The organism is Mesorhizobium sp. WSM4814, from assembly GCF_055811595.1.
Genome location: NZ_JBVVQT010000001.1, coordinates 633,633 through 685,551, shown reverse-complemented (window position 1 = coordinate 685,551; position 51,919 = coordinate 633,633). Strand labels below are relative to the sequence as shown.

The following is a 51,919-nucleotide window of genomic DNA, read 5'->3' as shown; positions in this document are numbered from 1 at the left end:
CAGAAGCTCGCGCAGCGCCGAGGCTTCCAGCATCTGGTCGGCGAGCAGCTTCTTCAGCTTCGCGTTCTCGTCTTCCAGGGCCTTTAGGCGCTTGGCGTCGGACACGTCCATCCCGCCATACTTCGCCTTCCAGTTGTACAGCGTCGCCTCCGAGATCCCGCCGCGCAAAACCGCGATGATCTGCTCTTCCGTAAACCGCTTTCTCTTCATCAGTCCGTCCTTCAAACGAGGCCGGACTCTAATCCCAACTGGAGGAAATTACCCGCGGCAGGTCACATCGAATAAGGCTTGCCCATCCATGCTGGCCTCCATCCCCAGCCAATGTGTTGAATCAAATCCCCGCTGATTTGGGAATCCCCCTTCGATTCAGCCTCTCTTCATCCCGCCTTAGGCCGTAGTGGACTCCGAGGTGTCGCTTGAGGGATTTGAATTTCTTGCCGTCTTCAGACAGATAATGTGGTCTGGAAATACCGACCGCTTGGTTGACCGCGGGAATGAGTTAAGGCTCGGATGGCTGCGAAGACCGTCGGATAGCTTCAATGCAGAATTAACGCTGGCGATCAAATTGGGAAGGTCGCTCGAAGGCACCGCGTTCTTTTGTACGTAGGCCGCCACAATATCCGCAGGTGAGTTCCAACAAACCGGCGCTTGTAGTTGCTTCACTCTCGTTTGCCATTGTTAGATCGCCCCCTCTTGGTTTCCATTCAAGGCGGCCTTGGCCGGATGGCTCCCACACAACCAAACTTTTTGAGAGTGCTAGTGCTTGTACAAGGTGGCCGTCACCGGTGCTCGGATGCGGGCTGCGCGTGCGTTGGTGCGGTGGAGCGCGGAGGACTTAGTCGGCGCTGCTAGCTCTCGCGCTTGCGGCGGGTGCGCGGGTCAGGCAGCTGCGCGGTCGTTCTTTGATCTCCGCTAGGCATAGAGCCACTCCCAGATTTCAAATAACCGACAAGCATTTAGAAAAGGTGCAGTGCGGTCCTGACACTGTCTGTGATAGAGCGCCTTTGCCTCGTTCGTAGGCGAGGCTATGTGGGTCGCAATTGATGGCTGTACGCGATCCCGGAAAGTTGCGCGATCGTGGGCCAGCAAGGCAACCCTATCGGTAACGCAATGGGCAAACCGCAGCCGTCTTCAGAGGTGGATAAATTCAAACTTGAGCAGCCTGGCCCGTTTCCGGCGTGTCGGGCCGTGCGAACTGTTCGTCGGGCGCAGCTGCGAGAAATCGTCCCCTTATCGGACACGACCATTTATGAGATGGAACAGCGTGGCGAGTTCCCACGACGCTTCAATCTGACCCCCCGCTGTGTTGTTTGGGATCTGGCGGAGGTCGAAGCCTGGGTTCAGGCAAGGCGAAACGCATCGTCTGCCGGCGCAATCGAAATTGCCCCAGGTCCAGACGTGCGGTCGCGGAAGACGAGACCTGTCAAATCGGATCGAGGATGATCGCCGCCCCGGCAGCCGGCTGGAGTACGGGCTTGTGCTTCTTGCCTGCCGCCCATGCCTCAACCATGTCCGCCCATTCCTGCAGCATATGACGACGCTGCGGCTCATACTCAGCCTTGTTGTAAACACCACGCGAGGTACGGCTGTCTTCGTGTGCAAGGCATTTTTCGATCCAGTCGCGATTGAATCCGATCTCGTTTAGGAGTGTCGAGCCGGTTCGCCGTAGGTCGTGCACTGTAAAGGGCGCAAGTGGCAATTCTTGTTTTTTTGCGCGGTCGACAATGGCCATGGTGACCCGATTGAAGGTGGCGCGCGACATGGGTTCGTCGGCGTCATAGCGAGATGGCAGCACGTATCGCGAGTTCGCTGCGCAAGTCTTGAGTGCAATCAGGATATCGAGGCATTGGCGGGACAGGTAGACGTTATGCGGCTTTTTCCGTTTCATTCGCTCTTTGGGAATGCTCCAAACAGCGTTCTCAAAATCGACCTCGTCCCACGTCGCGTCCAGCAGCTCACCCTTCCGAACCATCGTGAGCAGGATCAGTTTTAGGCCGAGCCGTATCGTCGGCAACGTTGGCACATTTTCCAACTCGTTCAGCATGATTCGGATTTCTGCGGGGGACAATGCTCGGTCCTTTGCCTCGAAGGTGGCAATCGAGGCCGGTCCTACCTCGTCCGCTGGATTGGGAATCTTCTCGCCGTGCAGAATGGCATGACCATAGATCTGCTTAACAATATCCCGGACATGAATGGCTGTTGCCGGCGCGCCGCGGTCGCGCACCTTTGCGCAGAGCGCCCGCAAGTCGTCAGCTGTTATTTCTGTGAGGAGCCTTTTGTCCCAAATTGGCAAGATGTCTCGATCGAAGATGGCTTTGCGCATTGATCGCGTGCTATCCGCCATCTTGGCCTCGTTAAACCAGCCCCCGCCGGCATCGCCGAAGGTAGCCATTGCAGACAGGCGCCGCTTTTCACGCTGCTTTTCATGCGCCGGCGATTGTCCGGCTGCCACCATTTTTCGAGCGGCAATGCAGCGGTCGCGCGCTTCTGCTAGCGAGATGCCACCCTCACCATAGCGGCCCAGCGTAACTGTCTCTCGCCGACCATTCATTCGGTAGTCGTATCGGAACGAGATCTGCCCTGCGGGGGACACCGTGGCGTACATACCGTCACGATCAGCGACCTTGTATATTTTGTCTTTTGGTTTCAGCTTCTTAAGTGCAATGTCAGTGAGCATGGAGAGGACAATCTAAGCGCGTTTCCACATATCCAGCGCCAGATTTTACCGTCATCGATTTTACCGTCAAGGCCCGACCATATCATCGAAAATTCAACGGCTTACCTGAAGATTAGCTAACGTACTAGGAAGCGAGGTCGTGACGGTACTAGCTTCAAGGGAGGATGATGAGAGAAGGGATGCCGTCAGGCTTACCGCCAAATGATTCCGCTTGTGGGCGATAGTCAGCGATAGGCAAAGAGAGGAAAACGATTAAAATTCAAACAATTGACCGTATGCCGCCGATAGCCACCAAATGCTGGAGAACCACCGAGCTTTATTCCCACTCGATTGTTCCCGGCGGCTTGCTCGTCACGTCGTAGACGACGCGGTTGATGCCGCGCACCTCGTTGATGATGCGGGTGGCGGCGGCGCCGAGGAACGCCATGTCGTAGTGGTAGAAATCCGCCGTCATGCCGTCGACCGAGGTGACGGCGCGCAGCGCGCAGACGAATTCATAGGTGCGGCCGTCGCCCATGACGCCGACGGTCTGCACCGGCAGCAGCACGGCGAAGGCCTGCCAGATGGCGTCATAGAGGCCGGCCTTGCGGATCTCGTCGAGATAGATGGCATCGGCCTCGCGCAGGATCTCCAGCTTTTCGCGGGTGATGCCGCCCGGGCAGCGGATGGCAAGACCGGGTCCGGGAAACGGGTGCCGGCCGACGAAGCTGTCGGGCAGGCCGAGCTCCTTGCCGAGCACCCTGACCTCGTCCTTGAACAGTTCGCGCAGCGGCTCGACCAGTTGCATGTTCATGCGCTCGGGCAGGCCGCCGACATTGTGGTGCGACTTGATCGTCACCGACGGGCCGCCGGTGAAGGAGACGCTTTCGATGACGTCGGGATAGAGCGTGCCCTGCGCCAGGAAATCGGCGCCGCCGAGTTTCTCGGCCTCTTCCTCGAACACCTCGATGAACAGCCGGCCAATGGTCTTGCGCTTCTTTTCCGGATCCGACTCGCCCTCGAGCGCGCCGATAAAGCGGTCCGAGGCGTCGACCAGGATGAGCGGCAGATTGTAGTGCTGGCGAAACATCTCGACCACGCCTGATGCCTCGTCCTTGCGCATCAGCCCGTGGTCGACAAGGATGCAGGTGAGCTGGTCGCCGACCGCCTCGTGGATCAGGAGTGCTGCGACCGAGGAATCGACGCCGCCCGAAAGAGCGCAGATGACCTTGCCCTTGCCGACCTGCTTGCGGATCGTCTCGACCGCGTGCTCGCGGTAGGCGCGCATCGTCCAGTCGCCTTCGATGCCGGCGATCTTGTGGACGAAGTTTTGCAGCAGCCGGGCGCCGTCCGGCGTGTGCACCACTTCGGGGTGGAACATGATGCCGTACATCTTGCGCTCGACATTGCCGAAGATGGCGAAGGGCGAGCCTTCCGATTTGCCGAACACCTCGAATCCCTTGGGCAGCGAGATGACGCGGTCGCCATGGCTCATCCACACCTGATGGCGCTGACCGGGCGCCCACAGGCCCTCGAACAGCGGGCTGTCCTTCTGGATCTCGACGAAGGCACGGCCGAATTCGCGATGGTCGGAGCTTTCGGCCACGCCGCCCATCTGCACGCACATGGCCATCTGGCCATAGCAGATGCCGAGCACCGGCACGCCGGCGTCGAAGACAATCTGCGGCGCGCGCGGGCTGCCGATGTCGCCGGTCGAGGCCGGGCCGCCGGAGAGGATCACCGCCTTCGGATTGATGCGCCTGAACGCCGCTTCGGCCGACTGGAACGGCACGATCTCGGAAAAGACGCCGGCCTCGCGGATGCGCCTGGCGATGAGCTGCGTGAACTGGCTGCCGAAATCGACAATCAGGACGGTGTCTGGCAGGACGGTGTCTGGCAGGAGGGTGTCGGGACGATTGGCTATCTTCATGGCGAGCGTTTAGAGAAAGAAACGAGTCGGCGCAATGGGTTGCGAAGGCGTCTCTGTCACTCCGTTTCCGCGTCATGCGATGGTCCAAACTGCAGCGCATCGGAGCTGATCGCCTGTTCCAGCCGCGTCACCGCATCCGCCAGCTTCTCGTCGATGACATGGAGATACTCCTTCCAGTCCCCGACATGCCTGAGATCGGCAGCCCCGTCAGAAATGCCGCGCAGGCCGACGAGCGGCACGCCGAACAATTGGCAGGCACGCAGGCAGGCGAAGGTCTCCATATCGACCATGTCCTCGCCAATCGCATCATAGGCGCTGCCGGAGATGATCGCCGCGCCGGTCGACAGCGTCGCCTCCCTTATGCCTGGAATCCTGAACGGCAGCGGCACCGTCACCGGCAGGTCGAGAAACGGCGTCGCGCCCTTCTCGAAGCCCAATGGCGAGGCGTCGATGTCGCGGTAGGCGACCGAAACGGCTTGGTAGATTTCCGTCTGTTCCAGTGTCCGGCTGCCGGCCGAACCGAGCGAGACGACGAGATCCGGCAGCGCCTTTTCAGATTTGAGCCATGACAGTTCCGCGCCCAGCCTGACACCCGCTTCGACCGGCCCCACCCCTGTCATGACCGGCGTGAACAGCCGCTGCAGATGCGGCCCGTATTCGGCCTGCGCCGCCATCACGAAAAGGACGTCCCTGCCGGCAATTCTGACCGCCTTGCGCATCGGATCAGCCTTCAATGCCATCGCGCCCGACCACCGTCATCATCGTTCCAGTCATGGTGGCGATCAGCTTGGCCTCGCCGTCGACGGCGAAGGCATAGGCCTGGCCGTCGGCAACGATGATGGTGCGGCCGGGCTTGGTCACCGAGCCGCGGAACAGAAAACGCTCGCCCCGGCCCGGCGCCAGCAGATTGACCTTGAATTCGATGGTCAGCACACTGGAGCTTTCCGGCATCAGCGAGAACGCGGCATAGCCGCAGGCCGAGTCCAGCGCCGTCGAAATGACGCCGGCATGGAGGAAGCCATGCTGCTGAGTCAGCGCCGCCGAATAGGGCATCTCGATCTCGATGATGCCCGGCGTCACCAACGTCAGCTCGGCGCCGATCGTCATCATGGCGTTCTGGCGCGCGAAGGACGTCCTGACACGATCCTCATAATTGGGGGCGGGTACGATCTCTGCTGCCATAGCTTGTCACGCTCCTGTCAGAAAAGCTTATTGCAGAGGTATGAGCGGCAGGCAATCGCTATTGCTGCACTGCAGCAATCGGCCCGCCGGCAAGGTTCAGCCACCCTTGCGCAGTGCGCAGACATAAAACCCATCGGTACCGCTCAACGCCGGCGACAGCGAAATGCCGCCTGCTGCGCCGATACGTGCGGCCGCCTGGTGGCCCGGAAAGCGGCTGTCCCAGAGCTGGCGATGATCGACCGGGACAAAGCCGCTGTTACGATTCCTGAAGGCAGCGACCTGCTCGCCATTCTCCTCGTCGAACACCGAGCAGGTGATGTAGACCAGCAGCCCGCCCGGTTTGACGAAGGTCTTGGCGACATCGAGGATCGCCGATTGCTCGCCCTTGCGCGCATCGAGCTGCTTCTGCGTCAGCCGCCATTTGGCATCGGGCCGGCGCCGCCAGGTGCCGCTGCCGGTGCAGGGCGCGTCGACCACGACGATGTCCATGTGGGCCGCGAGTGTACTAAGTTCCGTCGGCTTGGTGACGATTTGCACGTTGCGGTTTTCCGAGCGGCGGATGCGGTCGAAGATCGGCGCCAGCCGCGCTTTTTCGGAATCATGGGCAAACACCTGGCCGCGATTGTCCATCGCCGCCGACAGGGCCAGCGTCTTGCCGCCGGCTCCGGCACAAAAGTCGAGAACCTGCATCCCGGCCTCGGCGCCAGCCAGCGTGGCGGCAATCTGCGAGCCTTCGTCCTGAACCTCGAACCAGCCTTTCTGGAAGGCCGGTTCGGCCTGCACGTTCGGGTGCCTGCCGTCGCCCGCGATCGGCGGGATGCGGATGCCGTGCGGCGCAATTCGTGCAGCCCTGGCGCCGGTCTCGGCCAGTTCGGCGAGCACCTTGTTGCGATCGGCCTTCAGCGTGTTGACCCTAAGGTCGAGCGGCGGGCGGGTCGCCAGCGCCGCACCTTCATCGACCCAGCTGACGCCGAAGGCCTGCTCGAAAAACGGTTCGCACCAATCCGGAATATCGGCGCGCACCGCCGGCGGCGCATCGTTTACCTGGCGGTCAGCGATGGCCTTCAGTTCATCGTCGTTCAACGGCGGCGGCGCAAACTTGTCACCGTCGAGCGCTTCGTTCAACGACTGCGCCGTCTGGTTCCATTCGAGCAGCAGCGCGCCAAAACCGATGGCGCGCGGCGTATCTTCGCCCAACAGCCAGCCGGCCGAGCGCTTTCGCCGCAGCGCGTCATAGACGATGTTGCCGATCGCGGCGCGATCGCCGCCGCCGGCGAAGCGGTGCGACAGGCCCCAATCCTTCAGCGCATCGGCGACCGGCCGGTGTCGCCGGCCGATATCCTCCAGCACTTCGATGGCTGCTGCCAGCCGTCCGCCCAGTCGCATCTTGTTATTCCGTTACTCAGCAAATCAATTCCGGGTCCTGCTCTAAAGCGCGCGACCGGCGCACACAAGCGGGGAGAGTCTTGCGGGCAGAGGGCGCTCGCTTCAGGTTTGCGCTGCCCCCTCACCCTGACCCTCTCCCCGTGAGAACGCCAGATCAAACGCAGCTCTCTTGATATCAGCGGCCCTCGCATTGCTATGCTTTCAAACTTTTGAAGTTGCGATAGTCTTCCGCTGCGTGATTCGCCAAGAACTGCAAGCGGATCGGCGGGAAATTACAAGGAGAGGGCAATGAAGACTTACCTGGCGGAAGTTCTAGGCACATTTCTACTGGTGTTCATCGGCACGGCTTCGGTGGTGACGGGCGGCTTCGGCGGCGCGCTGCCGCTCGGCCAGGAAGGCATCGGTCTGGCATTCGGCATCGGCCTGATCGCGGCGGCTTATGCGATCGGCCCGATCTCGGGTGCGCATCTCAACCCGGCGGTGACGCTCGGCGTGTTCCTCGCCGGCCGAATGGAGGCCAAGGACGTCATCCCCTACTGGATCGCGCAGGTCATCGGCGCCATCATTGCGTCGCTGGCGCTGTGGATCATCGTCTCCGGGCAGGTCGGCGGCCATACCGGCGGCTTCGGCGCCAACGGCTGGGATGCGACGAAGTGGGGTGTCAGCTCGGCGCTCCTGTGGGAACTGATCGGAACCTTCACCTTTGTCACGGTCATCCTCGGCGTCACCAGCGGCAGCCACGCGACGGCCTTTGCCGGCCTGGTCATCGGCCTGACGCTGGCAGGACTGCACTTCGCCATCATTCCGGTGACCGGCACGTCGCTCAATCCGGCCCGCTCGATCGGCCCGGCGCTGTTTTCGGGAAGTGCGGCGATCGGCCAGCTCTGGCTGTTCATCGTCGCACCGCTAATCGGCGGCGCCATCGCCGGCGTGGTCGCCAAGACCCGTATCTTCGAGAAGGACTGATTTTCCAAGGCTTCAATACAAAAAGGCGCGGGTCAAGGCCCGCGCTTTTTTGTTAGAGAATCACTTGCCGCCTCAGGATCGGGCAAGATCGAAGCGGTCGGCGTTCATCACCTTGGTCCAGGCAGCGACGAAATCCCTAACGAACTTCTGCCCGGCGTCCGCCGACCCGTAGACCTCGGCAAGCGCACGCAACTGCGCGTGCGAGCCGAAGATCAGATCTGCGCGGGTGCCGGTCCACTTGACCGCCTTGGTCTTGCGGTCGCGCGCTTCGTAGACTTCATCGGACCCGGCGGCCGGATCCCAGACCGTGTCCATGCTGAGCAGGTTGACGAAGAAATCGTTGGTCAACGTGCCCGGCCTGTCGGTGAACACCCCGTGCTTCGACTTGCCGGTGTTGGCGCCGAGCACCCGCAACCCGCCGACGAGCACCGTCATCTCCGGCGCCGTCAAGGTCAGCAGCTGCGCCCGATCGACCAGCATCGCTTCGACCGACATCGGCTGCTTGCCCCGGACATAATTGCGGAAGCCATCGACTTTTGGCTCGAGCGCGGCGAAGGACTGGACATCCGTCTGTTCCTGCGAGGCGTCCATGCGGCCTGGCGTGAAAGGCACCTCCACGTCATGGCCGCCGTCCTTCGCTGCCTTCTCGACCGCGGCGACGCCGCCGAGAACGATCAGGTCGGCAAGCGAGACCTTCTTGTCGCCTGTCTGCCCGGCGTTGAACTCGCTCTGGACGCCTTCGAGCTGCGCAAGCACCTTCGACAGTTCGGTCGGCTGATTGACGTCCCAGTCCTTCTGCGGCGCCAAGCGGATGCGTGCGCCGTTGGCGCCGCCGCGCTTGTCGGAGCCGCGGAAAGTCGAGGCCGAGGCCCAGGCGGTCGAGACCAGTTCGGAAACAGACAGGCCAGAGGCCAGGATCTTCGCCTTCAGCGAGGCGATGTCCTGCTCGCTGATCAGTTCGTGATCGATAGCCGGGACAGGGTCCTGCCAGATCAGCTCTTCCTTCGGCACGAGCGGGCCGAGATAGCGGACAACCGGACCCATGTCGCGATGGGTCAGCTTGAACCAGGCGCGAGCGAAGGCATCGGCGAAGTGATCCGGATTCTCATGGAAACGCCGCGAGATCTTCTCATAGGCCGGGTCGACCCGCAGGGCGAGGTCGGTGGTCAGCATCGCCGGCGCGCGGCGCTTCGACGGATTGTGCGCGTCCGGCACGGAGCCTGCACCGGCGCCGCCCTTCGGCGTCCACTGATGGGCGCCGGCCGGGCTCCTGGTCAGTTCCCATTCGTAGTTGAACAGATTATCGAAGAAGTTGTTGCTCCACTTGGTCGGCGTCGTGGTCCAGGTCACCTCGAGGCCCGAGGTGATGGCGTCGCCTGCAATGCCGGTGGCATGCTTGCTCGACCAGCCGAGGCCCTGCGCCTCGATGCCGGCGCCTTCCGGCTCCGCCCCCACCAGCGATGCATCGCCGGCGCCGTGGGTCTTGCCGAAGGTGTGACCGCCGGCGATGAGCGCCACGGTTTCCTCGTCGTTCATGGCCATGCGTGCGAAGGTTTCACGGATGTCGCGTGCCGAGGCCAACGGATCGGGCTTGCCATTCGGCCCTTCCGGGTTGACGTAGATCAGCCCCATCTGCACGGCGCCGAGATGGCCCCGAAGTTCGCGGTCGCCGGAATAGCGCTCGTCGCCGAGCCACTTGGTTTCCGACCCCCAATCCACGTCCTGCTCGGGCTCCCAGACATCGGCGCGCCCGCCAGCGAAGCCGAACGTCTTGAAGCCCATCGATTCCAGCGCGACGTTGCCGGTGAGGATCAACAGGTCGGCCCAGGAGATCTTCCTGCCGTATTTCTGCTTGATCGGCCACAGCAGCCGGCGTGCCTTGTCGAGATTGGCGTTGTCCGGCCAGCTGTTGAGCGGCGCGAAACGCTGCTGGCCGGCGCCGGCGCCGCCACGGCCATCGCCGATGCGATAGGTGCCGGCGCTGTGCCAGGCCATGCGGATGAAGAGCGGGCCGTAATGGCCGAAATCGGCCGGCCACCAATCCTGCGAATCGGTCATCACCTGGTGCAGGTCCTTGATCACCGCATCGAGATCGAGGCTCTTGAACTCCTTGGCGTAGTCGAAGTCCTCGCCCATCGGGTCCGAGACGCTCGACTGCTGGTGGAGAACGGCAAGGTCAAGCTGGTTTGGCCACCAGTCACGGTTGGTCCTGCCGGCCGACCCATGCGCGACCGGGCATTTGCCGGCGCTGGTGTCATCGGTCTTTGCGTCCATCGTTCTCTCCGACTTGTTGATTTCCGGGATTTGTTGATTTCCGGGATTGTTGATTTTCCGGACGGGCCCTGAGCCACGCCATTCTGGAATGGTTCCAGACTAGGCCGCCTTGCCGATAAAAACAAATTGCCTTTCCTGTTTGTTGCGATAGGATTTTCTTATGATAGGTCTCACCGTCCGGCAGATGCAATATTTCGAGGCACTGGCACAGACGCTGCATTTCGGCCGCGCCGCGAAACTGGGCGGCGTCAGCCAGCCGGCGCTGTCGTCGCAGATTGCAGAAATGGAGTTGCGGCTGAATTGCCGGCTGTTCGAGCGCGGCGGCAAATCGGTGCGGATGACCGACGAGGCACTGGCCATGCTGCCACGTATCGAGCGCATTCTTGCCGACATCCGCGAGATCGAGACCACGGCCCGGCGCGGCCGCCCCGCCATGGAAGGGCGCTTCCGGCTCGGCATCATCCCGACGGTGGCGCCCTATCTGCTGCCGCATGTGCTGCCGGAACTAAAACGGCATTTCCCGGCCTTGCAGCTCGAATTGCGTGAAGCGGTGACCGCCTCGCTGGTCGAGGACACCGCGCTGGGAAAGCTCGACGCCTTCATCGCGGCCCTTCCCCTCGATCAGCCCGGGCTGATCACCGAGCCGCTTTTCTCCGACCGGTTCTTCCTTGCCGTGCCGGCCGGCGATCCCGCATTCGCCTCGCCGCCGGTGCCGCCGGAAAGCCCGGCATTGGAAAGGCTGATGCTGCTGGAGGAAGGCCACTGCCTGCGTGAACAGGCGCTTGCCGTCTGCGGCAGCGTGCGGCCGGTGGCAATGGCGAGCTATGGCGCGACCAGCCTGACGACGCTGCTGCAGATGGTGGCGCACGGGCTCGGCGTCACGCTTATCCCGGAAATGGCGGCAGGGCCGGCCAGCGCCATGCGCGATTTGAAGATCGTGCCGTTCCAGGAGCCGATGCCGCAGCGCACGATCTGCCTCGCCTGGCGGCGCAACAAGGTCCGGCATGACGAATGCGTCGAACTGGCCAAGATCATCCGCGGCCTGGACGAGGCGGTGCTGGCGGCGTGAGGGTGGGGATGTCGGCCAGAGGGTCCGACCGCCTTGGCATGCCGCGCAGCAGTCCTACATTCGTTATGTAGGCCAGAACAAGGATAAGCGCCGACTAAAAAATCGTCGAATGCGGAAACATATTGGCGCTTGTGCCAGACCGAAGCCCGATGCCCGATGTCACCGGCAGCGAAACTGGTTGCGCAAGGGGCGAGTTCGCATATTCTGGTTGTGGCAGAAGCGTTTACAACATGGGAGGAGTAAATGTCCGACAAGAAAATCTCGCGTCGCGGGTTCCTGGAAAAGTCCACAGCCATCACCGCCGGTGCGGCTGCAGCGACGACGCTCTCGGCCCCGGCCGTACTGGCGCAGTCGCCGGTCACCATCAAGATGCAGACCTCCTGGCCTGCTTCGGACATCTGGATGGATTTCGCGCGGCAATACATAGAGCGCGTCGAAAAGATGTCCGGCGGCCGGCTGAAGTTCGAGCTCCTGCCCGCGGGTGCGGTCGTGGGCGCGTTCCAGGTGCTGGATGGCGTCAATGACGGCGTCATCGACGCCGCGCATACCGTCCCCGTCTACTGGTACGGCAAGCACAAGGCCGCGTCGCTTTTCGGAACTGGCCCTGTGTTTGGCGGCAGCGCCACCACCATGCTCGCCTGGTTCCACCAGGGCGGCGGCAAGGATCTCTACCGCGAGCTGACGCAGGAGATCATGGGCCTCAACGTGGTCGGCTTCTATGGCTTCCCGATGCCGGCGCAGCCGTTCGGCTGGTTCAAGAAGCCTGTCACGACCACCGCTGAACTGCAGGGATTCAAGTATCGGACGGTCGGTCTTGCCGCCGATCTCATGCAGAACCTTGGCCTCAGCGTGGCGCAGCTGCCCGGCGGTGAAATCGTGCCGGCTATGGAGCGCGGGGTTATCGACGCCTTCGAATTCAACAATCCGTCATCCGACCTTCGCTTCGGTTCGCAGGACGTCGCCAAGCACTACACCTTGTCATCCTACCATCAGGCGAGCGAGTCGTTCGAATTCCTGTTCAACAAAGACGTGTTCGACGACCTCGACGATGATTTGAAGGCCATTCTCGAATATGGCGTGGAGGCGGCCAGCACCGCGAACACCGCGCTCGCCCTCGACAACTATTCGGCCGACCTGCAGAAGCTGCAGACCGAGCACGGTGTCACCGTGCACCGCACCTCGAAGGAGATTCTCGACGCACAACTCGAGGCTTGGGACAAGATCATCCCGACGCTGGAGGCGGATGAGTTCATGAAGCGGGTGCTCGACAGCCAGCGCCAATGGGTCGAACGCGTCGTCTACTACGAGCTTATGAATTCAGCCGACCTGACACTGGCCTACGAACATCATTTCCCCGGCAAGCTGAAGCTCTAATTCGCGCCTCCGCTTTGGCAAATCCGGCGGTCTTGCGGGCCGCCGGATTGCACCTGACGGAACCCGAGACATGCTCCGCTACATTGCATTCGCCGATGAACTTTCGGCATGGTTTGGAAAGGTGTTCGCCTGGAGCGTCGTCGTCATGACGCTCGGCGTGAGCTATGAAGTTGTCGTGCGATACCTGTTCAGCGCGCCAACCGCGTGGGCATTCGACCTCAGCTACATGCTCTACGGCACCATGTTCATGATGGCCGGCGCCTACACCTTGTCACGAGACGGGCATGTGCGGGGCGATTTCATCTACCGTCTGTGGAGGCCGCGCGTGCAAGCGGCGGTCGAACTTGTCCTCTACATCATCTTCTTCTTCCCAGGCGTCACGGCGCTGATTCTGGCCGGCTGGAAGTATGCCGCGCGCAGCTTCCGCTATCTCGAGGTAAGCTCGAACAGTCCGGCCGGGATTCCGATCTTCCAGTTCAAGGCCGTCATCGTGGCGGCAGGCATCCTGCTCTTCGTGCAGGGGATTGCCCAGGTATTCCGCTGCGTCGTCTGTCTGCGAACCGGAACATGGCCGCGCGCGGCTGAAGACGTGGAAGAAACCGAGAAGGTGCTGATGGAAGCCAAGACGCTCGATGTTCTGCATCACGGTTCGGAAGCAGTCGACCTCCCGTTCCTCCACCCCGACAATAAACCCGACCGCGACGGAGAAGACAGATGAGCGATCCTCAGGTCGCCGTCGCGATGCTGCTCATTCTGCTTCTGGCGATCTTCCTTGGCTTCCCGGTTGCGTTCACTTTGATGGCGCTCGGGGTCGCCTTTGGCTACTACGCTTATTTAAATCCGGGACGGATGTGGCGCGCCTACGAACGGGCGGTTGAGGATGGTGCCGACGGCTGGACGCTTGCGGAGCATTGGGTCGGCGGCTTCTTCAACAACCGCATTTTCGATCTGTTCGTGAATCAGACCTATTCAGTGATCTCGAACGACGTGCTGACCGCCATCCCGCTGTTCCTGTTCATGGGCTACATCGTCGAGCGGGCCAACATCATCGAGCGCCTGTTCGGCACCCTCTATATCGCCACCCGGCACGTTCCTGGCTCCATGGCGGTCGCCGCCCTCATCACCTGCACCCTTTTCGCTACGGCCACAGGCATTGTCGGCGCGGTCGTGACACTGATGGGCCTGCTGGCGTTTCCCGCCATGCTGAAGGCGCGTTACGACGTCAGCTATGCCTCGGGAGTGATCTGCGCGGGCGGAACCCTCGGCATCCTCATTCCGCCGTCGATTCTGCTCATCGTCTATGGCGCGACGGCGGGTGTGTCGGTAGTTCGTATGTATGCGGCAGCCCTGCTTCCAGGACTGCTGCTTGCCGGCCTTTATCTGATTTATGTGGTGACGATGGCGGTGCTGCAGCCGCAGCTGGCGCCGAAGCCGACCCGAGACGAGGTAGGGCACTATTCGGTCCTGCAAATCAGCTGGATGCTGCTGACTTCTTTCGTCCCTCTGGCGGCCCTGATCCTCGCGGTGCTCGGCGCCATCCTCTTCGGCCTCGCCACGCCCTCGGAGGCTGCCGCCATCGGCGCGCTCGGCGGCGTCGTGCTGGCCGCCGCCTACCGGGCGCTGACGTGGCAACGCCTGAAGGAGTCCGTCTATTTGACGGCGCGCACGACCGCGATGGTGTGCTGGCTGTTCGTCGGCTCCGCGACCTTCGCCTCAGTCTTTGCCTATCTGGGAGGCCAGCAACTGATCAGCGATTTCGTCACCGGCCTCGACATGTCGCCGCTGATGTTTCTGATCGTCGCCCAGATCATCATCTTCATCCTGGGCTGGCCGCTGGAATGGACGGAGATTATCGTGATCTTCGTTCCGATCTTCCTGCCGCTATTGGCGCATTTCGAGATCGATCCGCTGTTTTTCGGCGTGCTCGTCGCAGTCAACCTTCAGACGGCCTTTTTGTCGCCGCCCATGGCGATGTCGGCCTACTACCTCAAGGGCATTTCGCCGCCGCATGTTCAGCTTTCGGATATTTTCCGCGGAATGATGCCCTATATGCTGATCGTTATCCTGTGCATGGTCATCATCTACGTCTTCCCGCAGATCGTGTACGGGCTGCCCAACATGATCTACGGGGGCTAAGGACGGGCGAATGGAGGACAACAGATGAATTTGAGCCGCTTCCTGGCCGTCCTGGCGTTTGTAGCTTTTCTGGCGTTTTTCGGCGTCGTAGTCCGTTTCGTCCCACATCCCGATCTGGGCGTTGCGGTCGGCATCGGCGTCCTCCTTGCGGGCTACGATCTATGGAGCCAGTTGAGGTCTCGCGCGAGGTAACAGCCGGCTTGGGGCGGTCGTGGAAAGCTGCATGGCTGCAGCGTCGATGCGGGCAAAGAGCCGAACCGTCAGCTCGGCCTGAGAAACATCAATTCAATCAAATCCTCGTGAATTGTACCGGACGCCCGGAACCGCAGACGCGTTCCCAGCATTGATTTTATGGAGGAATCTGCGTCCAGAACAGGGAGCAGTGTTATGGCTTACCGTGATTATATCCATACGCCGGTGACGCCACGCGACATCCGATGGGGACTCCAGCAGGGGGCCGTCGCGGGCATTGTCGCAGGCATCGTCTTTGCGGCGTTCGAAATGGCGGCGAGTGCGTTCATGATGGGGGCGGAAGCGTTCTTCATGCCCCTGCGCATGATCGGCGCCATCGCGCTTGGACCGGAAGCCCTCGATCCCGGCTACCCGCTCTTGACGGCCAGCATCGCCGGCGTGGTCGTACATTTGATCCTGGCCATCGCCTATGGGATCGTGTTCGGGGAGATTGCCGCAATGCTGCGAGGGCGAGCAGCCTTCATCGGTCTCGGGAGCGTCTATGGCCTCTCCTTGTGGCTCGTCAATTTCTATGTGATCGCGCCGATCGCATTCCCCTGGTTCCTGCAAGCAAGCCCGGTCGTGCAGTTCATTGCCCACACATTCTTCTTCGGTACCGTCCTCGGCTGGTACCTGTGGAAGTCGCACGAGAGAGGCGGGCTCGAAGGACCGGCGGTTTAGCATTGCCAGCACCGAGCTGGCACAGTCGGATTGAAGCGGAAAGAGTGCTCACACCCCGCTTCAAGCCGTCTTCGGCGTCACCAGGCCGAGTTCGTCAACCATCGCCTCGCGCATGAGAAACTTCTGCGGTTTGCCGGTCACGGTCATCGGCAATTCGGTGCGGAAGCGGATGTGGCGCGGGATCTTGTAATGGGCGATCTGGCCGGCGCAGAAGGCCTTGATCTCCTGGTCGGTGGCGGTCTGGCCCGGCTTGAGCACGATCCAGGCACAAAGCTCCTCGCCAAATTTCGGATCGGGGATCCCGAACACCTGCACTTCCCTGACCTTGGGGTGGCGGTAGAGAAATTCCTCGACCTCGCGCGGATAGACGTTCTCGCCGCCGCGGATGACCATATCCTTGACCCGGCCGACGATGTTGCAATAACCCTCGGCGTCGATGGTGGCGAGGTCGCCGGTGTGCATCCAGCCGTCGGGATCGATCGCCTCGCGGGTTTTTTCCTCGTCGTCCCAATAGCCCTTCATCACCGAATAGCCGCGCGTGCAGAGTTCGCCCGGCGCGCCGACCGCAATGGTCGCGCCATCGGCATCGATCGCCTTGACCTCGACATGGGGGTGGACGCGGCCGACGGTCGAGACGCGCTTTTCCAGCGGGTCGTCGACGCTGCTCTGGAACGACACCGGGCTGGTCTCGGTCATGCCATAGGCGATTGTCACCTCCGCCATGTGCATCAGCGACACCACCTTCTTCATCACCTCGATCGGGCATGGCGAGCCGGCCATGATGCCGGTGCGCAGGCTGGTGAGATCGAAGGTGTCGAAATCCGGATGGTCGAGCAGGCCGACGAACATGGTCGGCACGCCATAGAGGCCGGTGCAGCGCTCGCCCGCCACCGCTCTCAGCGTGGCGCCGGCATCAAACCCCTCGCCCGGGGAAACCATCGTCGCGCCCTTGGTGACGCAGCCGATCGTGCCCATAGACATGCCGAAGCAGTGATAGAGCGGCACCGGGATGCACAGCCGGTCGTCGACGGTGAGCCTGATCGCCGAGGTGACGAAATTGCCGTTGTTGACGATGTTGTTGTGGGTCAGCGTCGCGCCCTTGGGCGCGCCTGTCGTGCCTGAGGTGAACTGGATGTTGATGGCATCGCCGGGCTTCAGCCCCTCGGAGATCCGGTCGAGGCTATCATGCTCGTCGCGCCCGCCCATCGCCAGCACGTCGGTGAAATTGAGCATGCCGGGCGAATGCTCCTCGCCCATGCGGATGACGATTTTTAGCGCCGGCAATTTTTTCGCCTCGAGCTCGCCCGGTGTCGCCGTCGCGATCTCCGGCGCCAGCGTCTCGATCATGCCGAGATAGTCGGAGCTCTTGAATTTGACGGCCGTGACCAGCGCTCGGCAAGCGACCTTGTTCAGCGCATAGTCGAGTTCGGCCAGCCGATAAGCCGGGTTGATGTTGACCAGGATCAGGCCGATGCGGGCGGTGGCGAATTGCGTCACCAGCCACTCCCAGCGGTTCGGCGACCAGATGCCGACGCGGTCGCCTTTTGCCAGGCCGAGAGCCAGGAAGCCTGCGGCCAGCGCGTCCACCGTGTCTGAAAGTTCGCTCCAGGTGAAGCGCTTGTCCTGGTCGACGAAGACGGCGGCATCGAGCGTGCCGTATTTGCTGACGGTGTCCGAAAGCAGCGCCGGGATCGTTTGCTGCAGCAGCGGCACGATGCGCTCGCCCGATACATGCGCCCTGCCGTCGACCGGCGCGACAAACGTGGCCCCATTGCCCGGGCGGCGACCGCGCAGGCTGGTGGCATTCTTCAACTCGTCGAGATTGATCGGCATTGCCGTCTCCTCCGCAGGCGACCCGAGTCTATCAGCCTGCCGGGGTGGTGGAAATCCCGTTGATGGTTTTGGAGCGCAATCCCCTCCCCCTTGAGGGCAGGGTGCCTCGCGAAGCGAGGCGGGTGTCTCGCGTCGAGCACTGCCGCAACGACCCCACCCGTCCATCCGCCTTCGGCGGCTGTCCACCCTCCCCTCAAGGGGGAGGGAAGGCACCCATCTTCGCCGCGATGTCGCGCATGACAGCCTCGTCGGCCGCCGCACGCGGCTTCCGCGATGCGACGAGGCAGGCCTGCGAGCGCAGGATGACGCCGTCCGCCAAAACCTTCAGATGGTTGGCGCGCAGCGTCGAGCCTGACGTGGTGATGTCGACGACGACATCGGCCAATCCCGCCGCCGGCGCGCCTTCGGTGGCGCCGAGGCTCTCGACAATGCGATAGACCTGGATGCCGTGCTTTTGCGAAAAAAACTGCTGCGTCAGCCGCCAGTATTTTGTGGCTATCCTGAGCCGCCTGCCGTGGCGCTGGCGGAAATCGGCGGCGACATCGTCGAGGTCGGCCATCGTATCGACGTCGAGCCAGATCTCGGGCACCGCCACCACGACATCGGCATTGCCGAAACCGAGGCGGGCGACGATCTCCGCGCGCGCCTCCCAGTCGGCGAGGCTTTCGCGCAACAGATCCTCGCCGGTGATGCCGAGGTCGACCGAGCCCTGGCCGATTTCGCCTGCGATTTCTGACGCCGACAGGAACGCCACCTCGACCGCTTCCACGCCTTCGATGCGGGCGCGGTATTTGCGCTCGTCGCCGGGCAGGCTGACGGCAAGCCCGGCCCCGGCCAGCACCTCCAGCGCCTGCTGCTTGAGCCGGCCCTTCGATGGAATCGCCAGGGTGATCATTGCGCGTTCTCCCGCAACGCTTCGATGCGATCGAGCCAGACGGAAAAGCCGACGCCGGGGATCGGCGTTTTCGCGCCGAGCAACGTCAGCAAGCGGTCGTAACGGCCGCCGCCGGCCAGCGGCCGGTCACCGTTTTCCGCCGCGATCTCGAAGACCAAGCCCGTGTAGTAATCGAGCGGACGGCCAAAGGCGGCGTCGTAGCGGATTTTTGCCGTGGACAGGCCAAGCGCTTCGATCGCCTTGGCGCGCGCTGAAAAATTCTCCAGCGCCGCGCCCAGCGAAACGCCGGCGCCGGCTGCGAAGGTTTCGAGCGCTTTTGCCGCGCCGTCGAGCGTCACATCGATCGCCAGAAAATCCTTAAGCGCCGAAAATGCCTCGTTCGACAGCCTGACGCTGCGCAGCTCGGCCTTTTCGATCAAGCGCCGCGCAATCTCGGTCGGCGACCGTCCGGCCGACGCCGACAGACCCGCCTGTTCCATGCCGCCGGCGATGTGCGAGGAAAGCGCTTCCAGATTGCCGTCGAGGACAAGGGCTGCGACCGCGCCGGCGAGCTGGCCGTTGCGCGGCGGATTGGCGAGGTCGGCCAGCGCTGCCTCCAGCATCGCCGCCGAACCGAAGGCGCGGGCCAGCCGCATGCGCCAGCCGCGCGGCAGGCCGAGTGCGGCGAGCACCGCCTCGAAAACAGTCTGGTCGCCGAGCGTGATCGTTGGTTCCTGGCCCGGCAGCACCAGCGAAAGCAGCGCATGCGCATCGGCCAGCGATCGGGCATCGGCCCGTGCGATGTCGCCGTCGCCGAGATCCTCGATACCGGCCTGGAAAAACTCGTTTCCGCCCTCGCGGCGCTGGCGAAACACCTCGCCGAGATAGGAATAGCGGCGCGGCGTTCCGGCTTGGCTGGCAATGTGGTCGAGGCAGACCGGGATGGTGAACTCCGGCCGCAGGCAAAGCGTCTGTCCGGTCTCGCTTTCGGTGAGGAAAATACGCCGGCGCAAATCCTCGCCGGCCATGTCGAGGAACGGGTCGGCCGGCTGCAGCACCGCCACCTCGACCGCATGCGTGTTGCGCGCAGCTAAGAGTTTTGTGATGTCTGATGCGATGGCGGGGTAGCGGGAGGTCATGCAGCACCACCTTGCCTTCTCCCCTTGTGGGAGAAGGTGGATTGGCGCGCAGCGCCGAGACGGATGAGGGGTGCTGGAAGAAATGAGGCGACGGCGCTCCCTGGAACACCCCTCATCCGACCGAGCTTCGCTCGGCCACCTTCTCCCACAAGGGGAGAAGGGAGCGGCGCTCTACTTGCCACGCGCCCGCTCCTCCGCCTGCGCCGCAAGTATCTTCCTTACCTCGCCAACCAGATCGCTTTCCGCCACCGTCACCTGCGCCGGGCGCGCGGAGCGCCATTCGGCGTTGTCCACAATCTCCGCCGACATCCGGGCGCCCTCGATCAAGTCCTTGATCTGCACCTCGCCTTTCGCCCGCTCGTCGCCGCCCTGGATGATGGCGACCGGGCTGCCGCGGCGGTCGGCATATTTGAGCTGCGCCTTCATGCCGGCGCCGCCGAGATACATTTCCGAGCGGATGCCGGCGGCGCGCAGCTCGGCCACCATTTTCTGGTAGCGGCCGAGACTGTCCGTGTCCTTGTCCATGGTGAGCACGACGACCGGCGCGATCACGTCTGATGTATCGAGCTTGCCGAGGTTCTTCAGCGCCGTCATCAGCCTGGAGACGCCGATGGAAAAACCGGTCGCCGGCACCGGCTCGCCACGAAAGCGCGACACCAGCCCGTCATAACGGCCACCGCCGCCGATCGAACCGAAGCGCACGATCAGGCCGTCCTCATTGGGGATTTCCGCCAGGAGCTCGGCCTCGTAGACCGGACCGGTGTAATATTCGAGGCCGCGCACGACGGAACGATCCATAACTATGCGGTCTTCGCCATATCCAGCTGCCCTTACCAAGTCTTCAATGGTTGACAGTTCGGCAACGCCTTCGTTGAAGAACTGGCTGGCTCTCACTGCGGAATCCGGGTGCCCTAAATCACCTCGCTCAATCTTCGCTGTAGCGTAAAGAACTGCTTCAGCTTGAACATTGTCCAGCCCTGCGCCCTTGGTGAAATCTCCGCTCTCGTCCTTGCGCCCTGCGCCCAACAGCAGACGAACACCCTCGATACCAAGCTTGTCCAGCTTATCGATTGCCCGCAGCACGGACAGCCGGCGCCCAGCGTTCTCATCGCCGCCAAGGCCGATCGCTTCCAGCACGCCGTCGAGCACCTTGCGATTGTTGACCCTAATGACGTAGTCGCCGCGATTGATGCCGAGCGCTTCCATCACATCGGCCATCATCATCGCCATTTCGGCGTCGGCCGCGACACCTGGCGTGCCGACCGTGTCGGCGTCGAACTGCATGAACTGGCGGAAGCGGCCAGGGCCGGGCTTTTCGTTGCGGAACACCCAGCCGGAGCGGTAGCTGCGATAGGGTTTCGGCAGGCGCTCAAAGTTTTCAGCGACAAAACGGGCCATCGGCGCGGTCAAATCGTAGCGCAGCGACAGCCACTGGTCGTCGTCGTCCTGGAAGGAGAACACACCCTCGTTCGGCCGATCCTGATCGGGCAGGAATTTGCCCAGCGCATCGGTGTATTCGATCAGCGGCTGGTCGACCGGCTCGAAGCCGTACAGCTCATAGACCGAGCGGATCGTCGCCATCATCTTCTCGACGGCACGGATATCCTCGGCGCCGCGGTCGACAAGCCCGCGCGGCAGCCGCGCTTTCATCTTTTCCGATTTGTCGGCCATGGCATGGGTCTTTTCGCTAGGTAAAGCTGACTTGTTTCGAGTGGGCGTGTCCTAACCGATGGGGCTTGGCGCGGCAAGGGTTTGCTCCCTGCCTTCTCCCCGTGCGGGAGAAGGCGAGAAGCTGAAACAATTCCGCCATAAGCGCGGCATCGTGCCGACACAATCGCAGCCGATAAAGCGCGCCGAAACAAGGGGTTCGGGCCATGACCTTGGCGCGGAAATTCGACATCATCAACAGCCGCACCCGCGAGCTGCCCGCCCAGCTGAGGCCGGCCGATCATCATGCACCGGGACCTGCAGCCCAAATGGCGGGACCGTTCGAGGTTGCCGCAGACAAGCGTACGGGACCGACCATGCGCGATGCGCTGCTGACCAGCCTGCTCGTGATCTATCCGGCGTTTGCCACGATAGCGGCTATCGTTGCCGGGCTCTTTCTGGCGGGCGCCGGCGCTTGAGTTGTTGAGCGCCCCTTGCCTTCTCCCCTTGTGGGAGAAGGCAAGAACGACGCTACGTCGGCCTTTTGAACGCCTTGCGCTCCGCCTCGACCTGCTCGCGGCAGACACAGCCTTCGAGATGGTCGTTGACCAGCCCCATGGCCTGCATGAAGGCGTAGACGGTGGTCGGGCCGACAAAGCTCCAGCCGCGCTTCTTCAGCTCCTTCGAAATCCGCACCGAGACTACCGTGGTCGGGTTGGCGCGCAGATGGGCGAGATCGACGATTTCGGGCCGTTCGTCCGGGCCGGGTTCGAATTTCCAAAACCAGGCCGCCAGCGAGCCGGCCTCGTCGGCCAATTCACGCGCGCGCCTGGCGTTGTTGATGGTCGAGACGATCTTGCCGCGGTGGCGAATGATGCCGGCATTGCCGAGCAGGCGCTCGACATCCTGTTCGGTGAAGGCGGCGATCCTGTCAATATCGAAGCCGGCGAACGCCTCGCGAAAATTCTCGCGCTTGCGCAATATGGTCAGCCAGGACAGGCCCGACTGAAAGCCTTCGAGGCAGATCTTTTCGAACAGCCTGAGGTCGTCGTCGACCGGCCGGCCCCATTCGTGATCGTGGTAGTGCAAATAGTCCGGCAGATTGCCGTGCCAGAAGCAGCGCGCGATACCATCGGGTCCAGCCAGCAGGCCTGTCTTCTCATCCATCGCACAATTCCATTGGTTAATGCGCCTCAGCGCTGCCTTTACCGCGGCTTTACCAGATTCCTGAACCGGCCGGTAACCACACCGAAAGCTTTACTGACAATGCAGCATTTTACGCATTCCGATTCATGTTTCGGTTGCTGCTCCGCGCCCAATGTTCGCGACATCGGGGACGCTTTTCTCGCCCCGGCGTGTTCGACGATCAGGGTGCGTTCCGATGAAGATATTTTTGTTCCCGCTGCTCGGCGCCGCTGCCGTACTGGCCGCCGCTACGCACTCCAGCGCCAATGACCGCTATGCCGACAGGCCGCCGGTGATGGTGAGCCCCGACCTTTCCGCGCCCTGGGTGCTGCAGCTTGGGCGCGCGCCGGGCATCGTCCGCCAGAACCGGCAAGAGATGCAAAAGCCGCAGCGCCGTTCTCAACGGCAGGCGCAACCGGCTCAGCTGCACACGGCGGCGGTGCAGGCGCCGTCAAAGAAGCGCATTATCGCGCGCCCGCAGATCAACCCGATCTACCTGCCGCAGGAAGTCGCCTATGACGGCCCGGAGAAGCCGGGCACGATCGTCATCGATACGCGGGAGAATTTCCTCTATCTGGTCGAGAACAACGGTAAGGCGCGGCGCTATGGCGTCGGCACCGGCAAGCCGGGCTTCGAATGGGCCGGCAAGCACAAAATCTCGCAGAAGAAGGTCTGGCCCGAATGGCGGCCGCCGGCGGTGATGATTTCGCGTGAGGCCGCCAAAGGCCGTTATCTGCCGACCTATGTCGCCGGCGGCGTCGAGAACCCGCTCGGCGCGCGCGCGCTCTATCTCGGCTCGACGCTCTACCGCATCCATGGCACCAACCAGCCCTGGACAATCGGCGGCGCCGTTTCGTCGGGCTGCATTCGCATGCGCAACGAGGACGTCGTCGACCTCTATGAGCGGGTCGATGTTGGCACGACGGTTGTGGTGATGTAATCTGCGGTTGATTTTGTCGCCGAGTCTGTCCAGAAGTCTCGGGATCATCGGAATACGGGGGACGGGCCGTGTGGGGATACGGTCGGTCACGAAAGGGCAGCGCGGCAAACCGCGCTGCCCTTTCTGTTTGCGGGACGCCATAGGATAGTTTGGCAGGATCGGGTGGTACGTCGCGCCCGCGGCATGGCGGTTCGCATTCTCGCTGCCATTCTCCTCGGTATTTTGCTATGTCGGCTGCAACGCTTCCAGACAAAGGCTTAAGCTCAATGTCCCTGTCCGATGACAGCCGCTATCTCCGGGGCGGCCCGGTCGCCCAACGCATCATCGCCTCGGTGCGTGAGGATGCGGCGATCGCCACCGCCGAAGGTTTTGCGCCCAAACTGATATCGATCACCGTCGGCGACACGGCTGCAGTCGACGTCTATGTGCGCAACCAGCGCGCCAAGGCGGCATTGGCCGGTATCGGCTTCGAGGAAAGGCGATTTCCCGCCGACATCACCGCCGGCGAACTCGAAGCAGCGATCCATGGCCTGAATGCCGATCCGCGCGTCACCGGTATCATCATCCAGCGGCCGGTGCCGGTGCATATCCCGATCAAGACACTTCAGGCGGCGGTGCATCCGCTCAAGGACGTCGAGGGCATGCACCCAGCCTCGATCGGCAACATCGTCTACAACCAGCTCGACCTCGCGCCGTGCACGGCGGCAGCCTCGGTCGAACTGCTCAAGGAGACCGGTCTCGATCTCAAGGGGCTCGAGGTCGTCATCGTCGGCCACTCCGAGATCGTCGGCAAGCCGATCGCCTTCCTGCTGATGAGCGAGGGCGCCACGGTGACGGTGTGCCATCACATGACGCGCTCGGTGGCAGCGCATGCGCGGCGTGCCGACGCGCTGTTCGTCGCCGTCGGCAAGCCGCGGCTGATCAAGGCCGACATGGTCAAGCCCGGCGCGGCCGTCATCGACATCGGCATCAATGCCGAGATCGGACCGGACGGGGAGAGCCGCATCGTCGGCGACGTCGACGCCGAGAGCGTCAAGCATGTGGCGTCCTGGATCACGCCGGTGCCGGGCGGCGTCGGCCCGATCACCGTGGCGATTCTTTTGCGCAACACGATGGTGGCGCTCAGCCGCCAGCGCGCGCGCTACCATGCGACCTATGGCGTGGTGGACAAGCTCGCAGCGGAATAAGCCGGCAGCGCCGGTGGATCACTCCGCTGCAACGGCTGCCCTGCTGTCCGGAACGCCCTCCGGCTGCGGCCCGCCATAGGCCCAGTCGAGCAGCTTTATCGTGTGCACCACCGGCAGTTTCGCGGCGGACGCAATCTGGGTGATGCAGCCGATGTTGCCGGTGGCGACGATTTCAGCACCGGTCGCCTCGATATTTCTCACCTTGCGGTCACGCAGTTGAGCCGAGATCTCCGATTGCAAAATGTTGTAAGTGCCGGCCGAGCCACAGCACAAATGCCCCTCGCGCGGCTCGCGCACGACGAAGCCGGCCTTGGCCAGAAGCTCCTTCGGCTGGCGGGTGATTTTCTGGCCATGCTGCATCGAGCAGGCGGAGTGATAGGCGACGATGGTGCCAGGCTGGCGCACCGGCTCGGGCAGCTCGAGTTCCACCAGATATTCGGTGATGTCCCTGGCCAGCGCCGACACCCGCGCCGCCTTTTCGGCATAGGCGGGATCGAGGCGCAGCATGAAACCATAATCCTTGATGGTGGTGCCACAGCCCGACGCAGTGATGACGATGGCGTCCAGCCCGACTTGGTCGATGGCGCGCGTCCAGGCGTCGACATTGCGCCTGGCCGAGGCAAGGGCTGCCGCCTCGCGGCCCATGTGATGCACCAGCGCGCCGCAGCAGCCCTCGCCCTCGGGAACCACGACCTCGACGCCGAGCCGCGTCAGCAGCGCGATCGTCGTGTCGTTGATGGCGGGATCGAGCACGGATTGCGCGCAGCCGGTAAGGATGGCGACGCGGCCATTTTTGCTCGTGCCCTGCCCGGCATGAATGCCCGGCGAAGCCATTGGCGAGGCCGCAGGAACCGACGCCGGGGCGAGCTTGAGCATCGCCCCCAGCGGCTTCAGCGCCGGGAGCTTTTCCAGCAATCCGGCGAATGGCTGGCCGAGCTTTGCCAGCTTGAGCGCAGCGCGAAACCGCGAGGGATAAGGCAGGACCAAGGCCAGCATGGCGCGCGTCAGCCGATCGGGCAGCGGCCGCTTGTAGGTTTCCTCGATATGGACGCGGGCGTGGTCGACCAGATGCATGTAGTTGACGCCCGACGGGCAGGTTGTCATGCAGGCGAGGCAGGACAGGCAACGGTCGATATGGGTGACGATCTGCTTGTCGGCCGGTCGGCCGTTCTCCAGCATGTCTTTGATCAGGTAGATCCGCCCGCGCGGCGAATCCAGTTCGTTGCCAAGCGTCACATAGGTCGGGCAGGTGGCAGTGCAGAAGCCGCAATGCACGCATTTGCGCAGGATCTTTTCCGATTCCGCGACATGCGGATCGGCAAGCTGGGCAGCTGAGAAATTGGTCTGCATCTCGTACCTCCTAAGCCATGCGGCCGGGGTTGAGGATCGCCTTCGGATCGAATTCGGCTTTGAGCCGCGCCGACAATGCTGCCAGGTGCGGCGCCTGCGGCTCGAACACCGGCACAGCGGCGCGATGCGAAGGGGCGGCACGCACCAGCGTCGCATGGCCGCCGCCATACTGTCTCACCAGTGCGCGCAGAAGATCGGCTTCGGGATCGCCATGCTCCATGCGCAGCCAGATCAGTCCGCCCTGCCAGTCATAAAAGGCATCGACGGCCGCCTGCATGCGCAGCGCCAGCACCATCTGGTGGCCTTGCGCCGGCGCCATCGACACGCGCCACACCGGCTTTTCCAGGCCGTCGGCAAACGGCGCACAATCGCGGATATCGCGCCAGACCGAATGCGAAGTCTCGCCCGAGATTTCCTCGAGCGGGCCGGCATTTCCGAGCAGATCTTTCAGTGCTGCGATGCGGTAGGCGACCGACGGGCCGAACCCCTCGACGCGCAGCAATGTCGCGGCGGTGCTGCCGAGACCGCCGCCGGCGACCCGTGCGGCAACGCGTTCGGGAAGATGGGCAGCACTCGACACTTCGGCGCTGGAGCCGAGCGCCAGCGCCATAGCGGCCGCGGCATGATCGTCGAGTAGGCCGCGCACAGCCAGCGTGACTTCGGTCTCGGCAGCGGGCAGCACCTTGAAGGTGACGTCGGTAAGAACGGCAAGCGTGCCCCAGCTGTTGGCCATGAGCTTGGACAGGTCATAGCCGGTGACGTTCTTGACCACGCGGCCGCCCGATTTGAACGCCTCGCCACGCCCGGAAACCGCTGCTATGCCAAGAATATGGTCGCGCGCCGCCCCGGCCTTCAGCCGGCGCGGACCGCAAAGGTTCGCGGCCAGTACGCCGCCGATCGTGCCTTTTCGCTTTTCGCCGCCGAGCAGCGGGCCATAATCCGGTGGCTCGAAAGCCAGCTGCTGGCCGTTTTCGGCAAGTAATTTTTCGATCTCGGCGAGCGGTGTGCCTGATTTCGCCGACAGCACCAGTTCAGCCGGCTCGTAGAGTGTCACGCCTGACAGTTTCGACAGGTCGAGCGTGTGCTCGGTCTGCAGCGGACGGCCGATGCCGCGCTTGGAGCCGTGACCAAGAATTTCGAGCGGCGTTTCTTCCGCCGCCGCCCAGGCGACAGTGGCGAGAGTTTCGGCGGTGGTGGCGGCGGTGAAGGTGGTCATCGCTGCAGAACCATCTCGAAGATAGATAGGTCGAGTTCTGTCGCGCCCCCCTCTGTCCTGCCGGACATCTCCCCCACAAGGGGGGAGATTGGCAGCTTCGCGGACGGCACTCTTCCTGCAACGTTGGCGATTGGCGAAACCGAAAATGACGGCCAATCTCCCCCCTCGTGGGGGAGATGTCCGGCAGGACAGAGGGGGGCGCGAAGGATCGCGGCGTTAGTGAAGCAAGCCCCCATCACCTCAAAACCTCGGAATATCCGGAAACGCCGTCTGGCCGCGATGCACGTGCATGCGTCCGAGTTCAGCGCAGCGGCGAAGCTGCGGAAACACCTTGCCCGGGTTGAGCAGATGGTTGGGGTCGAATGCGCATTTGACCCGCATCTGCTGGTCGAGGTCGATCTGGTTGAACATTTCCGGCATCAGGTCGCGCTTCTCGACGCCGACGCCGTGCTCGCCGGTCAGCACGCCGCCGACCTTGACGCAAAGCCGCAGGATGTCGGCGCCGAAACTTTCCGCCTTGTCGAGCTCGCCCGGCACGTTGGCGTCATAGAGGATCAGCGGATGCAGATTGCCGTCGCCGGCATGGAAGACGTTAGCGACGCCGAGCCCGTATTTTTCGGAAAGTTGACGCATGCCGTGCAGGACGCGCGGCAGTTCCTTGCGCGGGATGGTGCCGTCCATGCAGTAATAGTCCGGCGAGATGCGGCCGACCGCCGGAAAGGCCGCCTTGCGGCCGGCCCAGAAACTCAGCCGCTCCTGCTCCGATTGCGAGATGCGGCATGTGGTCGAGCCGTTCCTATAGGCGATTGCCTCAACCAGGCCGATCAAATGATCGACCTCGACGCCCGGCCCGTCCAGTTCGACGATCAGCAGCGCCTCGACATCCAGGGGATAGCCGGCATGGACGAAATCCTCGGCAGCATGGATCGCGGGGCGGTCCATCATCTCCATGCCGCCCGGGATGATACCGGCGCCGATGATGTCGGCGACGCATTGGCCGCCCTGCTCGCTGGTCGGGAAGCCGATCAGCAGCGCGCGAGCCGTCTCCGGCTTCTTCAGGATGCGCACGGTGACCTCGGTGACGACGCCGAGCAGCCCTTCGGAACCGGTCATCACCCCGAGCAGGTCGTAGCCCTCCGCGTCGAGATGCTTGCCACCGAGCCGCACCACCTCGCCGTTCATCAGCACCATCTCGATGCCGAGCACATTGTTGGCGGTAAGGCCGTATTTGAGGCAATGCACGCCACCGGAATTCTCCGCGACATTGCCGCCGATCGAGCAGGCGATCTGGGAGGATGGATCGGGGGCGTAATAAAAGCCCTCCTGCTCGACGGCGGTGGTGATGCCGAGATTGGTGACGCCCGGCTGGGCGACGACGGTGCGGTTGGGAAAATCGATCTCGAGGATGCGGTTGAAGCGGCTCATCACCAAGAGCACGGCGTCTTCCAGCGGCAGCGCGCCGCCTGACAGCGAGGTGCCGGAACCGCGCGGCACGACGCGGATGTTGCGGTCGTTGCAATATTTCAGCACGCGCGAGACCTGCGCCACCGTTTCGGGCAGCACCACGACCAGCGGCAATTGCCGATAGGCGGTGAGGCCGTCGCTCTCGAAGGCGCGCATCGAATTGGCAGCGTCGACGACGCCCTCGCCGGGCACGATGATGCGCATATCGGCGACGATCTCGTCGCGCCGGCGCATCGTCGCGTCGTCTGACTTCGGCATCAGCAGGCCGGACATCACAGTCTCCTTCGATCGACTGGTAAAAATCTTTTACCAGCGGCAGGCGCTTGTTGCAAATCCTGCTTTGGCCGAAATCGGGACGATCTTGCGCGGGTCGGCGAGAGGGAAGCGCTGACTTTCTCCCCCCTCTGTCGCCTTCGGCGACATCTCCCCCTCAAGGTGGGAGATTGCCTGCCTGCTCGCCTGCCGGCTTGGCGGGTTCGGAGTGCAGGCGGCGCACTCGGCGCACGCCCCACCAGACCAGCAGGATGGCGAGCGGCACCGAGGTGGCGGTGACGACCTCGGGCGCGACGGCGTGGCCGAAGATCGAGGCGCCCTTGGCGAGGTAGCCGATGAGCCCGACGACGTAGTAGGAGACGGCGGCGACCGAGAGACCCTCCACCGTCTGCTGGAGCCGCAATTGCAGGCGGGCGCGGTTGTTCATCGACGCCAGCAGGTCGCGGTTCTGCTTCTCGACCTCGACGTCGACCCAGGTGCGCAGCAGCGTGGTGGCGCGGGTGAGCTTGGTCGACAGATTGGCCTGACGCTCTTCGACCGAACGGCAGGTGCGCATGGCTGGGGCGACGCGGCGCTGCAGGAAGCCGCCCCAGGTGTCGTAGCCGGGCACCGCCTCTTCCTCCAGCGCCTCCAGCCGTTCGCGGACGATGCCGTCATAGGCGCGGCTGGCGCCGAAGCGATAGAGGCTGGAGGCTGCATCGGCCTCCAGTTCGGCGGCAAGCTCGGTCAGGTCGGCAAGCAGCGTCTGGTTGTCGCGGGTTTCGGCGACCTTCATTTCCAATGTGGTCTGCGCCAGCCGGTCTTCGATGCGGCGGGCGCGACCGGACAGCATCAGCGCCAGCGGCAGGCCAAGCATGGCCAGCGTGCGGTAGGTTTCGATATCGATCAGCCGCTGCGCCAGCGCGCCGGTGCGTGCCGGCGTCAGGCCGCGGTCGAGCACCAGCATGCGGGTCATGCCGTCACCGTCCTGGCGGAAATCGGTGACGATGGCGGCGTTGCCGCGCTCGACCAGCGAATAGCACAGGCTGGTCGGGTCGAAGCCGGCGATCAGCCTTTCGCTCGCCTGCGTCCATTTGCGGATTTCGAGCCTGATGCCGGAAATCACCGTTCCCGGCGGCGAAAAGCCGTTGCCGAAAGGCGAACCTTCCTGGCGCTGGCCGCTCTCGGAGAGCGGACCTTCCCACAGATAGGTGGAGAATTCGGTATGCCGCTCCCAGCGCAGCGAGCCCTTGCCCCACTTCATCGCGTGGTGGCGGGCATGAGGGTCCGGCGCGGCGATGCCGAGGCGCCGCGACAGTTCGGAAAGCACTGCCTGATCGACGCCGGAGCCGGCTTCGGTCATGAACGAAAGCTGCACCAGCACGCGCGGCTTCTCGACCAGCGGATGCGGACGGGCGTGAACCTCGCCGAGCGCGCCAGGCCGTCCTTCATGCGCGGGAAAGCCCATGACGCTGCCCTCGACGCGCGGCTGGAATTTTGGATTGGACGGGTCATCTGCCACGGCTGGTCCCCCGGGCCTGGTGCACTCGCGTCCCTCTAGAGCCAATTGCCGGGGCAAGCAAACAACAAATTAGCCGAAAGCGATATGCCGGGCGACATCGGCTTCGGCCAAGCGGGCAAACTGGATAAATAATTTGACCAGTTGCTGACACTGGCCTTATCCTGCGCGACACCGGTTCAATCCCCAGGCCATCCCCGTTGAGCGACATTTTCTCCAGAATCGAGCATTCCCGCACCGCCGACGAGGTGGTGCAGCAGATCGAGAGTCTGATCCTCGAAGGCGTTCTGCGCACCGGCGACAGGCTGCCGGGCGAGCGCGAGCTGGCGCGCCGGTTCGAGGTGTCGCGGCCGATCCTGCGCGATGCGCTGAAGGCGCTGGAGGGGCGCGGGCTTTTGACGACCCGGCCCGGCGGCGGCACCCATGTCGCCGATGTCATCGGCCAGCTGTTCACCAAGCCGGTGACGGACCTGATCTCCATGGATCGCAAGGCGGCGACCGACTATCTGGAATACCGCCGCGAGATCGAGGCGGTGGCGGCCGAGTACGCGGCGCGGCGCGCCACATCAGACGACCTGGCGCTGCTCGACCGCATCATGGCGCGCATGGACGAGGCGCACCGGACCGGCAATTTCGACGACGAGGCGGAAATCGACGTCGAGTTCCACCACGCGATCTGCGAATGCGCGCACAACATCATCCTGTTGCACACGCTGCGCTCGTGCTACCGGCTGCTGTCGGAGGGCGTGTTCCAGAACCGGCTCCTGGTGTTCAACGTGCCGGGCGCGCGCGAGGCGCTGCTTTCGCAGCACCGGGCGATCTACGCGGCGGTCAAGGCCGGCGATCCGGCGGCCGCGCGGCAGGCGGCGATGGACCACATCAGCCATGTCGAACGCACCATGGCCGAGGCCGAGCGCAGCGGCGACTGGCAACGCGTGTCGCGGCTGAGGCTGATGCAGCGCTCGGAAGCCGGCGACAGCGAGCCGGCACGAAAACGCTCGTGAGCGCCGGCCAAGAATTGCGACGAATTAGCGAACCATCAGCGGGAAGCCCACGAGCATGATCCTCACCATCGCCGATCTCAAGGACCTGGCGCGCCGCCGCGTGCCGAAGATGTTCTTCGACTATGCCGATTCCGGTGGATGGACCGAAAGCACCTACCGGGCCAATGAGGAGGATTTCCAAAAGATCAAGTTCCGCCAGCGCGTGCTGGTCGACATGAGCAACCGCTCGCTGGAATCGACCATGATCGGCGAGAAGGTGGCGATGCCGGTGGCGCTGGCGCCGACCGGCATGACCGGCATGCAGCACCCCGACGGCGAGATGCTGGCGGCGCAGGCGGCGGAGGAATTCGGCGTGCCGTTCACGCTGTCGACGATGAGCATCTGCTCGATCGAGGATGTCGCATCGGTGACCAGGAAGCCGTTCTGGTTCCAGCTCTATGTGCTGCGCGACAAGGATTTCGTCCTCAGTCTCATCGACAGGGCGAAGGCGGCGAAGTGCTCGGCCCTGGTGCTGACGCTCGACCTGCAGATCCTGGGCCAGCGCCACAAGGACATCCGCAACGGGCTGTCGGCGCCGCCGCGCTTCACGCCGAAGCATGTCTGGCAGGTGGCGACCAGGCCGGGCTGGTGCCTTGGCATGGCCGGCACCAAGCGCCGGACTTTTCGCAACATCGTCGGCCACGCCAAGGGCGTCGGCGACCTCAACTCGCTGTCGTCGTGGACGACGGAGCAATTCGATCCGCATCTGTCGTGGAAGGACGTCGCCTGGATCAAGGAGCGCTGGGGCGGCAAGCTGATCCTGAAGGGCATCCTCGACAAGGAGGACGCGCTGATGGCGGCCAAGACCGGCGCCGACGCGATCATCGTCTCCAATCATGGCGGACGCCAACTCGACGGCGCGCCGTCGTCGATTTCGGTACTGGAAGAAATCGCCGACGCGGTCGGCGACACGATCGAAGTGCATATGGATGGCGGCATCCGCTCTGGCCAGGACGTGCTGAAGGCGCTGTGTCTCGGCGCCAAGGGCACCTATATCGGCCGGCCTTTCCTCTACGGCCTCGGCGCGCTCGGCAAGGATGGAGTCACCAAAGCCTTGGAAATCATCCGCAAGGAGATGGACATAACGCTGGCACTGTGCGGAAAGCGTCTGGTGACCGACATGGGCAAGGATCAGCTTCGGCGTTAGACTCCCGTGGCGGCATGATCACGGAGATGGAAGCATTGACTGCCCCCGGCATCCACTTTCTCGACGCGCGCGGACCGGAAGGCATGCGCATCTATGCGGTCGGCGACGTGCATGGCCGGCTCGACCTGCTCGCCGCCATGTACCGCCGGATTGCGGCCGAGATCAGCCAGGCGCGGCCGGCCGACTGGCGTGTCGTCCATCTCGGCGACTATGTCGACCGCGGCCCGGACTCCAAGGGCGTCATCGATTTCCTGATCGAAGTGCGAAAACGCGACCCGCGCCACCTGATGCTCGCCGGCAACCACGACATCGGCTTCCTAGACTTCCTCGACACTCCCGATGCGGACGGGCTTTTCATGCGCTATGGCGGCATCCAGACCGCGCAATCCTATGGCGTAGCGCTCAATGAAGGTGGCGGCGCGTGGTTCGGCAGGTCCGAGGCGGCATTGCGGCAAGGCCATGCAGCACTTGTCGAGGCCGTGCCGAAAAGCCATGTCGAGTTCCTGCAGTCGCTGCCGTTTTCACTGACCTTCGGCGACTTCTTCTTCTGCCATGCCGGCATCCGGCCGGGCATTGCGCTGGAAAGTCAGAGCGCGCAGGACCTGATCTGGATCCGCGATGTCTTCCACACTCATTCCGGCCTGCATCCAAAAATCGTGGTGCATGGCCACACGCCGGTGCCGGAGGCCGAGGTGATGGTCAACCGCGTCAATATCGACACGCTTGCCTACCAGACGGGAAACCTCAGCGCGCTCGTCGTCGACGGTGCCGACAAGCGTATCCTGGTGGTGTCGGGCGAGAGGGGTTAAAGCGCTTAGCGAAGCGCGGCGGTGACGCCGTAGCCGTCGACGGCGTTGTGGTTGTTGGCTGCGTCGCCGGCGTAGGTGCCGAGGCCGCACAAGAAGATGGCCGACAACATGACAAAGGACAGAAGCGCTGCTTTCACGGACGTCATCTCTTGGTTAGGCTTTCTGCATCTGTGCACGGGGTGGGTTACGAATGGGTTGAAACGGAAAATGCGTCTTAAAGTTTCGACGATTTCGCGCTTTTAGGCATGTTCTGTATCGGCGATGTGTCGCGCGAGTGACCCAAAAGGTTCATCGCGTTGCACGGAAGATGCAGAGCGGGTGCCTTCTAGGGTGGCGGGCGGCCACAAGCCAAGCACGAAACATGCTGTCCACAGCGGATTTTTGCCGGCGTGCCAAATATGCAACGTCGATACTGACTGATCAGATCGTCGCCACCCAGGCGCGGGCGATGGCCAGCCCGGCGGCATCGGCAGCCGCTCCGTGGCGGGCCATTTCGTCATCGAGCCGATCGCTCCAGTCCGGGTGCCGTTCGGCAATGAGCGATGCGAAGGATGCGCTCCAGTCGCGGACCATCGGCCGATCCGCCTCGAAATGGAACTGGAAGCCATAGACGGCGCGGCCGATGCGAAACGCCTGGTTCTCGGCGACGTCGTTGCCGGCGAGCCGCACGGCATTTTCGGGCAAGACAAAGGTGTCGTCGTGCCATTCGAAGATCGGGAAATTTTCGGGCAGCGCGCCGAGCACCGGATCGGCCGTCGCAGCCGGCGTGAGCGAGACCTTGTGCCAGCCGAATTCCGAGGCGCCGCCGATCCGGTTCTCGCCGCCGAAGGCGCGCGCCACCAGTTGGCTGCCAAGGCAGATACCGAGCACGGCGCGATCCTTGCCGGCGAAATCGCGCGTCAGGTCGAGAAGTTCAGGAAAATACGGGCAGATCTCGTCGTCCAGCGCATTCTGGGCGCCGCCGAGCACGACCATGGCGTCGTGCGCAGCGCTGTCCTGCGGCAGCATCTCGCCACCATAGGGCCGGCGCAGGTCGATATCGGCGCCTGCCTCGACAAGCGCTGCGCCGATCTGGCCAAGGCCCTCGCTGTCGAAATTCTGGACCACCAGCACCCGCATCGAAAAACCTGCTGACATGAAAACGATGCGACGAGCGATATCATGCCGCCGTCATTCCGGCCAAGATACGCATTCGGGGAGAAAGCTATGCCACTGCAGAATCGGGTCGACCCGTTCGGCGTCATCCACGCCGTGCCGGAGCGCGGCCTGTTCATGGGCAATCGCGGCATCATCCATGACCCCGAAACGAAGGCGCTGCTGAAAAAACGCTGGGCGCTGCAGGCCTGGATCATCTGCGTCTGCGGATTCCGCGATGTGCGGCGCGAGCCGATGGGCCGCAACCGGAACGGCGGCAAGGCCGGCTGGACCGAATTGTTTTTCCTGGACGAGGTGACCGCGCTCGCGGCCGGGCATCGGCCCTGCTTCTTCTGCCGGCGCGAGCGGGCCAGGGATTTCGTCCGGCGCTTCGGCGTCGCCTTCGGCATTGCCGCGCCGCGCGCACCGCAGGTCGACAAGCGGCTGCATAGGGAGCGGCCGGCGTCGGGTGGGCAGGCACCGGTCGTATCCGCAGAAGAGCTTGCCGGGTTGCCGGACGGCTCGATGATCTCGTCAGGAAACAGGGCGTACGCCCTGTTTGACGGCGCCGCACTGCCCTGGAGTTTCAGCGGTTATGGCCAACCGGTAGGGTTCGCCGGTTTTACTGACGTTCCAATCCGCCTGCTCACGCCGACGACCACCGTTGCTGTGCTGAGGCAGGGCTACCAACCTGTCTGGCATCCCGCCAAAGCAATCGCTTCGGACGAATGACGGTTTCGCTTCTGGTGTCGACCTCGGCGCTGCCCCTCATCGCCCTGCCGGGCACTTCTCCCCGTATAGTGACGGGGAGAAGGGGCTGACCGCAACGTCGGCGCTCTACTTGCTGCGCCCGCGATTTGCGAAACCGGCGACGACAGCGCCCCTCTCCCCGTCACTATACGGGGAGAGGATGCCGGCAGGCAGGTGAGGGGCAGCGCAAACGCGCGAGAGGGTGACGGCAAATTCAAACATGTAGCGATTGGGCTTGGCATCCCTCGGCCGAGACTTGACGCCACGAGCCGGCTCGCCCATTCCTCGGCGATGCGCGCCAATTACAAGATGCAGCGGCTGTTCGTGCCGGACGATCTCGGACCGGATATCGAGTTCGAGGCGAGCCCGCAGCAGGGCCATTACCTGATGCATGTGCTGCGGCTCGGCGAGGGCGCCGAAATCCTGTTGTTCAACGGCCGCGACGGCGAATGGTCGGCTTCTATCGCCGCCAGGTCCAAAAAGACGGTGCGGCTGAAGGTGCTGGCCTTGCAGCGGCCGCAGCCGCCGCTGCCCGACCTCGTCTACTGCTTTGCGCCGCTTAAGCAGGGTCGGCTCGACTATCTGGTGCAGAAGGCGGTCGAGATGGGCGCCGGCGTCCTGCAGCCGGTCATTACCCAGCACACGCAGGTGGCAAAGCCCGCCATCGAACGGCTGCGCGCCAATGTCGTCGAGGCCGCCGAACAATGCGGCATCCTTGCGGTGCCGGAAGTGCGCGAAGCGGAAAAAATCGAGCGCCTGCTGGCCGGCTGGGACAAGGAGCGGCGGTTGATCTACTGCGACGAGGATGCTTCCACCAACAATCCGCTGCCGGCGCTGCAGGAGGTGCGGGAGAAGAAGCTCGGGCTGCTGGTCGGCCCCGAGGGCGGGTTTTCCGACGTGGAACGAAGGATGCTGCGGACGCTGCCTTTCGTCACCGCGATTCCGCTCGGGCCGCGCATCCTGCGCGCCGACACGGCTGCGGTGGCGGCGCTGGCGGTGATACAGGCGACAATCGGCGATTGGTGAGGCACTTCCCTTCTCCCCTTGTGGGCCTTGTGGGAGAAGGAAGAAGCAGCCAATCAATTCCCGTTACCCTGTGGCTCAGGATTTTTCGCTTGATCGCCTACTGACATTTCGTCCATCTAGCGCCGGCGGTCGTCCGACCACCTACAGCGCCGCGCGTCCTTTCGGACGCGCAAAGGACGCTGTAGCACTTGATTGGGCACATGATCCTTTCCGAAAATCGAAGCCGATTTTCGGGGTCATGTGCTAGAGGACCTGTAATGGCGCGCGACACAACCGATTTCCGGCCGATCGAAGGCGTCGACGAGCTTGTCGAGCACCTGGCTGAAGGCAACAAGCCGCGCGACAAATGGCGCATCGGCACCGAACACGAGAAATTCCCGTTCTATGTCGACGGCAATGCGCCGGTGCCCTATGGCGGCGAGCACGGCATCCGCGCCATTCTCGAAGGCATGCAGGAAAAACTCGGCTGGGATCCGATCATGGATGCCGGCCGCATCATCGGCCTGGTCGAGCCGACCGGCCGCGGCGCGATCTCGCTGGAACCCGGCGGCCAGTTCGAACTGTCCGGCGCGCCGCTGGAGACGATCCACCAGACCTGCCGCGAGGGCAATGCGCATCTGGCGCAGGTGCGCGAGATCGCCGAGCCGATGGGCATCCGCTTCCTCGGCCTCGGCGGCAGCCCGAAATGGTCGCTGGCCGAGACGCCAAAAATGCCAAAATCGCGCTACGAGATCATGACGCGCTACATGCCCAAGGTCGGCAGCAAGGGCCTCGACATGATGTACCGCACCTGCACCATCCAGGTGAATCTCGACTTCGAGAGCGAGGCCGACATGCGCCGCAAGATGCAGGTGTCGCTGAAGCTGCAGCCGCTGTCGACGGCGCTGTTCGCCAACTCGCCGTTCACTGAGGGCCGGCCCAACGGATTTCAGAGCTGGCGCGGCGACATCTGGCGCGACACCGACAACCAGCGCTCGGGCCTGCTCGACTTCTGCTTCTCGCCCGATTTCGGCTTCGCCGACTATGTCGAATGGGCGCTCGACGTGCCGATGTACTTCGTCATCCGCGACGGCAACTACCACGACATGACGCACGTCACCTTCCGCCAGTTCATGGCAGGTGCGGCCCGCAACGAGATTTCTGACGGGCTGCCGACGATGGGCGATTGGGCGAACCATTTGTCGACGCTGTTTCCCGACGTGCGACTGAAGCGTTTCCTTGAAATGCGCGGCGCCGATGGCGGACCGTGGCGGCGCATCTGCGCGCTGCCGGCTTTTTGGGTCGGGCTGCTCTACGACGCGGCGGCGCTCGACGCGGCCGAGGCGCTGACCTCGAGTTGGAGCTATGAAGAGGTGCTGGCGATGCGCAACGCCGTGCCGGAACAGGGCATTTCGGCGCCGTTCCGCAACACGACACTGCGCGAGATCGCCCGCGACGTGCTCGTCATCTCGCGCATGGGGCTGAAGAACCGCGGCCGCAAGAACCGCGACGGCTATGACGAAACGTCGTTCCTCAGCACGCTGGACGAAGTCGTCGCGCGCGGCACCACCAGCGCCGAGGAACTGCTTTCCGCCTATCATACGCGCTGGGGTGGCTCGATCGAGCCGGTGTTCATGGAGTATGCGTATTAGCCGTTTGCTATCGGCTTGGCCGACGGCTCGGGAAACGCGCTTTCCGAAATCGATTCCGATTTTCGGGCCGATGCGGTAGGCTCTCCTACGAGGATTTTCCCGAGGAGAAAACCAATGGCTTCCTTGTTCGACATTCTGGCGCAGGCGCAGAACGGTAACGGCATGCAGGCCCTGGCCCAACAGTTCGGCCTTTCGCAGCAGCAAGCGCAATCGGCGGTCGAGGCGCTGCTGCCGGCCTTTTCACAGGGGCTGAAGCGCAGCACCTCCGACCCCTACGGGCTCGGCGCGTTCATGACGGCAATGGCCAGTGGCCAGCACGCCAAATATTTCGAGGACGCAGGCCGTGCCTTCTCGCCGCAGGGCGTCGATGAAGGCAACGGCATTCTTGGCCATCTGTTCGGCTCAAAAGACCTGTCCCGCGCCGTTGCCAGCCAGGCAGCGCAGGCGAGCGGCGTCAGCCAGCAGATCTTGCAGCAGATGTTGCCGGTCGTGGCTTCGATGATGATGGGCGGCCTGTTCAAGCAGACCACAAATCAGATGCAGGCAGCAGGCGGATTCGGCGGCGGCAGCAATCCGCTCGGCGAGATCATCGAGCAGATGATGCGGCAGGCCGGCGGCGGCGCGCAGGCGCCGCAACAGCGCCAGGCACCGCAGCCCGGCCCGATGGACAATCCGTTCGGCAAGGTGCTGCAGGACATGTTCGGCGGCGCGCAGCAGCCGCAGGGTCAGCCGCAGCAGGCGCCCAATCCCTACGGCGACAATCCGCTCGGCAAGGTACTGCAGGACATGTTCGGCGGTGGTGTACAACAGACGCAGCCGCGTCAGGCGCCGCAGCAGCGCGAAACGCCGCAGCCGCAGACCAATCCGAGCGGCAGGCCACGCAATCCGTTCGACGATTTGTTCGGCAAGATGTTCGAGGCAGGTGCGCAGCAACGCGACGATTACCAGAAGGGCATGGAGTCGATCTTCGATCAGTTCAAGCGAGGCATGGACCGGCGCTAGCGTGGCAGCACCCGAGTCGAGATCCTGTGAGCAGAAGATTGGAGCAGATGCGCCGCAACCCTCGCGGCGATTGGTCAATATCGGATGCAAAGGCAGTTTGTGACGAGGCAGGCGTCCATTGTGTGCCGCCAAGATCCGGTGGGTCGCATTACAAGGTCTATCATTCAGCAATGACCGACATTCTGACCGTGCCTTTCAAACGCCCCATCAAACCCGTATATATTCGAAAACTCGTGGCATTCATCGACGAGGCAAAGAGACATGACGGGAAAACTTGAATATCCGGTCGTCATCGCACCGCTGGCTACGGAAGATGGGGGCGGATTTTCGGCGCTGGTACCTGACCTGCCCGGCTGCATGAGCGATGGCGATACTCCTGAAGAGGCCATCGCGAACGTCCAGGACGCCATATCATCCTGGATAGAAGCCGCGCACGAAGTTGGTAGATCGGTACCACGGCCGTCGCGAAAGCTGGCCTTCGCCTGATTTCAAAAAGAAAAATGCCCGATCCTTGGGAGGACCGGGCAGTGCGCAGGCGGGCCGGCGGGGAAACCGGCAGGGAGTGGGGGCCTGCGAAGTCCTTTAGCGCCGTGCCCCAAAGGGCACGCAGCCAGCGCGATCAGGTCACCTGCGGGCAATATCCTCGATCGTTTCCGTGCGATCGGCCGCGATGGCGCGAAGCCTCTCGGTTGGATCGCGGCCGAACGGCACGTCGATGGCGACGTGGAGATCGCCGCGCGTCAAGCCGATGTCGGCAAGTTCGGCGTCCGACATCTCGCCAAGGCGATAGAAGGCGCGGCGGTTTTTCCAAGCGCGATAGACATTGGAGATGGTGTTGACCACGCGCGCCGCAATAGCCGGACGCGACGTGATGCGCGAAGTCTCGGTGGCGAAATCAAACGTAGCCATGTCAGTCTCCTTCATATTCGAACGGACGAAGACGGGCGATCGGCGCTGGAAACAGCCGCCGTTCCGGTCCCGATTCACATAGAAAATGCAGGTCGTTGTCCTAAAACCGGTGACCACTTTTAGGCGACCTGCATTGCCGTCATGTGGACAGTCGTAAATTTGCCATCGTTCGATTGATTAATCCAACGAATGTTTCTAATCTTTAACATCAACTCTAGTGATGGATTAGACCGATGAAAGCGCCACTCGATCTCGATCAGTTGCAGACCTTCGTCTCAATCGTCGACACCGGCAGCTTCACCCGCGCGGCGGAAACGGTGCATCGGACCCAGTCGGCGGTGTCCATGCAGATGCGCCGGCTGGAGGAGCGGATCGGCAAGCCGCTGTTCGAAAAGGACGGGCGCACCAACAGGCTGACCGAGGAAGGCGACAGGCTGCTCTCCTACGCAAGACGGTTGCTGTTCCTCAATCGGGAAACGCTGGCCGCCTTCGACGACCGGCGGCTCGAAGGCACGATCCGCATCGGCACGCCGGACGACTATGCCGATCGCTTCCTGCCCGAGATCATGGCCCGCTTCGCCCGTTCCAACCCACGGGTCGAACTGACCGTGATCTGCGAGCCGACGCCGGGGCTGGTCGAGCATATCAAGCGCGGCAATCTCGATCTGGCACTGGTGACGCATAGTGACGCGCACGGCCAGTCGGAAGTGGTGCGGCGCGAACCGCTGCTGTGGGTGACTTCGGCCAACCATGCGACGCATGAACAGGACGTTCTGCCGATGGCCTTCGGCCGGCCGAACTGCATCTGGCGGCGGGCCGCGGTCGACGTGCTTGACCGGCAGAACCGCGACTACCGCATCCTGTTCACCAGCTTCTCGGCGACAGTCATCACCGCCGCGGTGCTTTCCGGCCTGGCGATCTCGGTGCTGCCGGAATGCGCGCTGCGCCCCGGCATGCGGGTTCTGGGCGAACCCGACGGATTCGGCGCCCTGCCCGATTGCCGCATCGGCATCATGCGCGGCCAGACGTCGCGGCCGGAGATCGTCGACGCGCTGGCCCGTCACATTTCGGAAAGCCTCGACAATATTTCCGTGCCGCTCGGCGAAGAGACGGGAAACTTCGACTTCGCAGCCTTTTCGAAGATGAAGCGGGGCAAGCCGAACCAGATCGTGCCGGGCTGGTAAGGATCAGGCGGATACTGCTGCCGGCGTGCTGTCGTTGCCAGGCAAAAGGCCGGCCAGCCGCAGCAATTGCGCCGGCTCCAGCGGCAGCGACAGCAGATGGCCCTGAAACTCTCGGCAGCCCATGGCGACGAGCAGCGCCTTTTGCTCCTCGGTCTCCACGCCTTCCGCGGTGACGCCGACGTTAAGAGCGTCGGCAAGATCGACCAGCGCCCTGACGATCGCCGCCGAACTCTCGTCGCGGCCGAGGAGGTTCACGAAGGAGCGGTCGATCTTGAGCTTGTCGATGGCGTGGCGGCGCAGATAGTTCAGCGACGAATAGCCGGTGCCGAAATCGTCGAGCACTATGGCGATCCCCGACCGGCGCAAGGCAGCCAGAGCCGCCCTGGTCGTATCGTTGTTGTCCAACAGCACGCCCTCGGTGATCTCGAGCTGCAGGCGCCCTGGCGCCAATCCGGTCTCGGCGAGAACTGCCGCAAGCTGCTCGGCGAAACCGGTGTCGCGCAGTTGCAGCGGCGACACGTTGACGGCCACCCAAGGCAATTCTGTGCCGACAGCGAAGCGGCAAGCCTCTTGCAGCACCCATTTGCCAAGCTGGCCGATCATGCCACGTTCTTCGGCGATAGCGATGAATTGTGCCGGCGGCAAGCCACCGTGGACCTCATGTCCCCAGCGGATCAGCGCCTCGGCACCGAGGATCGTGCTGCCGTCCGCCGCAAAGATCGGCTGATACGCCAGCTTGATCCCGGTTCCGCCATTCAGGGCGTGGCGAAGCTCGCTCTCAACCTGGCGCTTGCGCAACAGCAGGTCGTCCATGTCGCCGGCGAAGACCTGGTAGCGGCCGCGGCCGTTCTTCTTGGCTTCGTAAAGCGCGATATCGGCCTTGCGCAGCAAGTCGTCCGCATCGGCATCCGGACCGGTCGACAATGCTATGCCGATGCTGGCGCTGACAAAAACCTGGTCGTCGGCCAGCTTGAACGGCTCCTGCAGCTTTTGAAGCAGACCCTCCGAAACATCTTCGGCGCCTCGGATGTCGTTAACATCAATCAAGATCATGGCGAACTCATCGCCGCCGAGCCGTGCCACCGTGTCGACCTCCCGGATTGCCTGCTGGAGCCTCGCGGCGGTCTGGCGGACAAGCTCGTCGCCGGCAGGATGGCCAAGCGTGTCGTTGACGTGCTTGAAACGGTCGAGGTCGAGATAAAGCAGTGCCACTTTGGCTGTTTCGTGACTGGCCGTGAGCAAAGCACGCCGGAGCCGGTCCTCGAACAGCGCCCGGTTGGGAAGGCCGGTGAGCGTGTCGTGGAAGGCGAGATACTGCGCCTCGGCCTGACTGGTCTGCAGCGCCGACGATGCACGGCGGAGGCGGCGCAGCAGGAATGCCAGGACACCTGCCGCGAGCAGCGCGCCACCGATCAGGGCCGGCCCTGCCTCGCGCACAAGCGCGCTGCCGGGCCGCTCCTGATCCCAGCCGGCATAGGCCAGGATGACGCCGCGTGAGTCGACCAGCGGAATGGCAGCCCCGCCGACCGGCTGCGACAACGGCAGCAGGCGGGCGCCCGCCAACAGATATTGCCCGGCGATCTTGGCCAGCAACGCGTCGGTGATGAAGTCCACCGAGATATGAAGGTATTCGCTGCCAGGCGCCTGGATGACGCGGTCGGAACTCGGCACCAGCGGCATGATGCTAAGGATGGCAGGTTTTCCGTCAAGCTCCACCAGATCCCCTGCGGCCAATTTGACCGGACCGCCGGCCAAGTCTTCTTTCGCCGGCTCGCGGATCAACCGGCGCACCCTTTCGACCGTGGGCAACAGAACCGGTTTATCCTCGCTGTAACGCGCCGGCGCCAGCACGTTTCCTTCACGCATCGCATGGACCGGACGATCGGCGGCATCCAGTACATAGACGCGATCATGCCCATAGTAGGAATACATCCAGACGCTGATGTTATCGATCATCCAGTCCACGTTGCCGGCCTTGGCATTGATGACGGAATCGTCCCAGACGGCGATGCTTTCCTGCTCGCGATCCACCGCCGCGATCCGGTCCCGCATGCCGTTGGCGAAAAGGATTTTCTGCCGCTCGAGGGAGACGCTATCCGCCTGCACAGTGGCGTAAAAGCCAAAGCCGACGACCATGGCAAGCGCGAAAATGGCAAGCGCCATCACCGTCAGCGTGACCTGGAACGTTAATGGGCTGCGTTGAAGACGACGGCTCATGCGTCCTGGCCACTCTCTTTTCCGCACAGTCATCAGATCGGGTTAAGATCGAGTTATGACATCGGCTACGAGCGACGGCCTTGACGCCGGCCAACAACCGCCCCCCAATCGGCCAATGAGCGACGCTGCATCCGAATCACGTACCAACGCCACCGAATACACGGTCAGCGAGATTTCCGGCGCGCTGAAGCGCACGGTCGAGGACGTCTTCGGCAATGTGAGGGTGCGCGGCGAAATATCAGGCTATCGCGGGCCGCACTCCTCCGGCCATGCTTATTTCTGCCTCAAGGACGACCGCGCACGGCTCGACGCCGTGGTCTGGAAGACTACGATGGGCCGGCTGAAATTCCGCCCTGAAGAAGGCATGGAGGTGATCGCCACCGGCCGGCTCACCACCTATCCCGGAAAGTCCACCTACCAGATCGTCATCGACAATCTGGAGCCCGCCGGCGCCGGGGCGCTGATGGCACTGCTGGAAGAGCGCAAGCGCCGGCTGCAGGCCGAAGGCCTGTTCGATGCCGGCCGCAAGCGCTTGCTGCCGTTCATGCCGCGCGTCATCGGCGTCGTCACCTCGCCGACAGGCTCTGTCATCCGCGACATCATCCACCGGATCAAGGATCGGTTTCCGCTGCATGTGCTAGTCTGGCCGGTGCGGGTGCAGGGCGAAACGGCCGGCGCCGAAGTGACCGCCGCCGTCAACGGCTTCAACGGACTGGCGCAGGATGGCGTCATCCCGCAGCCCGACCTGCTGATCGTGGCGCGCGGCGGCGGCAGCCTCGAGGATCTTTGGGGGTTCAATGACGAGGCGCTGGCCCGCGCCGTCGCCGCCTCGCGCATTCCGGTGATTTCCGCCGTCGGCCATGAAACGGACTGGACGCTGATCGACCTGGCGGCGGATGTGCGGGCGCCGACACCGACGGGTGCCGCCGAAATCGCCGTGCCCGTACGCGCCGACCTCGAAGTGACGCTTGCCGGCCTTGGTGCGCGGCTCAAGGCCGCGGTGTCGCGCAATTTCGAGCGCAAGCGCCAGGCGGTGCGTGCCGCCACCCGGGCGCTGCCCTCGCCCGACCAGTTGCTGGCATTGCCGCGCCGGCGTTTCGACGAGGCGACGAGCCGGCTTGGCCGGGCGCTGTCCGTCAGCGTCCAGCGCAAGCGAGCCAGGCTCCAGGCGCAGCGGCTGACGCCGGCCACCCTGTCGCGACGCATGAACGAGGCCCGCACACTGGCCGGCCGCGACCTTGGCCGCGCGCAAGCGGCGTTCTTCGCCATCGTGCGCGAGCGGCGAACGCGGTTTTCGCGCACCGCGGCGCGGCTGTCGCCGGCGCCGCTCGCAAGGCGGCAGAAATTGCAGGCAGATGCCCTAGTGGCGCTGTCGCGACGACAGGACCGGGTGATTTCGGTGCGGCTCGAGCGCTTGCGCGGGAAACTGACCCAGGCCGACCGGCTGCTGGCGACGCTGTCGCACAAGGCGGTGCTGGCGCGCGGCTTCGCCCTGGTGAAAGACGCCGACGGGGCGGTGATCAAGCAAGCGGCGGAAGTGACGCCGGGGCTGGCACTTTCGCTGGAGTTCGCCGACGGGACCGCCGATGCGATTGCGACCAGCGGCACGGCACGGCCGAAAACTGTTGCAAAGCCGGCCGCCAAAGCCAAGGAGCCTGGCAGCCAAGGCTCGCTGTTTTGAGTGCCGATGATTTCCGGCAATCCACATCACCAGACGACGCCTTCCGGCAAGCAGCGCGCGCGAGCCTTCGGCATTCGTTTTGACGGCACGCCCGGACCGTTCAACGCCATCACCGATGTGGCTGGCGTTGCGGTCGGTTATTCGACGCTGATTTCGGGCGAAGGTGCGCTGGTGGTCGGCGAGGGGCCGGTGCGCACCGGCGTGACCGCCATCCTGCCCAGACCGCGCGCCGAACTGGCCACGCCGGTCTTTGCCGGCATTTTCGGCCAGAACGGCAATGGCGAATTGACCGGCTCGCACATCATCGAGGAAACCGGTGCCTTCAATTTTCCGATCACCATCACCAACACGCATTCCTGCGGCGTTTCACGCGACGCAACGCTGCGCTGGATGCAGCGCGTGCTGCCGGCCGCGCTCGACAGCGGCTGGGGCCTGCCGGTGGCGGCGGAGACCTATGACGGCTTCCTGAACGACATCAATGGCCACCATCTCGGGTTTGAGCATGTCGCCGCGGCCCTCGATGGCGCGACCTGCGGATCGATCGAGGAAGGCAGCGTCGGCGGCGGCACCGGCATGATCGCCTTCGGTTTCAAGGCAGGCTCCGGCACGGCATCGCGCCTCGTCGAATGGCACGGCCGGCGCTACACGGTCGGCGCCTTCGTGCAGGCGAATTTCGGCAGGCGGAGCAATTTTACCATTCGCGGCCTGCGCGCCGGGCCCGATCTCGTCGAACCGGCGATCCGCGAAAGCACGCCGCGTGCGGAAAAGGGTTCAATCATCGGGATCGTCGCCACCGATGCGCCGTTGCTGCCGCATCAGATGAAGCGGCTGGCCCGCCGGGTGCCGCTCGGCGTCGCCATGACCGGCGGCTTCGGCTATCACAGCTCGGGCGATATTTTCCTGGCCTTTTCGACCGCCAACCGCGAGGCGGCGCTGGCGCCGCCAGGCCGCATCGCCAGCGCCGACTTTATCCCGGATACCGACATCGACCCGTTCTTCGACGCCGTGATCGGGAGTGTGGAGGAAGCGATCCTCAATGCGCTGGTCGCCAATGACGACATGACCGGGCGCGACGGCAATTTCGTGCCGGCGCTGCCAAAGGCATGGCTCAAGAGCAAATTCGGGGCTAGGCAGGGAAAGTAGACCTGTGTGGCGTGTCACGCGTCGCACAGGTGAATAGACGCCTTTTGCCGGGTCGGCATGTCACTCGCTAAAGCGCGTCGCGTTTGAAGGGATTCATGCGACGCCATTTAGTTCTTTGTTTTATGCATGTCGTTATCCCAAAACCGCTGCGCACTTTTGGGCGACATGCATTAGTCCGAATTCTTTTCGTCCTGGTCGGCCTCAGCCGCCTCTTCCAGCCTCGACGCGATAAGTTCCTGAATGTCGCCGACCTCTTCCTGGATATCCTCCAGCGGTATGCCGGCCTCAGCAGCCTTCGCCGCGCATTCCTTGGCGAGGGTCTCGGCCTGCTCCTCGATCCTGTCCAGCGAGGACTGGCAGTGGACCTTTTCGCCGATCCACTCCTGCAAGAACTCGATCGCGTGTTCGCTCATGCTGCTGTTCCCTGGCGGCTGCGCCGGTTGGTAATCATAAACGCCGGCATCCCCGAAAAGATGCACGCTCCTATTCCAACCGAGTCGCCGTCACCCGGCAAGCCGATCTTGCCCAAGCTCCACAGGGCTGACGGAAATCGAAGGTTCAAGGAGCACATTCTAATTCTGAAGGAGATTCTATTTTCCTGAGCAGACTGGCACCGTTGGCTGGGATCAGGTCCCGGATCGCGCCATTGTTTCTACTTGTTATTTTCCGGCAATCCAGTCAATTTGTATGACAATAGGTATCACATTACGTGGCACGTTTGCGGCGCCATTCGCTGCGCAACCCTAGGATACGCGGCCAAAGCCGCCGCTATATAGTGACATCCTGAAGCAATGTCGACTCTGCTCGCCGACCTGCTTCTTTCCGCCGCGCCGAGCGTATCTGGATGGCATTTTGTCATCGTCGGGGGCGAGCATATTTCGCCGGAAATCGGTCGGGCGCTCGGCCTATCCGCCAACCATCAGCTTGACGACTTCGTCATGATTGGTTTCCGAGATCTTGCGCTCGCCGGCCTGGATGCCGCGGCGCAGCACGACGATGCGGTCGGAAACGGCGAAAATGTCCTGCAGATTGTGCGAGATGAAGATCACGCCCCGGCCTTGCGCCTTGAGCTGGTGGATGAGCGAGATGACCTTGCGCTGCTCCGGCACGCCGAGGGCCGCGGTCGGTTCGTCCATGATCAGGATCTGTGCGTCCCAATAGACGGCCCGGCCGATGGCAACGGCCTGCCGTTGACCGCCGGAGAAATTGCTGACCGGGGCGTCAAGCCGGCTGACATGGAAGTCCAGCCGCCCCATCGTCTGCTTGGCGGCGACGGCCATCGCCTTGCGGTCGAGCACCGGCAAGAAACCGAAAGCCTTGCGCATGGGTTCACGGCCGAGGAAGATATTGGCGCCGATGGACAGATTGTCGGCGAGAGCGAGATCCTGGTAAATGGTCTCGATGCCTTTTTCGCGCGCCTCCTGCGGCGTCGCGAAGGTGACCGGCTGCCCCCTCAGCAGAATTTCACCGCCGGTCGGCTGAAAGACGCCCGATATCGCCTTGATCAGCGTCGTCTTGCCGGCGCCGTTGTCGCCGGCCAGCGCCACCACTTCGCCCGGCCGCACGGCCATGGAGAAATCGTTCAGCGCCTGTACCGCGCCGAAATGCTTGGAAAGGTGCCGGACTTCGAGAAGGGGGGTGGTTTGTTCGGAACTATTCATCCTGGCGAGCTCCACTGAACCGGCGCTGCGCCTGGTCGATAAGGACGGAGATGATGATGACGAGGCCGACGGCGATGAACTGCCAGAACGGCTCGACATTGACGAAGACCAGCCCGTATTGAATGACCGCAATGACCAAGGCGCCGGCGACCGTCCCAAAAATGGTGCCGGAGCCACCGAACAGGCTGGCGCCGCCGATCACCACAGCTGCGACGCTGTCAAGCAGCAACGGTTCGCCGGCTTGGGCGGCGCCGGCGGTGAAGCGCGCTGCATAGAGCGCGCCCCCGAGGCCGGCGCACATCGCCGAAAGCACGTAGAGGCGCAGGATGTGGCCCCTGATGTCGATGCCGGCGCGCCGCGCCGCCTGCACATTGGCGCCGATGGCGTAGTTATGCTGGCCGAACCGGGTCTGGCTCAGGATGTAGTGCATCACCACGACAAAGACGGCGGCAATGATGACGAGATAAGGCACCCCGTAGAACCTGCCGTTGCCAAGCAGCGCGAACCAGGAATTCTGGACCGGCACCGTCGTGCCGCCGGCCAGCAGGAACGCAGCGCCGCGCGCCACGCCAAACATGCCAAGCGTGCCGATGAAAGGGGGAATTCTGAGGCGCGAGATCAGCAAGCCATTGATGACGCCAGGCACGCCGGCGACGATCACGGCCGCCAGAATGCCCAACAGCATGGCCAGAGGCACCGGCATGGCGACGCCAGCCATATTGGTGGCGTGGGCGGCGACGACGGCCGCGAGACCCATGATGAAGCCCAGCGAGAGGTCGATGCCTCCCGAAATGATGACGAAGGTCTGCCCGGTCGCCAGCAGCAACGGCGCCACGGCGAATATCGCAATCGACTGCACGTTGAACGGGTTGAGCACGAAGGTCGCGCCGAAGGAGAGCCTCGACCAGACCTCGAAACAGATGATCAGGCCGGCGAGGAACAGCCAGGCGCGCCCTTCGGCGACGCGTGCGAGCCAGCTCCTGGCCGGATCACCGTGATCCGCCTGAGGAGCGACATGCGTTTCGGTTGGCGATGTTAAAGTCATGAATGGTTCCGATCCGCAGAGCGGCCTCAAACAGGGTCAAAAAGACCCGGCGCAGGGGCTCCTTCCGGCAGGCCGGAAGGAGGCTGGCTGGACTTATTCGGAATAGAGGTACTTCGAGATGTTCGGGTCGGCGATGTTGGCCTTGTCCATGATCGTGAAGCCGGTGCCGATCGCAACCGGGATCGACTGGCCGGTCAGATGGGCATAGGCCGACACGACGCCGAAATAGCCGATTTCCGCGGGATGCTGGGCAATCGCGACGTCGACAAGGCCAGAATTGATGTTGTCGGCAATGCTGGTCGGCGCGTCGAACGCCACGACCTTGACGGTGCCGGTCTGCCCGGCCTGCTGGACGCCATTCGCCGCGCCAAGCGCCGAGAACAGGTTTGCGCCGAACACCCCGACGAGATCGGGATTGCGCGCGAACACAGCCTGCAGCTGCGAGGCGGCCTTGTTGGCGTCATTGTCGTTGAACTGGGTTTCGAGAACGGTGATGCCGGGATGGTTGGCCGCCATCTCCTTCTTGAAGCCCTCTTCACGCTGGTCGGTGGTCGAAATGCCAGGCTTGACGTTCGAAACGTAGACCTTGCCCTTGTCGCCTATGGCCTTGGCCAATGCCCGCGCGGCGATCTCGCCGCCCAGAATGTTGTCGGAGGCAATATAGGATAGTGGGAAATCCGCCTCGCCGGCGCCGGTCTGGTAGACGCCGCTGCCGATGAAGGTGTCGACGGTGATCACCGGAATGCCGGCGTCATGGGCCTTGCGCAGGGGTTCGACCAATTGAACCTTGTCGGTCGGCGCGATCAGGATGGCATCCGGCTTCTTGGCGATGACCGCGTCAAGCACGGGGACTTGCGTTACCGGATTGAAATCCGGGGCGCCCTGGAAAACCAGGGTCACACCAAGGGCATCGGCTGCCGCCTGGGCTCCCTTGCGCATGGTGATGTAAAAGCCGTCGGTGGTAAGACCCGGAATGAGCGCAATGGTGTATTTTTTGTCCTGCGCCAATGCGGGCGTGACCAGCGCCGCTGCGCAGATGGCGAGAGCCGCCAGAGCGGCAACAATCTTCTTCATAACATCCTCCTCCTAATGTTCGCAGATTTTGCCGTTGCGAGTCGTCCCGGCTCTGTGAAGTGCTGGCGGCGAGAAGCGGGTTTCGCCTGCTTGCTGTTATGGGGCAGCCTCCTCCCAAGCGCCCCAGTCATTAAATCGACCGTCGAAACCGACCAGCCTGATGCGCAGTCCCGTTACGAGCCTCCGCAAGGTGCAGGAAACTGCGCCGCTCGGCGCGCATGCTGCAATGTTGTAACACTTTGCTGAAAGAAATTGCAACCGCACATTTCCGGGATCGAAACGCTTTCAAACCGGACACCATCTGTCTGCTCCGCAGAGCCCCTCCCGCAGACTATTGCCCCAACGCCTTGACGACACAACTGATGATTTCGCGGCGATGATTTCGCGGCTGGGGGTTTGGTGTCGATCGGTCTGGAATCGATCAGCTGTGCCGATGGCACGTATCGGCGTGCCCAGCATTATCGGGGCAAGAGAGCCTCGAGAATGGCCTGGGCCGTCTTCGTGTCCGTCACCAGAGCATTGATAAGCCTGGCGCGGACGGCGCCTATGATCGCCTTCGCCTTCTCCGGCGAGGCGGCAACGCCGATCACCAGCGGGACGGCTCGAAGCTGGGCCGGCGACATTGCGATCATCCGGCCCTCCCCCTCCCACGGGATGAGCTTGCCTTCGGCGTCGAAGTAGTGGCGGATGACGTCTCCCGCCGCATGAAACAGGGCCTGCTCGCTCAGCGTGGCCGCGCTCGCTTCGGGCGGATTGATGGCATGGGGCAGGCCGATGCCGACGATCGCAACGTCGGTCCGGTCCCAAAGCGCGACGCTGTCGCGGATGGCCGCATCGCCGAGGAAGACCTCACGCAATTCGGACGACGGCAGATAGGGCGCATGGATGAAATGCGGCGTCCCGCCCAGCTCTTCTGCGGCCAGCCGCACAAACTCGTTGATCTGAAAATGCGCCGCCTGCTGCTGCATGCCGCCGGTGGCAGCGACGGTAAGAACGCCGGGAATGCGCGGCAGGCCTGCCTGGATCACCTGGCGAATGGCTCGCCCCCAGCCGATGGCGACGACCTTGCCGGCCGTCAGTCCCGCTTGCTTGAGCAAGGCGCCGAGCGGCGCAGCGAGCGCCGCCAGCGCACCGGCTGACGGCGTTTCGATGACCGCCGCGTCACGCAGCCCGAGTGCCTCGACCAGTTGCGTGGTGATGCCTTCGGGGGTTGCAAGATCGAGAACCTCGATCCGCACGATGCCCTCCGCTCTCGCCCGTTGCAGGAGGCGCGATATGGTCGCGGTGGAGACGCCAAGCCGCCGCGCGATATCGACCTGCGACATGTCCGCCTCATAGTGCAGTTTGGCGACCGTATGCAGCATCGTCCGCGATGCGGCTGCATCTTGTGCGGGAGGTGCAGACAGCTTGCAATTCCTTTCAGCAATGTGTTACAGACCTATCGACCGATGGGAGTTATCGCGCAAATCCGGCTGACTCGCAACGTGGGCTGGTTTCCACGGCAGATTGCGGCCAGGGCCGAATTTCTCGGTCCGATAGCGCAGCAAAGCGGCAAAACCTCCTGTCGAGAGGCAGGTAAAACTGAACCTTTCTTGTTTCCACTGATCTGCGCCCGGTGAATGGGCGCCAACATCGGACAGAAGACCCATGACAAAGATGACGACCGCAGAGTTGCGCGGCTACCAGCAGATATGCGGCAAGGACGGGGCGATGATGGCAATCGCCTGTGACCAGCGCGGCGGCATGCGAAGCTTGCTTGCGTCGGCCCCTGAAGAACAGGCCAAGATCACCAACGACATGCTGGGCGACACCAAGTCGGACATCACGCGATACCTCGCCAGCCAGGCATCCTGCGTGCTGCTCGACCCGCTCTGCGCGGTGCCGCGGGTTGTCGATGACGGGGTGCTGAGCCGCGATACGGCTCTGCTCATCGGCCTCGACGCTTCGGGCTTCGACGTCTCGCCTGCCGGCT

At 63.4% G+C, this 51,919-nt stretch carries 48 protein-coding genes (1 of these 48 running past the window's edge); 22 read left to right on the top strand and 26 right to left on the bottom strand.

Annotated elements, in window-relative coordinates; translation table 11 throughout:
* Window positions 1–210: transposase (locus AC0L2V_RS03230; RefSeq protein ID WP_473519387.1), on the bottom strand; the 210-nt coding region annotated here is incomplete at its 3' end.
* A gap of 177 nt (window positions 211–387) precedes the next feature.
* Complete coding sequence (locus AC0L2V_RS03225) at window positions 388–588, bottom strand: hypothetical protein (RefSeq protein WP_473519416.1); 201 nt, start codon at window positions 586–588, stop codon at window positions 388–390.
* A gap of 522 nt (window positions 589–1,110) precedes the next feature.
* Here AC0L2V_RS03225 and AC0L2V_RS03220 point away from each other — a divergent pair.
* The gene (locus AC0L2V_RS03220) at window positions 1,111–1,443 is read left to right on the top strand and encodes a helix-turn-helix transcriptional regulator (protein WP_473519386.1); all 333 of its coding nucleotides are present in this window, start codon (window positions 1,111–1,113) and stop codon (window positions 1,441–1,443) included.
* On the opposite strand, the gene AC0L2V_RS03215 is transcribed toward AC0L2V_RS03220, so the two are convergent.
* From AC0L2V_RS03215 to AC0L2V_RS03195, 5 genes are all read right to left on the bottom strand, one after another.
* The gene (locus tag AC0L2V_RS03215) at window positions 1,424–2,677 is read right to left on the bottom strand and encodes a tyrosine-type recombinase/integrase (RefSeq protein ID WP_473519385.1); all 1,254 of its coding nucleotides are present in this window, start codon (window positions 2,675–2,677) and stop codon (window positions 1,424–1,426) included. The two genes, AC0L2V_RS03220 and AC0L2V_RS03215, sit on opposite strands and share 20 nt — an antisense overlap.
* 316 nt (window positions 2,678–2,993) lie before the next feature.
* A complete protein-coding gene (guaA, locus tag AC0L2V_RS03210; protein WP_473513796.1) occupies window positions 2,994–4,586 on the bottom strand; it encodes a glutamine-hydrolyzing GMP synthase in 1,593 nt (530 codons plus the stop codon).
* Window positions 4,587–4,642: 56 nt separating this feature from the next.
* The gene (locus AC0L2V_RS03205; protein ID WP_473513820.1) at window positions 4,643–5,305 is read right to left on the bottom strand and encodes a 5'-methylthioadenosine/S-adenosylhomocysteine nucleosidase; all 663 of its coding nucleotides are present in this window, start codon (window positions 5,303–5,305) and stop codon (window positions 4,643–4,645) included.
* A 4-nt stretch (window positions 5,306–5,309) separates the two neighbouring features.
* Window positions 5,310–5,768, bottom strand: a complete 459-nt coding sequence (locus tag AC0L2V_RS03200; protein WP_023800372.1) for a PaaI family thioesterase — start codon at window positions 5,766–5,768, stop codon at window positions 5,310–5,312.
* A 96-nt stretch (window positions 5,769–5,864) separates the two neighbouring features.
* Window positions 5,865–7,154, bottom strand: coding sequence for an RsmB/NOP family class I SAM-dependent RNA methyltransferase (locus AC0L2V_RS03195; protein WP_473519384.1), 1,290 nt, complete (start codon window positions 7,152–7,154; stop codon window positions 5,865–5,867).
* A 288-nt stretch (window positions 7,155–7,442) separates the two neighbouring features.
* Between AC0L2V_RS03195 and AC0L2V_RS03190 the strand changes: the two genes are divergently transcribed.
* Window positions 7,443–8,120, top strand: a complete 678-nt coding sequence (locus tag AC0L2V_RS03190) for an MIP/aquaporin family protein (protein WP_027152432.1) — start codon at window positions 7,443–7,445, stop codon at window positions 8,118–8,120.
* A 72-nt stretch (window positions 8,121–8,192) separates the two neighbouring features.
* On the opposite strand, the gene katG is transcribed toward AC0L2V_RS03190, so the two are convergent.
* Window positions 8,193–10,394: a catalase/peroxidase HPI gene (gene katG / locus AC0L2V_RS03185; RefSeq protein ID WP_287236166.1), complete on the bottom strand. Its 2,202-nt coding sequence runs from the start codon at window positions 10,392–10,394 to the stop codon at window positions 8,193–8,195.
* 160 nt (window positions 10,395–10,554) lie between these two features.
* Here katG and AC0L2V_RS03180 point away from each other — a divergent pair, with 160 nt between their 5' ends.
* The 5 genes from AC0L2V_RS03180 to AC0L2V_RS03160 all read left to right on the top strand — a co-directional run bounded on the left by AC0L2V_RS03180 (window position 10,555) and on the right by AC0L2V_RS03160 (window position 15,885).
* Window positions 10,555–11,463 (top strand): hydrogen peroxide-inducible genes activator, encoded by a 909-nt coding sequence (locus AC0L2V_RS03180; RefSeq protein WP_128186375.1) that lies wholly within the window; start codon window positions 10,555–10,557, stop codon window positions 11,461–11,463.
* A gap of 243 nt (window positions 11,464–11,706) precedes the next feature.
* Window positions 11,707–12,837 (top strand): TRAP transporter substrate-binding protein, encoded by a 1,131-nt coding sequence (locus AC0L2V_RS03175; RefSeq protein WP_091597465.1) that lies wholly within the window; start codon window positions 11,707–11,709, stop codon window positions 12,835–12,837.
* A gap of 70 nt (window positions 12,838–12,907) precedes the next feature.
* Complete coding sequence (locus AC0L2V_RS03170; protein ID WP_027152428.1) at window positions 12,908–13,555, top strand: TRAP transporter small permease subunit; 648 nt, start codon at window positions 12,908–12,910, stop codon at window positions 13,553–13,555.
* Window positions 13,552–14,973, top strand: coding sequence for a TRAP transporter large permease (locus tag AC0L2V_RS03165; protein ID WP_473513803.1), 1,422 nt, complete (start codon window positions 13,552–13,554; stop codon window positions 14,971–14,973). The genes AC0L2V_RS03170 and AC0L2V_RS03165 overlap by 4 nt, the downstream gene beginning before the upstream one ends.
* Before the next feature lie 387 nt (window positions 14,974–15,360).
* Entirely contained in the window at window positions 15,361–15,885 is a 525-nt protein-coding gene (locus AC0L2V_RS03160; protein ID WP_473513805.1) for a hypothetical protein, read from the top strand.
* 60 nt (window positions 15,886–15,945) lie between these two features.
* Here the strand turns inward: AC0L2V_RS03160 and AC0L2V_RS03155 are convergent, their stop codons facing one another.
* From AC0L2V_RS03155 to hisS, 4 genes are all read right to left on the bottom strand, one after another.
* On the bottom strand, window positions 15,946–17,718 hold the full coding sequence (locus tag AC0L2V_RS03155; RefSeq protein ID WP_473519383.1) for an AMP-binding protein: 1,773 nt from the start codon (window positions 17,716–17,718) through the stop codon (window positions 15,946–15,948).
* 193 nt (window positions 17,719–17,911) lie between these two features.
* Window positions 17,912–18,613, bottom strand: coding sequence for an ATP phosphoribosyltransferase (gene hisG / locus AC0L2V_RS03150; protein WP_473513809.1), 702 nt, complete (start codon window positions 18,611–18,613; stop codon window positions 17,912–17,914).
* The gene (locus tag AC0L2V_RS03145; RefSeq protein ID WP_473519382.1) at window positions 18,610–19,731 is read right to left on the bottom strand and encodes an ATP phosphoribosyltransferase regulatory subunit; all 1,122 of its coding nucleotides are present in this window, start codon (window positions 19,729–19,731) and stop codon (window positions 18,610–18,612) included. The genes hisG and AC0L2V_RS03145 overlap by 4 nt, the downstream gene beginning before the upstream one ends.
* Window positions 19,732–19,902: 171 nt before the next feature.
* Complete coding sequence (gene hisS, locus AC0L2V_RS03140; protein WP_473513813.1) at window positions 19,903–21,402, bottom strand: histidine--tRNA ligase; 1,500 nt, start codon at window positions 21,400–21,402, stop codon at window positions 19,903–19,905.
* A gap of 203 nt (window positions 21,403–21,605) precedes the next feature.
* Here hisS and AC0L2V_RS03135 point away from each other — a divergent pair, with 203 nt between their 5' ends.
* The gene (locus AC0L2V_RS03135) at window positions 21,606–21,857 is read left to right on the top strand and encodes a hypothetical protein (protein ID WP_473513815.1); all 252 of its coding nucleotides are present in this window, start codon (window positions 21,606–21,608) and stop codon (window positions 21,855–21,857) included.
* A gap of 52 nt (window positions 21,858–21,909) precedes the next feature.
* Here the strand turns inward: AC0L2V_RS03135 and AC0L2V_RS03130 are convergent, their stop codons facing one another.
* Window positions 21,910–22,545, bottom strand: coding sequence for a DNA-3-methyladenine glycosylase I (locus AC0L2V_RS03130; protein ID WP_473519381.1), 636 nt, complete (start codon window positions 22,543–22,545; stop codon window positions 21,910–21,912).
* A gap of 214 nt (window positions 22,546–22,759) precedes the next feature.
* Between AC0L2V_RS03130 and AC0L2V_RS03125 the strand changes: the two genes are divergently transcribed.
* Window positions 22,760–23,503, top strand: a complete 744-nt coding sequence (locus AC0L2V_RS03125; protein WP_473519380.1) for a L,D-transpeptidase — start codon at window positions 22,760–22,762, stop codon at window positions 23,501–23,503.
* A gap of 266 nt (window positions 23,504–23,769) precedes the next feature.
* On the top strand, window positions 23,770–24,690 hold the full coding sequence (locus AC0L2V_RS03120) for a bifunctional 5,10-methylenetetrahydrofolate dehydrogenase/5,10-methenyltetrahydrofolate cyclohydrolase (RefSeq protein ID WP_473519379.1): 921 nt from the start codon (window positions 23,770–23,772) through the stop codon (window positions 24,688–24,690).
* Between the two features lie 18 nt (window positions 24,691–24,708).
* Here AC0L2V_RS03120 and glcF read toward each other — a convergent pair whose 3' ends face one another.
* The 4 genes from glcF to AC0L2V_RS03100 all read right to left on the bottom strand — a co-directional run bounded on the left by glcF (window position 24,709) and on the right by AC0L2V_RS03100 (window position 30,494).
* Window positions 24,709–26,040, bottom strand: coding sequence for a glycolate oxidase subunit GlcF (gene glcF / locus AC0L2V_RS03115; RefSeq protein WP_473519378.1), 1,332 nt, complete (start codon window positions 26,038–26,040; stop codon window positions 24,709–24,711).
* A gap of 10 nt (window positions 26,041–26,050) precedes the next feature.
* Complete coding sequence (glcE, locus tag AC0L2V_RS03110) at window positions 26,051–27,256, bottom strand: glycolate oxidase subunit GlcE (protein WP_473519377.1); 1,206 nt, start codon at window positions 27,254–27,256, stop codon at window positions 26,051–26,053.
* Window positions 27,257–27,496: 240 nt separating this feature from the next.
* Window positions 27,497–28,993, bottom strand: coding sequence for an FAD-linked oxidase C-terminal domain-containing protein (locus AC0L2V_RS03105; protein WP_473519376.1), 1,497 nt, complete (start codon window positions 28,991–28,993; stop codon window positions 27,497–27,499).
* 157 nt (window positions 28,994–29,150) lie between these two features.
* The gene (locus tag AC0L2V_RS03100; RefSeq protein ID WP_473519375.1) at window positions 29,151–30,494 is read right to left on the bottom strand and encodes a DUF3422 family protein; all 1,344 of its coding nucleotides are present in this window, start codon (window positions 30,492–30,494) and stop codon (window positions 29,151–29,153) included.
* A 197-nt stretch (window positions 30,495–30,691) separates the two neighbouring features.
* On the opposite strand from AC0L2V_RS03100, the gene AC0L2V_RS03095 reads away from it, so the two are divergent.
* Genes AC0L2V_RS03095 through AC0L2V_RS03085 form a run of 3 tightly spaced genes read left to right on the top strand, consistent with a single transcriptional unit; the run spans window position 30,692 to window position 33,490 of the window.
* Entirely contained in the window at window positions 30,692–31,495 is an 804-nt protein-coding gene (locus AC0L2V_RS03095) for a FadR/GntR family transcriptional regulator (RefSeq protein WP_473519374.1), read from the top strand.
* A gap of 55 nt (window positions 31,496–31,550) precedes the next feature.
* Window positions 31,551–32,681: an alpha-hydroxy acid oxidase gene (locus AC0L2V_RS03090; protein WP_473519373.1), complete on the top strand. Its 1,131-nt coding sequence runs from the start codon at window positions 31,551–31,553 to the stop codon at window positions 32,679–32,681.
* Between the two features lie 35 nt (window positions 32,682–32,716).
* Window positions 32,717–33,490, top strand: a complete 774-nt coding sequence (locus AC0L2V_RS03085) for a metallophosphoesterase (protein ID WP_473519415.1) — start codon at window positions 32,717–32,719, stop codon at window positions 33,488–33,490.
* 5 nt (window positions 33,491–33,495) lie between these two features.
* On the opposite strand, the gene AC0L2V_RS03080 is transcribed toward AC0L2V_RS03085, so the two are convergent.
* Window positions 33,496–33,627, bottom strand: coding sequence for a hypothetical protein (locus AC0L2V_RS03080; RefSeq protein ID WP_473511478.1), 132 nt, complete (start codon window positions 33,625–33,627; stop codon window positions 33,496–33,498).
* A gap of 283 nt (window positions 33,628–33,910) precedes the next feature.
* Window positions 33,911–34,609 (bottom strand): type 1 glutamine amidotransferase, encoded by a 699-nt coding sequence (locus tag AC0L2V_RS03075; RefSeq protein ID WP_473519414.1) that lies wholly within the window; start codon window positions 34,607–34,609, stop codon window positions 33,911–33,913.
* Between the two features lie 87 nt (window positions 34,610–34,696).
* Here AC0L2V_RS03075 and AC0L2V_RS03070 point away from each other — a divergent pair, with 87 nt between their 5' ends.
* From AC0L2V_RS03070 to AC0L2V_RS03050, 5 genes are all read left to right on the top strand, one after another.
* Complete coding sequence (locus AC0L2V_RS03070) at window positions 34,697–35,356, top strand: hypothetical protein (protein ID WP_473519372.1); 660 nt, start codon at window positions 34,697–34,699, stop codon at window positions 35,354–35,356.
* Between the two features lie 309 nt (window positions 35,357–35,665).
* Window positions 35,666–36,400: a 16S rRNA (uracil(1498)-N(3))-methyltransferase gene (locus AC0L2V_RS03065; protein ID WP_473519413.1), complete on the top strand. Its 735-nt coding sequence runs from the start codon at window positions 35,666–35,668 to the stop codon at window positions 36,398–36,400.
* 257 nt (window positions 36,401–36,657) lie between these two features.
* A complete protein-coding gene (locus AC0L2V_RS03060) occupies window positions 36,658–38,031 on the top strand; it encodes a glutamate--cysteine ligase (protein WP_473519371.1) in 1,374 nt (457 codons plus the stop codon).
* Window positions 38,032–38,145: 114 nt separating this feature from the next.
* Window positions 38,146–39,033, top strand: a complete 888-nt coding sequence (locus AC0L2V_RS03055) for a DUF937 domain-containing protein (protein ID WP_473519370.1) — start codon at window positions 38,146–38,148, stop codon at window positions 39,031–39,033.
* Between the two features lie 261 nt (window positions 39,034–39,294).
* A complete protein-coding gene (locus AC0L2V_RS03050; RefSeq protein WP_091595262.1) occupies window positions 39,295–39,519 on the top strand; it encodes a type II toxin-antitoxin system HicB family antitoxin in 225 nt (74 codons plus the stop codon).
* A gap of 138 nt (window positions 39,520–39,657) precedes the next feature.
* Here the strand turns inward: AC0L2V_RS03050 and AC0L2V_RS03045 are convergent, their stop codons facing one another.
* Complete coding sequence (locus AC0L2V_RS03045; protein ID WP_473519369.1) at window positions 39,658–39,942, bottom strand: DUF1127 domain-containing protein; 285 nt, start codon at window positions 39,940–39,942, stop codon at window positions 39,658–39,660.
* Window positions 39,943–40,175: 233 nt separating this feature from the next.
* Between AC0L2V_RS03045 and AC0L2V_RS03040 the strand changes: the two genes are divergently transcribed.
* Window positions 40,176–41,126: a LysR substrate-binding domain-containing protein gene (locus tag AC0L2V_RS03040; RefSeq protein WP_473519368.1), complete on the top strand. Its 951-nt coding sequence runs from the start codon at window positions 40,176–40,178 to the stop codon at window positions 41,124–41,126.
* Between the two features lie 3 nt (window positions 41,127–41,129).
* Here AC0L2V_RS03040 and AC0L2V_RS03035 read toward each other — a convergent pair whose 3' ends face one another.
* The gene (locus AC0L2V_RS03035) at window positions 41,130–43,343 is read right to left on the bottom strand and encodes a putative bifunctional diguanylate cyclase/phosphodiesterase (protein WP_473519367.1); all 2,214 of its coding nucleotides are present in this window, start codon (window positions 43,341–43,343) and stop codon (window positions 41,130–41,132) included.
* A 115-nt stretch (window positions 43,344–43,458) separates the two neighbouring features.
* On the opposite strand from AC0L2V_RS03035, the gene xseA reads away from it, so the two are divergent.
* Together xseA and AC0L2V_RS03025 are read left to right on the top strand one after the other, a co-directional pair.
* Window positions 43,459–45,024 carry an exodeoxyribonuclease VII large subunit gene (xseA, locus tag AC0L2V_RS03030; RefSeq protein WP_473519366.1) on the top strand — a complete coding sequence of 522 codons (1,566 nt, stop codon included), beginning with the start codon at window positions 43,459–43,461 and terminating at the stop codon, window positions 45,022–45,024.
* Window positions 45,025–45,033: 9 nt separating this feature from the next.
* Complete coding sequence (locus tag AC0L2V_RS03025) at window positions 45,034–46,167, top strand: DmpA family aminopeptidase (RefSeq protein WP_473519412.1); 1,134 nt, start codon at window positions 45,034–45,036, stop codon at window positions 46,165–46,167.
* A gap of 170 nt (window positions 46,168–46,337) precedes the next feature.
* Here AC0L2V_RS03025 and AC0L2V_RS03020 read toward each other — a convergent pair whose 3' ends face one another.
* The 5 genes from AC0L2V_RS03020 to AC0L2V_RS03000 all read right to left on the bottom strand — a co-directional run bounded on the left by AC0L2V_RS03020 (window position 46,338) and on the right by AC0L2V_RS03000 (window position 51,311).
* A complete protein-coding gene (locus AC0L2V_RS03020; RefSeq protein WP_027156330.1) occupies window positions 46,338–46,580 on the bottom strand; it encodes a DUF768 domain-containing protein in 243 nt (80 codons plus the stop codon).
* A 492-nt stretch (window positions 46,581–47,072) separates the two neighbouring features.
* Complete coding sequence (locus tag AC0L2V_RS03015) at window positions 47,073–47,828, bottom strand: ATP-binding cassette domain-containing protein (protein ID WP_029348404.1); 756 nt, start codon at window positions 47,826–47,828, stop codon at window positions 47,073–47,075.
* Window positions 47,821–48,873 (bottom strand): ABC transporter permease subunit, encoded by a 1,053-nt coding sequence (locus tag AC0L2V_RS03010; RefSeq protein ID WP_473511444.1) that lies wholly within the window; start codon window positions 48,871–48,873, stop codon window positions 47,821–47,823. Before AC0L2V_RS03010 ends, AC0L2V_RS03015 begins: the two co-directional genes overlap by 8 nt.
* Window positions 48,874–48,966: 93 nt before the next feature.
* Window positions 48,967–49,947, bottom strand: a complete 981-nt coding sequence (locus AC0L2V_RS03005; protein WP_023800330.1) for an ABC transporter substrate-binding protein — start codon at window positions 49,945–49,947, stop codon at window positions 48,967–48,969.
* A 458-nt stretch (window positions 49,948–50,405) separates the two neighbouring features.
* A complete protein-coding gene (locus AC0L2V_RS03000) occupies window positions 50,406–51,311 on the bottom strand; it encodes a sugar-binding transcriptional regulator (protein ID WP_473519365.1) in 906 nt (301 codons plus the stop codon).
* A gap of 283 nt (window positions 51,312–51,594) precedes the next feature.
* Between AC0L2V_RS03000 and AC0L2V_RS02995 the strand changes: the two genes are divergently transcribed.
* Window positions 51,595–51,919: the start of a tagatose-bisphosphate aldolase gene (locus AC0L2V_RS02995; protein WP_473519364.1), read on the top strand. It continues 581 nt past the right edge of the window; the window shows 325 of its 906 coding nt (coding positions 1–325); its start codon is at window positions 51,595–51,597; its stop codon lies beyond the right edge, outside the window.

Coding starts and splice junctions, on each gene's coding strand:
- AC0L2V_RS03035 (WP_473519367.1), bottom strand. CDS start 43,343: ATGAGCCGTCGTCTTCAACGCAGCCCATTAACGTTCCAGGTCACGCTG.
- AC0L2V_RS03135 (WP_473513815.1), top strand. CDS start 21,606: ATGACCTTGGCGCGGAAATTCGACATCATCAACAGCCGCACCCGCGAG.
- glcE (WP_473519377.1), bottom strand. CDS start 27,256: ATGACCACCTTCACCGCCGCCACCACCGCCGAAACTCTCGCCACTGTC.
- AC0L2V_RS03010 (WP_473511444.1), bottom strand. CDS start 48,873: ATGACTTTAACATCGCCAACCGAAACGCATGTCGCTCCTCAGGCGGAT.
- hisS (WP_473513813.1), bottom strand. CDS start 21,402: ATGGCCGACAAATCGGAAAAGATGAAAGCGCGGCTGCCGCGCGGGCTT.
- xseA (WP_473519366.1), top strand. CDS start 43,459: ATGAGCGACGCTGCATCCGAATCACGTACCAACGCCACCGAATACACG.
- AC0L2V_RS03045 (WP_473519369.1), bottom strand. CDS start 39,942: ATGGCTACGTTTGATTTCGCCACCGAGACTTCGCGCATCACGTCGCGT.
- AC0L2V_RS03050 (WP_091595262.1), top strand. CDS start 39,295: ATGACGGGAAAACTTGAATATCCGGTCGTCATCGCACCGCTGGCTACG.
- AC0L2V_RS03060 (WP_473519371.1), top strand. CDS start 36,658: ATGGCGCGCGACACAACCGATTTCCGGCCGATCGAAGGCGTCGACGAG.
- AC0L2V_RS03005 (WP_023800330.1), bottom strand. CDS start 49,947: ATGAAGAAGATTGTTGCCGCTCTGGCGGCTCTCGCCATCTGCGCAGCG.
- glcF (WP_473519378.1), bottom strand. CDS start 26,040: ATGCAGACCAATTTCTCAGCTGCCCAGCTTGCCGATCCGCATGTCGCG.
- AC0L2V_RS03155 (WP_473519383.1), bottom strand. CDS start 17,718: ATGCCGATCAATCTCGACGAGTTGAAGAATGCCACCAGCCTGCGCGGT.
- AC0L2V_RS03220 (WP_473519386.1), top strand. CDS start 1,111: ATGGGCAAACCGCAGCCGTCTTCAGAGGTGGATAAATTCAAACTTGAG.
- AC0L2V_RS03125 (WP_473519380.1), top strand. CDS start 22,760: ATGAAGATATTTTTGTTCCCGCTGCTCGGCGCCGCTGCCGTACTGGCC.
- AC0L2V_RS03170 (WP_027152428.1), top strand. CDS start 12,908: ATGCTCCGCTACATTGCATTCGCCGATGAACTTTCGGCATGGTTTGGA.
- katG (WP_287236166.1), bottom strand. CDS start 10,394: ATGGACGCAAAGACCGATGACACCAGCGCCGGCAAATGCCCGGTCGCG.
- AC0L2V_RS03175 (WP_091597465.1), top strand. CDS start 11,707: ATGTCCGACAAGAAAATCTCGCGTCGCGGGTTCCTGGAAAAGTCCACA.
- AC0L2V_RS03075 (WP_473519414.1), bottom strand. CDS start 34,609: ATGCGGGTGCTGGTGGTCCAGAATTTCGACAGCGAGGGCCTTGGCCAG.
- AC0L2V_RS03070 (WP_473519372.1), top strand. CDS start 34,697: ATGCCACTGCAGAATCGGGTCGACCCGTTCGGCGTCATCCACGCCGTG.
- AC0L2V_RS03190 (WP_027152432.1), top strand. CDS start 7,443: ATGAAGACTTACCTGGCGGAAGTTCTAGGCACATTTCTACTGGTGTTC.
- AC0L2V_RS03145 (WP_473519382.1), bottom strand. CDS start 19,731: ATGACCTCCCGCTACCCCGCCATCGCATCAGACATCACAAAACTCTTA.
- AC0L2V_RS03055 (WP_473519370.1), top strand. CDS start 38,146: ATGGCTTCCTTGTTCGACATTCTGGCGCAGGCGCAGAACGGTAACGGC.
- AC0L2V_RS03195 (WP_473519384.1), bottom strand. CDS start 7,154: ATGCGACTGGGCGGACGGCTGGCAGCAGCCATCGAAGTGCTGGAGGAT.
- AC0L2V_RS03015 (WP_029348404.1), bottom strand. CDS start 47,828: ATGAATAGTTCCGAACAAACCACCCCCCTTCTCGAAGTCCGGCACCTT.
- AC0L2V_RS03120 (WP_473519379.1), top strand. CDS start 23,770: ATGTCCCTGTCCGATGACAGCCGCTATCTCCGGGGCGGCCCGGTCGCC.
- AC0L2V_RS03020 (WP_027156330.1), bottom strand. CDS start 46,580: ATGAGCGAACACGCGATCGAGTTCTTGCAGGAGTGGATCGGCGAAAAG.
- AC0L2V_RS03065 (WP_473519413.1), top strand. CDS start 35,666: ATGCGCGCCAATTACAAGATGCAGCGGCTGTTCGTGCCGGACGATCTC.
- AC0L2V_RS03205 (WP_473513820.1), bottom strand. CDS start 5,305: ATGCGCAAGGCGGTCAGAATTGCCGGCAGGGACGTCCTTTTCGTGATG.
- AC0L2V_RS03215 (WP_473519385.1), bottom strand. CDS start 2,677: ATGCTCACTGACATTGCACTTAAGAAGCTGAAACCAAAAGACAAAATA.
- hisG (WP_473513809.1), bottom strand. CDS start 18,613: ATGATCACCCTGGCGATTCCATCGAAGGGCCGGCTCAAGCAGCAGGCG.
- AC0L2V_RS03040 (WP_473519368.1), top strand. CDS start 40,176: ATGAAAGCGCCACTCGATCTCGATCAGTTGCAGACCTTCGTCTCAATC.
- AC0L2V_RS03165 (WP_473513803.1), top strand. CDS start 13,552: ATGAGCGATCCTCAGGTCGCCGTCGCGATGCTGCTCATTCTGCTTCTG.
- AC0L2V_RS03105 (WP_473519376.1), bottom strand. CDS start 28,993: ATGTCCGGCCTGCTGATGCCGAAGTCAGACGACGCGACGATGCGCCGG.
- AC0L2V_RS03200 (WP_023800372.1), bottom strand. CDS start 5,768: ATGGCAGCAGAGATCGTACCCGCCCCCAATTATGAGGATCGTGTCAGG.
- AC0L2V_RS03160 (WP_473513805.1), top strand. CDS start 15,361: ATGGCTTACCGTGATTATATCCATACGCCGGTGACGCCACGCGACATC.
- guaA (WP_473513796.1), bottom strand. CDS start 4,586: ATGAAGATAGCCAATCGTCCCGACACCCTCCTGCCAGACACCGTCCTG.
- AC0L2V_RS03130 (WP_473519381.1), bottom strand. CDS start 22,545: ATGGATGAGAAGACAGGCCTGCTGGCTGGACCCGATGGTATCGCGCGC.
- AC0L2V_RS03000 (WP_473519365.1), bottom strand. CDS start 51,311: ATGCTGCATACGGTCGCCAAACTGCACTATGAGGCGGACATGTCGCAG.
- AC0L2V_RS03090 (WP_473519373.1), top strand. CDS start 31,551: ATGATCCTCACCATCGCCGATCTCAAGGACCTGGCGCGCCGCCGCGTG.
- AC0L2V_RS03180 (WP_128186375.1), top strand. CDS start 10,555: ATGATAGGTCTCACCGTCCGGCAGATGCAATATTTCGAGGCACTGGCA.